The organism is Streptomyces sp. ISL-66, assembly GCF_018614135.1.
In the GTDB taxonomy this organism is placed as follows: domain Bacteria; phylum Actinomycetota; class Actinomycetes; order Streptomycetales; family Streptomycetaceae; genus Streptomyces.
Genome location: NZ_JAGGOW010000072.1, coordinates 1 through 57,167, shown reverse-complemented (window position 1 = coordinate 57,167; position 57,167 = coordinate 1). Strand labels below are relative to the sequence as shown.

The 57,167-nt window shown below is 69.9% G+C and carries 49 protein-coding genes and 1 pseudogene (1 of these 50 running past the window's edge); 25 read left to right on the top strand and 25 right to left on the bottom strand.

Annotated features, from left to right (window positions below; translation table 11 throughout):
* The 4 genes and pseudogenes from J7E97_RS15080 to J7E97_RS15065 all read left to right on the top strand — a co-directional run.
* Positions 1 to 695: pseudogene (locus J7E97_RS15080) on the top strand (sugar ABC transporter substrate-binding protein) (its annotated part extends 40 nt beyond the left edge of the window); the annotation flags it as partial.
* Positions 692 to 1,624 (top strand): carbohydrate ABC transporter permease, encoded by a 933-nt coding sequence (locus tag J7E97_RS15075; protein WP_215027234.1) that lies wholly within the window; start codon positions 692 to 694, stop codon positions 1,622 to 1,624. The pseudogene J7E97_RS15080 and the gene J7E97_RS15075, both read left to right, overlap by 4 nt.
* On the top strand, positions 1,621 to 2,538 hold the full coding sequence (locus J7E97_RS15070; protein WP_215027231.1) for a carbohydrate ABC transporter permease: 918 nt from the start codon (positions 1,621 to 1,623) through the stop codon (positions 2,536 to 2,538). Before J7E97_RS15075 ends, J7E97_RS15070 begins: the two co-directional genes overlap by 4 nt.
* Positions 2,539 to 2,566: 28 nt before the next feature.
* On the top strand, positions 2,567 to 3,592 hold the full coding sequence (locus tag J7E97_RS15065) for a LacI family DNA-binding transcriptional regulator (RefSeq protein WP_215027229.1): 1,026 nt from the start codon (positions 2,567 to 2,569) through the stop codon (positions 3,590 to 3,592).
* A 63-nt stretch (positions 3,593 to 3,655) separates the two neighbouring features.
* Here the strand turns inward: J7E97_RS15065 and J7E97_RS15060 are convergent, their stop codons facing one another.
* The 14 genes from J7E97_RS15060 to J7E97_RS14995 form a co-directional block, all read right to left on the bottom strand.
* Complete coding sequence (locus tag J7E97_RS15060; protein ID WP_215027226.1) at positions 3,656 to 4,780, bottom strand: right-handed parallel beta-helix repeat-containing protein; 1,125 nt, start codon at positions 4,778 to 4,780, stop codon at positions 3,656 to 3,658.
* 21 nt (positions 4,781 to 4,801) lie between these two features.
* Entirely contained in the window at positions 4,802 to 5,932 is a 1,131-nt protein-coding gene (locus tag J7E97_RS15055) for a pectinesterase family protein (protein WP_215027222.1), read from the bottom strand.
* Positions 5,933 to 6,030: 98 nt separating this feature from the next.
* Positions 6,031 to 7,320, bottom strand: a complete 1,290-nt coding sequence (locus J7E97_RS15050; RefSeq protein WP_215027220.1) for a polysaccharide lyase family 1 protein — start codon at positions 7,318 to 7,320, stop codon at positions 6,031 to 6,033.
* A 2-nt stretch (positions 7,321 to 7,322) separates the two neighbouring features.
* Positions 7,323 to 8,126, bottom strand: coding sequence for a rhamnogalacturonan acetylesterase (locus tag J7E97_RS15045; protein WP_215027217.1), 804 nt, complete (start codon positions 8,124 to 8,126; stop codon positions 7,323 to 7,325).
* Positions 8,123 to 9,463 carry a sugar ABC transporter substrate-binding protein gene (locus J7E97_RS15040; protein ID WP_374224158.1) on the bottom strand — a complete coding sequence of 447 codons (1,341 nt, stop codon included), beginning with the start codon at positions 9,461 to 9,463 and terminating at the stop codon, positions 8,123 to 8,125. Before J7E97_RS15040 ends, J7E97_RS15045 begins: the two co-directional genes overlap by 4 nt.
* A 16-nt stretch (positions 9,464 to 9,479) precedes the next feature.
* On the bottom strand, positions 9,480 to 11,039 hold the full coding sequence (locus J7E97_RS15035) for a glycoside hydrolase 43 family protein (RefSeq protein WP_215027211.1): 1,560 nt from the start codon (positions 11,037 to 11,039) through the stop codon (positions 9,480 to 9,482).
* Positions 11,036 to 11,875: a PmoA family protein gene (locus J7E97_RS15030; RefSeq protein ID WP_215027208.1), complete on the bottom strand. Its 840-nt coding sequence runs from the start codon at positions 11,873 to 11,875 to the stop codon at positions 11,036 to 11,038. The genes J7E97_RS15035 and J7E97_RS15030 overlap by 4 nt, the downstream gene beginning before the upstream one ends.
* Positions 11,872 to 13,047, bottom strand: coding sequence for a Gfo/Idh/MocA family protein (locus J7E97_RS15025; RefSeq protein WP_215027206.1), 1,176 nt, complete (start codon positions 13,045 to 13,047; stop codon positions 11,872 to 11,874). Before J7E97_RS15025 ends, J7E97_RS15030 begins: the two co-directional genes overlap by 4 nt.
* A complete protein-coding gene (locus tag J7E97_RS15020) occupies positions 13,044 to 13,871 on the bottom strand; it encodes a carbohydrate ABC transporter permease (RefSeq protein ID WP_215027203.1) in 828 nt (275 codons plus the stop codon). Before J7E97_RS15020 ends, J7E97_RS15025 begins: the two co-directional genes overlap by 4 nt.
* On the bottom strand, positions 13,868 to 14,842 hold the full coding sequence (locus tag J7E97_RS15015; RefSeq protein WP_215027200.1) for a carbohydrate ABC transporter permease: 975 nt from the start codon (positions 14,840 to 14,842) through the stop codon (positions 13,868 to 13,870). The genes J7E97_RS15020 and J7E97_RS15015 overlap by 4 nt, the downstream gene beginning before the upstream one ends.
* 59 nt (positions 14,843 to 14,901) lie before the next feature.
* Positions 14,902 to 16,623, bottom strand: coding sequence for an L-arabinonate dehydratase (gene araD, locus J7E97_RS15010; RefSeq protein WP_215027197.1), 1,722 nt, complete (start codon positions 16,621 to 16,623; stop codon positions 14,902 to 14,904).
* Positions 16,620 to 17,528 (bottom strand): dihydrodipicolinate synthase family protein, encoded by a 909-nt coding sequence (locus J7E97_RS15005; RefSeq protein WP_215027194.1) that lies wholly within the window; start codon positions 17,526 to 17,528, stop codon positions 16,620 to 16,622. The genes araD and J7E97_RS15005 overlap by 4 nt, the downstream gene beginning before the upstream one ends.
* A complete protein-coding gene (locus tag J7E97_RS15000) occupies positions 17,525 to 18,166 on the bottom strand; it encodes a GntR family transcriptional regulator (protein ID WP_215027192.1) in 642 nt (213 codons plus the stop codon). Before J7E97_RS15000 ends, J7E97_RS15005 begins: the two co-directional genes overlap by 4 nt.
* Positions 18,167 to 18,303: 137 nt before the next feature.
* Positions 18,304 to 19,128: an NAD(P)-dependent oxidoreductase gene (locus tag J7E97_RS14995; RefSeq protein ID WP_215027189.1), complete on the bottom strand. Its 825-nt coding sequence runs from the start codon at positions 19,126 to 19,128 to the stop codon at positions 18,304 to 18,306.
* Between the two features lie 177 nt (positions 19,129 to 19,305).
* Here J7E97_RS14995 and J7E97_RS14990 point away from each other — a divergent pair, with 177 nt between their 5' ends.
* Both J7E97_RS14990 and J7E97_RS14985 read left to right on the top strand, forming a co-directional pair.
* On the top strand, positions 19,306 to 20,475 hold the full coding sequence (locus J7E97_RS14990) for a hypothetical protein (RefSeq protein WP_374224157.1): 1,170 nt from the start codon (positions 19,306 to 19,308) through the stop codon (positions 20,473 to 20,475).
* A 183-nt stretch (positions 20,476 to 20,658) separates the two neighbouring features.
* On the top strand, positions 20,659 to 23,571 hold the full coding sequence (locus tag J7E97_RS14985; RefSeq protein WP_215027183.1) for a glycoside hydrolase family 48 protein: 2,913 nt from the start codon (positions 20,659 to 20,661) through the stop codon (positions 23,569 to 23,571).
* Between the two features lie 147 nt (positions 23,572 to 23,718).
* Here J7E97_RS14985 and J7E97_RS14980 read toward each other — a convergent pair whose 3' ends face one another.
* Positions 23,719 to 24,327 carry a pyridoxamine 5'-phosphate oxidase family protein gene (locus J7E97_RS14980; protein ID WP_215027180.1) on the bottom strand — a complete coding sequence of 203 codons (609 nt, stop codon included), beginning with the start codon at positions 24,325 to 24,327 and terminating at the stop codon, positions 23,719 to 23,721.
* 75 nt (positions 24,328 to 24,402) lie between these two features.
* Complete coding sequence (locus J7E97_RS14975) at positions 24,403 to 25,644, bottom strand: globin domain-containing protein (RefSeq protein WP_215027177.1); 1,242 nt, start codon at positions 25,642 to 25,644, stop codon at positions 24,403 to 24,405.
* Between the two features lie 492 nt (positions 25,645 to 26,136).
* On the opposite strand from J7E97_RS14975, the gene J7E97_RS14970 reads away from it, so the two are divergent.
* From J7E97_RS14970 to J7E97_RS14920, 11 genes are all read left to right on the top strand, one after another.
* Positions 26,137 to 27,126: a LacI family DNA-binding transcriptional regulator gene (locus tag J7E97_RS14970; RefSeq protein ID WP_215027307.1), complete on the top strand. Its 990-nt coding sequence runs from the start codon at positions 26,137 to 26,139 to the stop codon at positions 27,124 to 27,126.
* A gap of 188 nt (positions 27,127 to 27,314) precedes the next feature.
* The gene (locus J7E97_RS14965) at positions 27,315 to 28,298 is read left to right on the top strand and encodes an ABC transporter substrate-binding protein (protein WP_215027174.1); all 984 of its coding nucleotides are present in this window, start codon (positions 27,315 to 27,317) and stop codon (positions 28,296 to 28,298) included.
* Positions 28,299 to 28,368: 70 nt separating this feature from the next.
* Positions 28,369 to 29,904 carry a sugar ABC transporter ATP-binding protein gene (locus J7E97_RS14960; RefSeq protein ID WP_215027172.1) on the top strand — a complete coding sequence of 512 codons (1,536 nt, stop codon included), beginning with the start codon at positions 28,369 to 28,371 and terminating at the stop codon, positions 29,902 to 29,904.
* Entirely contained in the window at positions 29,901 to 30,947 is a 1,047-nt protein-coding gene (locus J7E97_RS14955) for an ABC transporter permease (protein WP_215027169.1), read from the top strand. The genes J7E97_RS14960 and J7E97_RS14955 overlap by 4 nt, the downstream gene beginning before the upstream one ends.
* Entirely contained in the window at positions 30,944 to 31,918 is a 975-nt protein-coding gene (gene yjfF / locus J7E97_RS14950; protein WP_215027166.1) for a galactofuranose ABC transporter, permease protein YjfF, read from the top strand. Before J7E97_RS14955 ends, yjfF begins: the two co-directional genes overlap by 4 nt.
* 81 nt (positions 31,919 to 31,999) lie before the next feature.
* A complete protein-coding gene (locus J7E97_RS14945) occupies positions 32,000 to 33,700 on the top strand; it encodes a ribulokinase (protein WP_308346508.1) in 1,701 nt (566 codons plus the stop codon).
* Between the two features lie 3 nt (positions 33,701 to 33,703).
* The gene (locus tag J7E97_RS14940; protein WP_215027160.1) at positions 33,704 to 34,375 is read left to right on the top strand and encodes an L-ribulose-5-phosphate 4-epimerase; all 672 of its coding nucleotides are present in this window, start codon (positions 33,704 to 33,706) and stop codon (positions 34,373 to 34,375) included.
* A 13-nt stretch (positions 34,376 to 34,388) separates the two neighbouring features.
* Complete coding sequence (gene araA, locus J7E97_RS14935) at positions 34,389 to 35,894, top strand: L-arabinose isomerase (protein ID WP_215027158.1); 1,506 nt, start codon at positions 34,389 to 34,391, stop codon at positions 35,892 to 35,894.
* A gap of 124 nt (positions 35,895 to 36,018) precedes the next feature.
* A complete protein-coding gene (locus J7E97_RS14930; protein WP_215027155.1) occupies positions 36,019 to 37,125 on the top strand; it encodes an aldose epimerase family protein in 1,107 nt (368 codons plus the stop codon).
* 31 nt (positions 37,126 to 37,156) lie between these two features.
* Positions 37,157 to 38,647, top strand: coding sequence for a family 43 glycosylhydrolase (locus tag J7E97_RS14925; protein ID WP_374224156.1), 1,491 nt, complete (start codon positions 37,157 to 37,159; stop codon positions 38,645 to 38,647).
* A gap of 34 nt (positions 38,648 to 38,681) precedes the next feature.
* Positions 38,682 to 40,127, top strand: a complete 1,446-nt coding sequence (locus tag J7E97_RS14920; protein ID WP_215027303.1) for a family 43 glycosylhydrolase — start codon at positions 38,682 to 38,684, stop codon at positions 40,125 to 40,127.
* A gap of 273 nt (positions 40,128 to 40,400) precedes the next feature.
* Here the strand turns inward: J7E97_RS14920 and mmsB are convergent, their stop codons facing one another.
* The 3 genes from mmsB to chvE form a co-directional block, all read right to left on the bottom strand.
* Positions 40,401 to 41,642 carry a multiple monosaccharide ABC transporter permease gene (mmsB, locus tag J7E97_RS14915; protein WP_215027152.1) on the bottom strand — a complete coding sequence of 414 codons (1,242 nt, stop codon included), beginning with the start codon at positions 41,640 to 41,642 and terminating at the stop codon, positions 40,401 to 40,403.
* A 3-nt stretch (positions 41,643 to 41,645) separates the two neighbouring features.
* Entirely contained in the window at positions 41,646 to 43,211 is a 1,566-nt protein-coding gene (gene mmsA, locus J7E97_RS14910) for a multiple monosaccharide ABC transporter ATP-binding protein (RefSeq protein WP_215027149.1), read from the bottom strand.
* A 98-nt stretch (positions 43,212 to 43,309) separates the two neighbouring features.
* On the bottom strand, positions 43,310 to 44,401 hold the full coding sequence (gene chvE / locus J7E97_RS14905) for a multiple monosaccharide ABC transporter substrate-binding protein (protein ID WP_215027301.1): 1,092 nt from the start codon (positions 44,399 to 44,401) through the stop codon (positions 43,310 to 43,312).
* 581 nt (positions 44,402 to 44,982) lie between these two features.
* Between chvE and J7E97_RS14900 the strand changes: the two genes are divergently transcribed.
* Entirely contained in the window at positions 44,983 to 46,566 is a 1,584-nt protein-coding gene (locus J7E97_RS14900) for a carbohydrate-binding protein (RefSeq protein ID WP_215027147.1), read from the top strand.
* 351 nt (positions 46,567 to 46,917) lie between these two features.
* Here the strand turns inward: J7E97_RS14900 and J7E97_RS35835 are convergent, their stop codons facing one another.
* The 6 genes from J7E97_RS35835 to J7E97_RS14870 are packed head-to-tail and all read right to left on the bottom strand — an operon-like array spanning position 46,918 to position 50,673.
* Positions 46,918 to 47,496 (bottom strand): hypothetical protein, encoded by a 579-nt coding sequence (locus J7E97_RS35835; RefSeq protein WP_251054542.1) that lies wholly within the window; start codon positions 47,494 to 47,496, stop codon positions 46,918 to 46,920.
* A 26-nt stretch (positions 47,497 to 47,522) separates the two neighbouring features.
* Positions 47,523 to 48,176, bottom strand: a complete 654-nt coding sequence (locus tag J7E97_RS14890) for a hypothetical protein (RefSeq protein ID WP_215027144.1) — start codon at positions 48,174 to 48,176, stop codon at positions 47,523 to 47,525.
* The gene (locus J7E97_RS14885) at positions 48,173 to 48,547 is read right to left on the bottom strand and encodes a PRC-barrel domain-containing protein (RefSeq protein WP_215027140.1); all 375 of its coding nucleotides are present in this window, start codon (positions 48,545 to 48,547) and stop codon (positions 48,173 to 48,175) included. Before J7E97_RS14885 ends, J7E97_RS14890 begins: the two co-directional genes overlap by 4 nt.
* Entirely contained in the window at positions 48,534 to 48,962 is a 429-nt protein-coding gene (locus tag J7E97_RS14880) for a hypothetical protein (RefSeq protein ID WP_215027137.1), read from the bottom strand. The genes J7E97_RS14885 and J7E97_RS14880 overlap by 14 nt, the downstream gene beginning before the upstream one ends.
* Positions 48,962 to 50,191, bottom strand: a complete 1,230-nt coding sequence (locus J7E97_RS14875; RefSeq protein WP_215027134.1) for an NRAMP family divalent metal transporter — start codon at positions 50,189 to 50,191, stop codon at positions 48,962 to 48,964. Before J7E97_RS14875 ends, J7E97_RS14880 begins: the two co-directional genes overlap by 1 nt.
* Positions 50,188 to 50,673: a hypothetical protein gene (locus J7E97_RS14870; protein ID WP_215027131.1), complete on the bottom strand. Its 486-nt coding sequence runs from the start codon at positions 50,671 to 50,673 to the stop codon at positions 50,188 to 50,190. Before J7E97_RS14870 ends, J7E97_RS14875 begins: the two co-directional genes overlap by 4 nt.
* A 321-nt stretch (positions 50,674 to 50,994) precedes the next feature.
* Here J7E97_RS14870 and J7E97_RS14865 point away from each other — a divergent pair, with 321 nt between their 5' ends.
* From J7E97_RS14865 to J7E97_RS14835, 7 genes are all read left to right on the top strand, one after another.
* On the top strand, positions 50,995 to 51,834 hold the full coding sequence (locus J7E97_RS14865; protein WP_215027128.1) for a HipA family kinase: 840 nt from the start codon (positions 50,995 to 50,997) through the stop codon (positions 51,832 to 51,834).
* Positions 51,831 to 52,214, top strand: a complete 384-nt coding sequence (locus J7E97_RS14860) for a DUF3037 domain-containing protein (RefSeq protein WP_215027125.1) — start codon at positions 51,831 to 51,833, stop codon at positions 52,212 to 52,214. Before J7E97_RS14865 ends, J7E97_RS14860 begins: the two co-directional genes overlap by 4 nt.
* A gap of 180 nt (positions 52,215 to 52,394) precedes the next feature.
* Positions 52,395 to 53,156, top strand: a complete 762-nt coding sequence (gene fabG, locus J7E97_RS14855) for a 3-oxoacyl-ACP reductase FabG (RefSeq protein ID WP_215027122.1) — start codon at positions 52,395 to 52,397, stop codon at positions 53,154 to 53,156.
* Positions 53,157 to 53,175: 19 nt separating this feature from the next.
* On the top strand, positions 53,176 to 53,937 hold the full coding sequence (locus J7E97_RS14850; protein WP_215027118.1) for an SDR family oxidoreductase: 762 nt from the start codon (positions 53,176 to 53,178) through the stop codon (positions 53,935 to 53,937).
* 152 nt (positions 53,938 to 54,089) lie between these two features.
* Positions 54,090 to 55,673, top strand: coding sequence for an ABC transporter substrate-binding protein (locus J7E97_RS14845; RefSeq protein WP_215027115.1), 1,584 nt, complete (start codon positions 54,090 to 54,092; stop codon positions 55,671 to 55,673).
* Between the two features lie 149 nt (positions 55,674 to 55,822).
* On the top strand, positions 55,823 to 56,491 hold the full coding sequence (gene ung, locus J7E97_RS14840) for a uracil-DNA glycosylase (protein ID WP_215027297.1): 669 nt from the start codon (positions 55,823 to 55,825) through the stop codon (positions 56,489 to 56,491).
* A gap of 50 nt (positions 56,492 to 56,541) precedes the next feature.
* On the top strand, positions 56,542 to 57,075 hold the full coding sequence (locus J7E97_RS14835) for a hypothetical protein (RefSeq protein ID WP_215027112.1): 534 nt from the start codon (positions 56,542 to 56,544) through the stop codon (positions 57,073 to 57,075).
* Positions 57,076 to 57,167 lie beyond the last annotated feature (92 nt).

Genomic DNA, 57,167 nt, shown 5'->3' with positions numbered 1-57,167 from the left:
AGGCCGGCGCCCGGTGGTGGACCACCGAGGGACAGAAGTGGAAGGTCGGGATCGACGACGCGGCCACCAAGAAGGTCGCCGACTTCTGGGGCGGCCTGGTGGCGGAGGGCGCCGTGGACAACCAGCCGATGTACACCCCCGCCTGGAACAACGCGCTCAACACCGGCGCGCAGATCGGCTGGGTCAGCGCCGTCTGGGCCCCGGGCGTCCTGACCACCGCCGCGCCCGACACCAGCGGCAAGTGGGCCATGGCCCCGCTGCCCCAGTGGGACACCTCGAAGCCCGCCACCGGCAGCTGGGGCGGATCCAGCACCGCCGTCACCACCGACTCGAAGCACAAGGCCGCCGCGGCGAAGTTCGCGACCTGGCTGAACACCGACCCCGAGGCGCTCGCCGCGCTGGTCAAGGAGGGCGGCATCTACCCGGCCGCCACCGCCGCCCAGACCGGCGGGGCGCTCGCCAAGGCACCCGATTTCTTCGCCAACCAGCCCGACTTCTACACGAAGGCCGCGGAGATAGCGAAGACCACCGCCCCCGCCGCCTGGGGCCCCAACGTGAACGTGGCCTACACCTCCTTCAAGGACGAGTTCGGCAAGGCCGCCAAGGCCAAGTCCGGCTTCGGCTCAGCCCTGACCGCCATGCAGGGCGCCACCGCGGCGGACCTGAAGAAGCAGGGCTTCGAGGTCGCCCAGTGACGCAGCCCCCCACGGGCGTGCGCCGGTCGTACGGGGTCAAGGCGGCCCCGTACGGCTTCCTCCTTCCGGCGGCCGTCCTCTTCGCCCTCTTCTTCGCGCTGCCCATCGGCTACGCGATCTGGCTCAGCTTCCACCGGATCGAGGTCAAGGGGCTCGGTCTGGGCAAGGGGGCCAAGACCGAGGTCTGGGCCGGCCTGGCGAACTACACCGCCGCCCTCACCGACTCCGAGCTCGGCCACAGCGCCCTGCGGATCCTCGGCTACGGGTCGATCGTCGTCCCCGTCATGCTGGGCCTGGCCCTGCTGTTCGCCCTCCTGCTCGACTCCGAGCAGGTGCGGGCCCGATCCTTCGCGCGGCTCGCGATCTTCCTGCCGTACGCGGTTCCCGGGGTCATCGCGGCCCTGTTGTGGGGCTTCCTGTACCTGCCCGACGTGAGCCCCTTCCACCACCTGCTCAAGACCCTCGGGCTGCCGCAGCCGGACCTGATGGACGGCGGACCGCTGTACCTGGCCATGTCGAACATCGCCGTCTGGGGCGGCACCGGCTTCAACATGATCGTGATCTACACCTCGCTGCGCTCCCTGCCCGTGGAGGTGTACGAGGCGGCCAGGCTCGACGGCTGCTCGCAGCTGCAGATCGCCCTGCGCATCAAGATCCCGATGGTGGCGCCCTCGCTGGTGCTGACCTTCTTCTTCTCGATCATCGCCACCCTCCAGGTGTTCAACGAGCCGACCACGCTCCGGCCGCTCACCAACGGCATCCCCACCACCTGGAGCCCCCTGATGAAGGTCTACAACGACGCCTTCGTCGGCGGGAACATCCACGCCGCCTCGGCCACCGCCGTCGTCCTGGCCCTCGCGACCTTCATGCTGTCCTTCGCCCTCCTCAAGGTCTCCAACCGCCGTACGAAGCAAGGAGCAACCCGATGACCGGGCTCGCCTCCCCGGTACGCACGCGCAAGGCCGCCCCGGCCGCCGGCACCACCCCCGGGACCTCCCAGGGACCGCCGCGCCCGCGCCGCACCGCCCTGCTGCCGACCGCCGCCCTGGTGCTCGGCGCGCTGTACTGCCTGCTGCCCGTCGCCTGGGTCCTGGTCGCCTCCACCAAGTCGGGCGCCGAGCTGTTCTCCACGTTCACCTTCCTGCCCGGCGACTCCTTCGGCGACAACGTCGCGGACCTGGGCGCGTACCGCGACGGCATCTACTGGCGGTGGATGGGCAACTCCGTGTTCTACGCGGGACTGGGCGCCGTACTGTCCACCGTGGTGTCGGCGTTCGCCGGCTACGCCCTGGCCGTCTACCGCTTCCGCGGCCGCGAGACCTTCTTCAACCTGATCCTCACGGGCGTTCTGATGCCCCCGGTGATCCTCGCCATCCCGCAGTACCTGCTGATGGCGCAGGCCGACATGACGGACACGTACCTCTCCGTCCTGCTGCCGCTCATCCTCTCCCCGTACGGCGTCTACCTCGGCCGGATCTACGCCGAGGCCGCCATCCCCATGGAACTGGTCGAGGCCGGCCGGATGGACGGCGCGGGGGAGTGGCGGATCTTCCTGAGGATCGCGGTCCCGATGATGTCCCCCGGGCTGGTGACGATCTTCCTCTTCCAGTTCGTGGCCATCTGGAACAACTTCCTGCTTCCGTTCATCATGCTCGGCGACGACGAGAAGTTCCCCATGACGGTCGGCCTGTTCACCCTGCTGAAGCAAGGCGCGGGCCAACCCGCCCTCTACACGCTGGTGATCACCGGTGCGCTCCTCGCGATCATCCCGCTCGGCGCCCTCTTCCTGGTCATCCAACGGTTCTGGAGCCTTGACCTGCTCTCCGGCGCCGTAAAGTCCTGAAGCACAGGGGAGCGAGGGGAAACACAGCATGAGCACAGAAGCGAGCAGGCGTCGCCCGGCGACGATCCACGACGTGGCACGCGAGGCGGGTGTTTCGCGCGGCACCGTCTCCCGTGTCCTCAACGGCGGGCACTACGTCAGCCCCACCGCGAAAGCGGCCGTCGACGCCGCGATCCGCAGAACGGGCTACGTCGTCAACCGGCACGCCCGCTCGCTGATCACCGGCAAGTCCGGCTCCGTGGCCTTCCTGCTGACCGAACCGCAGGAGCGCTTCTTCGAAGACCCGAACTTCAACGTGCTCCTGCGGGCCTGCAGCCAGGCGCTCGCCGCCCAGGACGTGCCCCTGCTGCTGATGATCGCGGGCACCGAGGACGAACGCCGGCGCAACCTCCGCTACATCGAAGCCGGCCACGTGGACGGCGTCCTCCTGATCTCCAGCCACTACGGCGACCCCGTCGTGGCCCGGCTGCACCAGGCGGGCGTCCCGGTCGTCGCCTGCGGCAGGCCGCTCGGCCAGAGCGCCAAGATCGGCTACGTCGCCGCCGACGACCGCGACGGCGCCCGCGACATGGTGCGCCACCTGTACGAGTCGGGCAGGCGCCGGATCGCCACCGTCACCGGCCCGCTCGACACCCCCGGAGGGGTCGAACGCCTCGCGGGCTACCGGGAGACGCTCAGCGAATACGGCCTGCCCGTCGACGACGCGCTGATCGTCACCGGCGACTACAGCCGCGCGAGCGGCGAGGAGGCGGCGCGCCTGCTCCTGGAGCGCGCCCCGGACCTCGACGCCGTCTTCGTGGCCTCGGACCTGATGGCCCAGGGTGTCCTCGACACCCTGGCCCGGGCGGGCCGCCGGGTCCCCGAGGACATCTCCGTGGGAGGGTTCGACGACTCCCCGGCGGCGCTCTCCTCGCGGCCCTCGCTCACGACGATCCGCCAGCCCTGGGACCGGATCAGCACCGAGATGGTGCGGATGCTCCTCGCCCGGATAGCGGGGGAGGAGCCGGCCGCGGTCATCCTGCCCACGGAGCTCATCCGCCGCGAATCGGCGTAGAGCCCCCAAGGACCCGGAGCCGTACGGGGCTTGAGACTCGTACGGCTCCCGGCCCACGACCCGTCAGTTCATCGTCGAACCGATCGTCGTCGAACCGGTCGTCAGGAACGTGGTCGCCGGGAGCGAACCGTCCGACTTCCTGGCGCCGTACGCGCTGGTGGCGTCCTTGCCGAGGAAGGGCGGGGTCGCGATTCCCGAGTCCCAGTTGTTGGCCGCCGAGACGACCGAGGAGCCGCGCTGGGCGAGCCCCGAGCCGTTGTTCACGGCCAGGTTCCGGGCCAGCCGCGCCGCTCCGGTCGCGAAGTAGTAGCCCCACTTCCCGTTGGCGTAGGCGGTCGTACGGTTGATGACGATGGCGCCCCTGTTGCTGTTCTCGGTGAAACCGTTGCCCGCGTTGTCCCAGGCCGCCGAGTTGTTGACGACATGGGCGACGACCTCGCCGTCGCCCCCCAGCTTGTAGCCGTTGCCGTCCCCCGCGAAGGCGGAGTCCGACCACCGGTTCTTGCCGTTTCCGTACGACCAGGTGTGCTCGATCGTCACGGGGCTGGACCAGGACCACAGGTCGATGCCGTCGTCGGAGTTGTTGAAGAGCCGTGCCCCGGTGATCAGGTTGCCGGTGCCCGAACCGAACTTGACGGCGAGTCCGTCGGCGTTCTCACCGTGGTTGGCCGCGTCGTAATGGCCGTAGGAGTCAAGGTTCCTGACGGTGTTGTTGTTCGTGTCGTCGCCGGTGAGCGTGAAGCCGGAGTCCCCGCCGTTGATCGTCCTGATGCCGGACCATTCGGTGCCGGTGCAGGAGGTGCAGACCACGGCGCTGTCGGGGGAGTTCTGGAAGGTGATGCCGGAGACGGTCCAGTAGTCGGCGGTCAGCTTGAAGATCCAGGACCCGGCGGGCAGCTTCGAGCCGTCGATCTTCACCGTCTCGGAACCGTAGGGCTGGAGCCGGATGCGGCTGCTCGCGGTGCCGTTGGCGGTGGACTGGAGGGTGGCGGTCGGGTAGTAGGTGCCGCCGCGGACCTGGATGACCGTGCCGGGCGCGGCGTTCTTGACCGCGCCGGCCAGCTCGGTCGCGGTGGTGACGACGACGGTCGCGGCATGGGCGGGGGAGGCCAGCGCGCCGAGGCCGGCGGTGGTGGCGAGGAGGGACAGGACGATGAGGGTGCTCTGCTTGGTTCCGTGGCGAGACATGACGGGTGGTCCTCTCGTAGGTCAGGAACGGGCGGGCAGGGGACGCCAGTCGGCGAGATAGCGGGCCGGAGTGGCCGACCCGGCCTGCGAGGCGGTGAGTTGAGGGCGGTTCTGCGGGACGTCGCGCTCCGCGCCCGGACCGGTGTTGCGGTACTCCGCGAAGCGCTGGGCCTGCCACGGATGAGCGTCCCGCATGTTCGCGTACGGCGCGGTGGCGTCGATGCCGGGACCCAGGACGCTGTCGCGGACCACGAGGGACGGCCAGGCGGTCGGATCCGAGCCGGGAACCCAGGGCCGGGCCAGCTTGTAGAAGCCGTCCGGTGCCTCGCTGGTCACCCGGCAGCGGAGGGCCAGGAGACCGTACGGGTTGACGCGGGCGGTGGAGGGGGCGAAGACGAAGCCGTACGGGGCGCCCGCCAGATCGGTGCGGAGCACGGTACGGAAGTGGCAGTGTTCGAACACCGCGCGGGCCCTGCCGAAGACGAAGTCGACGTCGCCCTCGATGTAGCAGTGCGCGAAGTACTGGCGGGCGACGGTGTCCAACGCCATCGAGTCGGTGTAGAGGGTGTCCTGATGCCCGAGGAACCGGCAATGGAAGAAGGCGGACCGGTCGCCCTGGACCTTGATCGCGACTGCCTGCGTGCCGGGATTCCCGGGGAGGTCGGTGCGCAGGAAGTCGTTCGCGAAGGTGATCCACTGCGCGGTGAACCCCTCCGCCTGGACGGTCGTGGTCGCCGAACCGGTCGTGCCGTACGTGCCGCCGTCGGGCCGGGCCGTGCCGGCCGCGTTGTCGTACACGACGACGACGTCACGGGGGTTCTCGTTCGCGCCGATCCAGGTCATGGCGGTGCGGGTCGGGCCGACGGCGACGGTCTCCCGGTACGTGCCCGGAGCGAGGACCAGCGTCCAGCCGGGGCCGCCCGCCGCGTTCACCGCGGCCTGGACGCTGGTGTGGTCTCCGAGGCCGCCCGGGTGGACGTATAGGGTGCGCTCGCTGAGCCGGGCGGCGGGCGAACCGAACCGGCCGAACGGGCCGGCCCCCGCGAGGGCGGCCGCGGGACCGGCGGCCAGGGCGAGCGCGAACGCCGCTCCGGCGCCGGCGGTGAGCAGGGAACGGCGGCCGACGACCGCTCGTGGGTGGTGCGAGGGCATGGGGAAGCTCCTTCGCTGCGAACGGGGAAACGGGGGAACGCGGCAACGGGGGATCGGCGGAACCGCGGAACGGGGGGCGGAGAACGGCCGCCGGAAGGTCAGCGCGGGCGGCCCGCGCCCGCGCGGTGGTCGACGAGGCCGGGCACGGCCTGTGGTGCGTCGACCCGCGTGCGCAGGGACGGCGTCCAGCCCGCGTCGGCGCGCAGGACCTCGCCGGGGAACTGGGCGTTGTGGACCGCGAGGAGGTCGACCGGCGCACCGTTGACGAGGTTGCCCGCGGTGGTGACCGGGGCGTCCTTCCACTTCTTGAGGATCTTTCCGGCCTGGACGCCGCCGGTGAGCGTGAAGGCGTTCTTCTCCGCGACGAGCTGGGACTCGATGCCGATGCCCAAGCTGTAGGAGTAGGCCGAACCCGGAACGACGAAGTGGTTGTTGTACGCGTCGACCTTGCCGAAGCGGACCCGCGGCGCCCTCTCGACGACGTTCTCGAAGAGGTTGTGGTGGAGGGTGGTACGCAGCTTGCCGCGATCGGTGGCGCCGGCGCTGTCGCTGTTGCCTATCATCAGCGTCTTGTCGTGGTCGGCGAAGACGTTCCAGGAGACGGTGACCAGGTCGGCGCCGCGCACGATGTCCAGCTCGCCGTCGTGTTGCTGGTAGGGCTCACCGTAGTACGAGGGCAGCGAACTGTCCGGGTGGGCTCCGTCGGTGAACGTGTTGTGGTCGATCCACACGTGGGTGGAGCCGTACACGACCACGCTGTCGTACTCGGAGTTCCACGCCCCCGTCGCCCCGTCGGTCGGGTCCCACTGGGGGAAGCAGTCGAGCGGGCTCTCCACGGTCAGGTTGCGGACGACGACGTTGTCGACGCCCTGGACCTGAAGGCTGCCGCCGGTGATGCCGGCGTTCCGGCCGACGCCGACGATCGTCGTGTTGGCGGGGACGTACGCCTTGATGGCCTTGCCCTGCGCCTTCGCGGAGACGGCGCGCAGATCCTCCTGCTCCCCGCTGACCTCGTTCTCGTAACCCCAGACCGCGGGGTCGTAGGCGGCGAGGTACGCCGCGAAGTCGTACCCGGGTGCCTCGAAGGCCGCGCAGCCGGCGGCCGTGGCGTTCAGTGTTCCCACGACCTTGACGATCCGAGGCTCGGTGCCCGCGACGGCGAGCGCCGCTCGCAAACCCTCCCACGTGGTGACGGTGAAGACGCGGGAGGCGGGGGCCTCGGCGCCGCCCCTGGTTCCCGTGCCGTCCGACGCCCAGCCGTCACCGGCCGGAAGCGCCTGACGGGCGGGGTCGGGCGCGGCCGGGCCGGCGTGCGCGGCGGACGTGGGACCGGTGACGCCCAGGACGAGGGCAGCGGCGCCCACCGCCCATACCCGTGTGTGTCGCATGCTCAGCTCTCCTCGGAATCGGGCCAGGTGATCCATGGGGCGGGGACTTCCTCGTCGATGCGGCGGGTGTCGCCCGGTGCGAGGGCGTGGGTGTGCAGGAGTCCGGCGGCGATCAGCCGGGCCACGGCGATCGCGCCCGGCGGGTTGAAGTGGGTGTTGTCCTGCTCGGTCGCCGTCCAGTTGAAGTACGTCTTCGTGGTCTCGGGGCCGAGCTCCTGCCAGAGCGCCAAGGACTGCTCCTGGACGTCCAGGAGGGCGACGCCCTCCTCCTGGGCCACCTGCCGCATCGCGGCCGGGTACTCCCCGTGGGTGCGAAGGGCGGCGCCGCCCGCGTCGAACCTGCGGCGCTCGACCGGGGTGGCGAGGACCGGCAGGGCACCGCGCTCGCGCGCGCCGTCGACGTACCGGCACAGGTTGTCCTGATAGGTGGTCCAGGGCTCGGTGTAACGGGTGGGGTCGCCGGCCTTCTCGTCGTTGTGGCCGAACTGGATCAGCAGGAGGTCTCCGGGCCGGATCACCTCCAGGATCGCGGTCAGCCGGCCCTCGTCGATGAAGCTCTTGGTGCTGCGGCCGTTGACCGCGTGGTTGGCGACCGTCACGTCCTCGTGCAGGAAGAAGGGCAGTGCCATGCCCCACCCGGTCTCCGGGGCGGCGTCGGCGTACTTCTGCGCGGCCGTGGAGTCGCCAGCGACGTAGAGGGTGCGCATGCGCTTGTTTCCTCGGGGGAGGGCCGCGGCGGGGGTCGCGGCCAGGGCCAGCACGAGCCCCGTCCCGGCGGTGACCGCCCGGCGGCGGGTGAGGGTCACTTCTTCGGCGTCTTCCACTCGGCCTGCGCCGTGTTCAGCTGCTCGGCGAGGCTGTCCAGGAACTCCTTCGGCGTGGACTTGCCGAGCAGGACCTTCTGGAAGGCGGGTTCGTTGTCGGCTTTGGAAATGGTGTTCCAGTCGGGCAGGTAGTACGGCAGCTGCACGATCGTGGCCTTGCCGCTGAAGAGGACCTCGGCGGCGAGCTTGGTCGGCTCGGCCTTCTGGATCCAGGCGTCCTGGGCCGCCTCGGTGTTGGCCGGGATCGCGCCCGCCGACTCGTTCCACTTGCTGTTGGAGGCGTGCGAGGCGGCGAACTCGATGAACTTCCAGGCCGCCGCCTTGTTCTTGCTCGACGAGAACAGGGCGAGACCGTCGACCGGGTTGGAGACCTGCACCCGGGTGCCGTCGTCCGTGGTCGGGTTCGGGATGCCACGGAACTTCTGCGTGCCGAGCGCCTTCACATGGTCTTTGTACGAGCCCAGGTTGTGGCTCAGCATGCCGATCTCGCCGCTGTCCCACTGGGAGACCATCTTGGTGAAGTCGTTGTTGACGTCGGCCGCCGGGGTGTTCTTCTTGAACAGGCCCACGTACTTCTCCAACGCGGCCACGTTCCTGGGGTCGTTGACCGTGGTCCTGTCACCCTCCCAGAAGCTGGTGACCGCGCTTTGGCCGTACATGGCGTCCAGCGCCTGGGCGATGGAGCCCGCGCCGCCGCGGATGGTGTAGCCGAACTTGTTCGCGTCCTTCCGCGTCAGCTTGTCGGCCGCCGCGTAGAAAGCGGACCAGGTGTCGGGCACCTGGAGGCCGGCCGCCTCGAACAGGTCCGTGCGGTAGTAGAGGACACCGTTGCTGGCGGAGGTGGGAACGCTGAAGAGCTTGCCCCTGCCCCCCGCGGACTTCACGCTCTCCAGCATCCCCGCGTTGAGCTTGCCCTTGAGCGCGCCGCCGTCGACCCGGGAGTCGAGCGGCTCCAAGGCGTTCTGCGCGGTGATCCCGGCGAGCATCGCCGCTCCGACGCCGCCCACATCCGGTAGGCCTCCTCCCTGGATGGCCGTGTCGTACTTGGACTGCACCTCGGTCGAGGCCACCCCGACGTAGTTCACCTTGATCTCGGGGTTCTCCTTCTCGAAGTCCCCGATGATCGCTTTCCAGACGTCGGTGCGGACACCGCCGTTGTTGTCCCAGAAAGTGATCTCTCCCTTGCCTGAACCCTCGCCGCCCTTGTCGCCCGCAGCGCCGCTGCCGTCGTCACCGCAGGCGGTGGCGGTCAGGGCGAGCACGGTGGTCAGGGCGAGGGCGCAGACAGCTCTGCGCCGCCCTTCACGGAAGCTGGTCATCATCGGCTCTCTTCTCTCAGTGGGAAGTGCGTTCAGAGGTGATGCGGAAGCGGGTGAACACGGCCGTCCCGCCCGGGCCGGCGCCCGGCGGGACCGCGGCGAACAGGCCGAGCAGCGCGCCGACCCACCTCCAGGGGGTGGCGGCGAAGACCTCGCCGCAGGGCGTGAAGCCGCCGCCCGTGTCGAACGAGAACCGGCAGCGCGCGTCCGCGGTGAGCTCGATCCGCAGCCGCGCGCGGCCCCCGGGCGCCGGCCGGGACCGTGCCGCGTCCCGCTCCCGCTCGGCGTTGGCCGGAGCGAACCGGTGCGTCAGCCGGACCGTGCCGTCCGCGTCGCGCCGCAGCCCGATCCAGGCGTAGGCCTCGCCGAGCACCACGAGTCCCGCACGGGCGTCCGGCGCCCGGCTGTCGAGCCGCAGGTCGACCTCGACGGTGCAGGCACGGGCCGGCATCCGCTGGGTGAGCAGGTGCGGCAGTGCCCGCAGGTCCGCGATCCGCTCCGTGCGCACGCAGTTCAGCCACAGCCCGTCACCGGAGTGAGGGGTGGTCCAGCCGTCCACCGGGTTGGCGGTCCACTGCCACTGGACTGCGAACCGCCCACCGGGGAAGGCGTCGTCAGCGGCCGGTGACGACGCCTGCTGCCGCGGCAGTGCGGGCTTGGCGTGGACGCGGACAGGGGTGCCCCTCTCGCCGAGCACCGGCCACCCGTCGGCGCCCCAGCGCATCGGCTGGAGATGGACGAGCCGCCCGTGCGCCCCGCGCTGCTGGAAATGCAGGAACCAGTCCTCGCCGTTCTGGGTACGGACCCAGCCGCCCTGGTGCGGGCCGTTGACGTCCGTGTCCCCCTGCTGCAGGACGACCCTTTCCTCGTACGGGCCGAAGAAGGAACGGGACCGGAAGGCACCCTGCCAGCCGGTGGCGACGCCGCCGGCCGGGGCGAGGATCCAGAACCACCCGTCGTGGAGGTAGAGCTTGGGCCCCTCCAGGGTGAACCAGCCGGGGATCCGGTCGGCGTCGACGATCACCGTTCCCCCGTCGAGGAGCCGCTCGCCGTCCGGGCTCATCCGGTGGCCGGTCAGCCGGTTGTTGATACCCGAGCGGGACTTCGCCCAGGCGTGCACGAGGTACGCCTCGCCCGTCTCCGCGTCCCACAGCGGGCAGGGGTCGATGAGGCCCCGGCCCGCCTTCACCAGGTGCGGAGTACTCCAAGGGCCGTGTATGGACGGCGCGTTGACCTGCCAGATGCCGTGGTCGGGATCACCCCAGAAGAGCCGGAACCGGCCGTCGTGATGGCGCAGGGAAGGTGCCCACACACCCCCGTCGTGCCGGGGTGAGGCGTACGCGGCCTCCGGGCGCAGCCGGTCCAGCGCGTGCCCGATGACCGTCCAGTTGACGAGGTCGCGGGAGTGCAGCAGGGGAAGCGCCGGCGCACGGCCGAAACTGGACGCGGTGAGGTAGTAGTCCTCGCCGACCCGCAGCACGTCGGGATCGGACCAGTCGGCGGCCAGGACGGGATTGCGGTAGGTCCCGTCGCCGAGGTCCCCCGTGTGCGAGGGGTGCGGCGCGGTGCGGCTCATGGCGAGACCGCCTTGCGCACCAGCGCCGCGGCCTCGGCCCGCCCCAGACGTCCGTCGGCCACGACGGTGACCACCCGCCGCACCACGGTCTCTCCGGCCGCGAGGACCAGGCGCCGGTCATGGGCGAGGGAGGAGCCCACGCCCGGATAGTCGGCGGCGCGCACGAACCACGGATCGCACCGCGTCCGCCCGGTCGCGCCGGCGAAGACCAGGCTCCAGCCCTCGCCGGCCAGCGCGACCCAGTCGGCGCGGGAGCCGTGCACGGCCACCTCGCCGTCCGCGTCCGCACTGAAGACGACCGGCGCGGCCGCTTCCTTGGGCGCGCGCCAGAAGAAGCCGCCGTAGGCCGCGCCCGGTCGTCCGTTGGTGGCGGGGCTGCCGATGGACAGGGCCCGGCCCGACACCTCGGTGAGGGAGAAGGTGAAGTCCAGGGCCCAGGCCGAGTCGCTCAATGCCGCCGTGGTCACGCTCCGGCGTTCGCGCAGGAGCACCCGGCCCCCGGCCGTCCAGCTCAGCTCCTCCACGAACCCGTCCGGGGTGCGGAGCGTGAAGCCCTCGTGCCGCTGCGCGCCGTGGTTGTCGAGCGCGGTCGGCCCCCGGTCGCGGACGAAGGTGCGCCCGCCCCAGAAGTTGTGGCCCGCCACATCGGGCACGGCCACGCTCACACCGAGGTGGTGCGGGTGGTCCCCGGGCATCAGCTCGGTGACACGGACCCCTTCCAGGGTGGTGACGGGATGCAGGTAGGGGCGGGGGGAGTGGTCCGGTGCCAGGTCGGGGCCGGCCGTGTAGCGGGCCACCGGGCGGCCGGCGCAGCGCAGGACGAACGCCGCGTTCACCGGGTCCGCGCCCTGGTCGGCAGCGTCCAGGGGGCGCCCAGTTCGGAGTAGAGGCTGAGGGTTTGGGCACTCGTGTCGACGAGTGCGTCGATCCCGTCGACGACCCGGCGCGGCGCGGCGCCGCCCGGCTCGGTGTGCCAGAACGCGTCCGGCAGCGCCACGGGATCGGGTGCCAGCCGGACCGCCTCCACGACCCGCATGAAGGCGCCGGTCTCCTCGGGCGGTACGCACAGTGCCTCGCCGTCGGTCACATGGCGGATGAGGTTCTCCAGGAGATCGGTCCGGCCGTGGACGACCTCCCGCGGACCGTGACCGGCCCGCTGGAGCAGCACCCGGTCCTGTCGGTACCAGAGGGTGATGCGCCCCCGGCTGCCGTGGACCACCACGTACGGCTCGGAGTCCGTCTCGGCGCACAGGGTCGCCGCGACGGTGAGCCGGCTGCCCGTCGTGGTCACGATCCGGACGCAGGAGGTGTCGTCGGACTCGATGGCGTTGGCGCGCACGAGCTCCACCTCGATGGATGCGAGGTCCTCGGCCCGCGTGCTGCCGGCGAGGGCCAGGGTGGTGGCGACCGCGTGGGCCAGCGGATTGGTCAGGGCCCCGTCGACGACGTCGACGCCGTTCAGGCGCCGGTGGCCGGCCCAGGGCGCGCGCCGGAAGTACGCCTCGTCACGGACCCACGCACCGGCCGCGCCGACGCCGAGGAGCTCGCCGATCCCGCCCTCCTCGATGAGCCGCCTGATGGCTGTGACGGCATGGGAGCCGAGGGACTGGAAGCCGATCTGGCAGGCCACTCCGGCCGCCGCCACTCCCTGCGCCATCCGGCGGAACTCCGCGTACGACGGCGCCGGAGGCTTCTCCAGGAGGATGTGCGCGCCGTGGCGGGCGGCGGCCAGGGCCAGCTCGGTGTGGGTCTGGATCGGCGTGCACAGCACGGCGATCCGGGCCCCGGTGGAGGCCATCAGCGCGTCGAAGTCCGAGGACTGCTCCGGGGCGGCGAACCCGTCCAGCTCGTCGGCGTCCAGCGGCCGCAGCTCGCAGACGCCGGCGAGGCGGACCAGGCCGAGCTCTTCGAGCCGGCGGATGTTCCGCAGGTGCGAGCGGCCGTGGCCGCGTGCGCCCGCCAGGACCACGGGCAGGGGGGTGCGTAGGGTGCCGGAGGTGTTGCTCATCCCTTCACCGCCCCCGCGCTGAAGCCGGTGACCAGCCACTTCTGGATGAACCCGAACACGATCACGATAGGCAGCGCCGCGATCACGCCGCCTGCGGCGAGGGCGCCCAGGTCGACGCTGTCGGCGCCCATGAGGGTGTTGAGGCCGACCGGGATGGTCTGCTTGTCCTGGCTGCTGAGGAACATGAGCGCGAAGAGGAAGTGGTTCCAGGCGTGGACGAAGGCGAAGGAGCCGACGGCGACCAGACCGGGCCGCAGCAGCGGCAGCACGACGATGCGGAACGCGGCGAAGCGGTTGCAGCCGTCCACCCAGGCCGCCTCCTCCAGGGAGTACGGCACGTTCTTGATGAAGCCGCTGATGAGGATCATGGACAAGGGGAGCTGGAAGACCGTCTCCGCGATGATGACGCTGCCCAGGGAGTTGATCATCCGCAGACTGGCGAAGGTCTGGAACAGCGGTACGAGCAGCAGCGCGCCCGGGACGAACTGGGAGCACAGCAGGGCCAGCATGAAGCCCTTCTTGATCCGGAAGTCGAAGCGGGCCAGCGCGTAGCCGCCGGTGAGCGCGATCAGCGTGGTCATCACCAGGGTCGCGAGACCGATGAGCAGGCTGTTCTGGAAGAAGACGGCGAAGCTGCGCTCGGTCCACACCTTCTCGAAGTGCTCGGTGGTCACGGGCCACGGCACCAGTGAGGTGGAGCCCGCCGGTCGCACGGCGAAGAGGAGGATCCAGTAGAAGGGGATCAGGGTGAAGAGGAGATAGATGCCGAGCGGCAGGTAGATCTGCCACCGGGGGACCTCGTCCCAGGCACGTCGCCGTTTCATTTGCTCTGGCCTCCGAACTTGCTCAGGCGCAGGTAGACCATCGAGCAGAAGAGAAGGATCACGAACGCCACCGTCGTGAGCGCGGAGGCGTATCCGAAGTTGTGTGCGTCGACACTGGTGTTGGCGATGTAGAGGGGAAGCGTGGTCGTCTCGCCCGCGGGGCCGCCGCCGGTGAGGGTGTAGAGGAGGTCCACGTTGTTGAACTCCCACACCGCCCTCAGCAGGGTGGACAGGATGATCGCGTCCCTGAGGTGCGGCAGCGTGATGTGGAGGAACTGCCGCAGCCGGCCGGCCCCGTCGACCTCGGCGGCCTCGTACAGGTCCTTCGGTACGGACTGGAGGTCGGCGAGGATGAGGATCGCGAAGAAGGGGACACCGCGCCACAGATCGGCGACGACCACCGCGGAGAAGACCGTGGAGGTGTCGGACAGCCAGGACGTGCCGTACTCGCCGATTCCCATGTCCGCGAGGTAACGGGTCATTCCTGTCTGGGAGTTGTAGAGCAGCACCCAGATGGCTGACGTCAGTACTCCGGAGACGGCCCACGGGGAGAACACCAGCGCTCGGCCGAGGGCGCGGCCCGCGAACGTCTGGTTGACGATCAGCGCGAGGGCCAGGCCGAACAGGAGCTGCAGACTGACCTCGACGGCGACCCACTTCGCGCTGAAGGTCAGCGTGCCCCAGAAGTTCGGGTCGTCCGTGAAGATGCGCACGAAGTTGTCGAAGCCGGCGAATCCGCCCCGCCAGGGCTTGGTGGGGTTGTAATCCTGAAGGCTGTAGTAGAAGACGCTGAGCACGGGATAGGCGATGAAGCCCAGCATCAGCAGTGCGGCGGGGGCGATCAGCAGGTACGGCAGTCGGCGGGGGTCGGCTCCCGCGCGGCGGCGACCGTGTACCCGGGGGGCCCGGGACGCCCGGGAGGGCTGGGGGGCTTTCGGGGCCCGAGGGGGTCGGGTCACAGCTGAGGCCATGACGGTGGCTCCGTTCTCGGTGTTTCGGACAGGCGGATGCGCCGGTCGCGCGAAGAGAATCAGCCCGCGTAGGGATCGGGAGTCGCCCCCGGCCGGGCCAGGAACTCGAAGTCGCATCCCGTGTCGGCCTGGGTGATCTGCTCGTTGTAGAGCGCCCCGTAGCCGCGCTCGTAGCGGACCGGCGGCGGGGTCCACGCCTCCCACCGACGCGCCAACTCGTCGTCGGACACGTGTAGATGGAGCCGGCGTGCCGCGACGTCGAGGGTGATCGTGTCGCCCGTGCGGACGAGGGCGAGCGGCCCGCCCACGTACGACTCGGGCGCGACGTGGAGCACGCACGTGCCGTAACTCGTGCCGCTCATCCGGGCATCGGAGATCCGGACCATGTCCCGTACGCCCTGCTCCAGCAGGTGCTTGGGGATCGGCAGCATCCCGTACTCCGGCATCCCGGGGCCGCCCTTCGGTCCGGCGCCCCGCAGTACGAGCACATGGTCCGCGGTGATCCCGAGCTCCGGGTCGTCGATGGTGCGCTGCATCGTGCGGTAGTCGTCGAAGACCACCGCCGGACCGGTGTGCTTCAGCAGGTGCGGCTCGGCGGCGATGTGCTTGATGACCGCGCCGTCCGGGCAGAGGTTCCCGCGCAGTACCGCGACCCCGCCCTCGGGTGCGAGGGGCCGTTCACGGCCCCGGATCACCTCGTCGTTGTGCACGCGAGCGCCGTCGAGCTGCTCCCGCAGCGTGTCGTGGGAGACGGTAGGCCGGTCGAGATGCAGCACGTCGGTGAGGCGGGAGAGGAATCCCGGCATGCCGCCGGCGAAATGGAAGTCCTCCATGAGGAAGCGCCCACCGGGCCGGAGATCGGCCAGCACCGGCACGGTCCGCGCGATGCGGTCGAAGTCGTCCAGAGTGAGCGTCACCCCCGAACGGCCCGCCATCGCGATCAGATGGATGACCGCGTTCGTCGACCCGCCGAGCGCCAGGACGGCGGCGACCGCGTCCTCGTACGCCTCCCTGGTCAGGATGCGCGACAGCCGCAGGTCCTGCCGTACGAGCTCCACGATCCGCAGGCCGGAGGCGGCCGCCATCCGGTCGTGGCCCGAGTCGACCGCCGGGATCGAGGAGGCGCCCGGCACGGTGACGCCGAGGGTCTCGGCGGCGGCGGTGAGCGTGGACGCCGTGCCCATCGTCATGCAGTGGCCTGGGGAGCGGGCGAGCCCGCTCTCCAGCTCGGCCATTTCGCAGTCCCCGATCAGGCCCGCCCGCTTGTCGTCCCAGTACTTCCACATGTCGGTGCCGGAACCGAGGATCTCGCCCCGCCAGTGGCCCGGCAGCATCGGCCCGGCCGGTACGAAGACGGTCGGCAGGTCCACCGAGGCCGCGCCCATCAGCAGCGCCGGGGTCGACTTGTCGCAGCCGCCGAGGAGGACCGCGCCGTCGACCGGGTAGGAGCGCAGCAGTTCCTCCGTCTCCATCGCGAGGAGGTTGCGGTAGAGCATCGGCGTCGGTTTTTGAAAGGTCTCGGACAGGGTGGCGACCGGGAATTCGAGCGGGAAGCCACCGGCTTGCCAGACGCCCCGCTTCACGGCTTGCGCGCGGTCCCGGAGATGGACGTGGCAGGGATTGATGTCGGACCAGGTGTTGAGGATCGCCACCACCGGCTTGCCCATGTGCTCCTCGGGGAGGTAGCCGAGCTGGCGCGTGCGGGCGCGGTGGCTGAACGAACGCAGCCCGTCCGTGCCGTACCACTGGTGGCTGCGCAGTTGGTCGGGTCGCACGCTCATGACCGCCATCCGGCGGCTATCGCGGCGACTTCGGCGCGCGCGGACACGGGCAGCTCGCGGCTGGGCGGGCGGATGTCGCGCCGGCACAGACCGAGTGAGGCGAGGGCCTCCTTGACGACGGTGACGTTGTCGGCGCTGCCGTCGGCGGCCCGCAGTTCCTCGAAGCGGCGGATCCGCTCCCACACCTTCATGGCGGCCGGGTAGTCGCCGGCCCGCAGGGCGGACAGCATCTCCAGGGAGAGCGGGGGGCAGACGTTGACGAGGCCGGAGGTGAACCCCGTCGCACCCGCCGCGAAGTAGGAAGGGGCGTACGGCTCGGCGAGCCCCGCCACCCAGGTGAAGCGGTCGAGCCCCGCGTCACGGGCGAAGCCGGCGAACCGGGCCGCGTCCGGGACGGCGTACTTCACGCCGATCACGTTCGGGCAGGCCTCGCCCAGCTCCGCGAGCCGCACTCCGCTCAGTTGCGGGTTGCGGATGTAGGGGACGATGCCGAGTTCGGGCACGGCCTCGGCGATGGCCCGGTGGTAATCGACCCAGCCGTCCTGCGAGACGTACGGGTGCACCGGCTGATGCACCATCAGCATCTGTGCGCCGCAACCGCGTGCGTGCCGGGCGGTCGCGATCGCCGTCGGTACGTCGTGGCCCACGCCGACCAGGACGGTGGCGCGGCCGCCCGCCTCCTCGACGGTCAACTCGGTGACCAGGAACCGCTCTTCGGGCGTAAGGGCGTAGAACTCGCCGGTGTTCCCGTTCGGAGTGAGCGTGCGCACTCCGCCGTCGATCAGGCGGCGGAGCAGGGTGCGGTGCGCGTCGGTGTCGAGATCTCCCGCCGCGGTGAAGGGCGTGACGGGGATGGCCACGACATCGGCGAGCGCCGTCTTCAGGGTCTCGAACGTCATGGTCACTCGCTGTCCTGGGGGAAGGCGCGCTGGACGAAGGAGGAGATGTGCTCGTGCACGGCCCGGCCCGCCTCGTCCGCGTCACCGGCGGCCGCGAGCCGCAGGATCTCCTCGTGTTCGGCGGCCTCGCGCTCCCAGGAGGGGATGGCCGCCCAGGCGACGGTGGAGACCAGGGCGGCCTGGTCGCGGACCTCGTCGAGCATCCGGCCGAGCAGCGGGTTGCCGCAGGGCAGGTAGAGGGCGCGGTGGAACTCGCGGTTGGCCAGGGAGCGTTCGGCGGGGTCCTCGGCTCCGGCGGCCCGCCGCAGCGCTTCGCGCGCCGCGTCGAGCGGGGCGCGCGCGGCTACCGTGCGGCGGACCGCCTCGGGCTCCAGGAGCAGCCGTACGTCGTACACCTCACGGGCCATGTCGGCGTCCACCATGCGCACGGTGACGCCCTTGTACTGGCTCATCACCACGAGCCCGCTGCCGGCAAGGGTCTTGAGCGCCTCGCGGACCGGGGTCTTGGACACCCCGAAGTGGGCGGCGAGTTCGGTTTCGACCAAGGCCTGTCCGGGGCTCAGGACTCCGGTGAGTATGTCGTGCTTGATCGCCTCCAGCACGTACTGGGTGCGGGACGGAATGGGGCTCGGGGCGAAGGCCATGACGCTCTCTCAGATCTCGTGTATCGCGTCTCATATATGATGTACGAAGTGCAATGACGAGAAGCTAAGCGGCGGTTGTTGTTTCGTCAATGCTTCGCGCACGAGTCGGTAGAAAGCGCTTACTGGACGTCTCCTCGTCAGTGCGGCCAGCGCGGCGGGTCGGTGCAGAAGCGACCGCCCAGGTACAGGTCGTCCGGGTCGCCCTCCTGCGGGATCCCCTGCTCGGCGATGAGCCGCTCCGCGAACCGCTCCGAATCGTCCTGCGGCTCGTATCCGATCGCCCTGGCCGAGGAAAGGTCCCACCACAGCCGGGTGTTGGCGGAGGAGCCGTGCACCACGGTGTGCCCGACGTTCTGAGCGGTGAGCGCGGCGTGGAGGAGGCGCGCGCAGTCGGCGGGGCTCAGCCACATCGACAGCATCCGGACCGACGTCGGCTCGGGGAAGCAGGAGCCGACCCGCACCGATACGGTCTCGATCGCGTGGAGGTCCCAGTAGAGCTGGGCCAGGTCCTCGCCGAAGCACTTGGACAGGCCGTAGAAGCTGTCGGGCCGGCGCGGGGTGTCGACGGGGACCAGCGGGTCGTCCCCGCGCGGCCGCGGGGTGAAGCCGACGGCGTGGTTGCTGGAGGCGAAGACGACGCGGCGCACTCCCTCCGCGCGGGCGGCCTCGTAGAGGTGGTGCAGCCCGGTGACGTTGGCGGCCAGCACCTTCTCGAAGGTGGACTCCAGGGATATCCCGGCGAGGTGAACGACCGCGTCGACGCCCCGGACGGCCTCCCGCAGCGCCTCTCGGTCGGCGAGGTCGGCGACGATGGCGTCAGGCGCGCCGACGACCGGCACCAGGTCGAGCAGCCGGAGCCGGTGTCCGTAGCCGGGCAGCAGCTCCCGCATCATGGTGCCGACGCCTCCGGCCGCGCCGGTGAGCAGGACGGTGTGGGGCTTGTGCGTGTGTGAGGTCTCCATGCGGAGAACGTAGTCACATATGTGAACGAGCGGGGAAGTGTTTCGGAAGATCCTCAACGGCGGGCGACTGCTTGACGAGGTCACGAGCGCGTGCCTACTGTTCGCAACGCTCCCACCCCTGGCCGGAGTTCACAGGTCTGAACATGCTCGAATCCACGCACGGGCGGTGAGGTTCCGATGGTGACGGCGACCGGATACGCGTATCCCTGGGACTTCGTCGGTGATCCGGCAGCCGCCGACAGGGCGCACGAGACCGGCGTGGAGACCGTGGCCGTCGCGGCGAACTACCACAGCACCCGCGCGGCCACCCCGCTCCACCCGCGGCACAGACTGGTGGACGCCGAACACGCCGCCTGCTACCTCCCGGTCCGCCCCGCCGCCTGGCAGGGCATGGGACTGGCGCCGCGCGTTCCCCGCTGGACCGTCCCCGACTCCTTCACCGTGGCCAGGAAGGCCCTCGTGGCGGCGGGGCTACGGGTCGCCGCGTGGACCGTCCTCACCCACAACAGCGTGCTGGGGCGGGACCACCCGGACCTCGTGCGGCGCAACGCCTTCGACGAGCCGTACTCCTACGCCCTGTGCCCGCAGGCACCCCAGGTGGCCGACTACTGCGCGACCCTCGTGCACGAGGTCGCCCTGCTCGGCGAGGCCGACGGCCTGATCCTGGAGGCCGCCGGTCCGCTGGGAGTGGATCACGGCGGGCATCACGACAAGACCGAGTTCGCGCAGTGGACCCCCGTCCAGCGGGAACTGCTCTCGCTGTGCTTCTGCGCCTCCTGCCGGCGCGTCCAGCGGGCGGCGGGCCTCGATCCCGAACGCGTCGCGGCCCAGGTCCGCGGGGCCCTCGGGCCGGCGCGGCCGCCGAAGAGCCCCGAAGGCGCTCTCGGGGCGCAGGCCGCCGCCGTGCTGCGCGCGTGCGCCGACGCGTCCGCTTCCGCTCTGCACGCCCGCCTGGTCGCCGCCGCGCGTACCGCCGCGCCCGGCATCCGCATCACCCTGCACGGCTCGGCGTCCCCCTGGGTCACCGGCGCCTTCGCGCCCCTCGGGCCGACCGTGACCGAGGGCATCGACGCGGTGGTCGCCAACTGCTGGGCGGCCGGGACCGGGCCGGGTCCCGGTCCCGGCGCGGATCCGGTGGCCGCCCTGCGCGATCTGGCGCCGCCCGCCACCGCCGTCGGCGGCTACTTCCGTCCCGAGACCCTGCCCGCGGACGGGGAGGCCCTCGGCGTGCTGGCCGCCCGCCAGCTGGCCGCGGGCCTCGGCGAGGCGCACCTCTACCACCTGGGCCTGGTCCCGCGTGCGGGCCTCGAGCGCCTGCGGGACCTCGTCACCGCCCTGCGGCCGTAGCGGCAACCGCGTCCGAGCGAAGGAGGTTTGGCGGCCTCGGCGCTCGAAAAACCTTCGACGCTTCACGCACCTTGACGCCGTTGCGTCCCCGTCGGCAGAGTGGGAGCGCTCCCACTGGTTCAGAGCTCGTGCTCGAGCTCTTCGCACACCCCCACTTCCCCGGACCGCGAGGAGAACCACCGCATGCCACCACGCCCGTTGAGCAGACGACGCAGCCGGCTGATCGCGCTGGCCGCAGCCTTCTCCCTCCCCCTCGGTCTGACGGCCGTCGGAGCCACCACCGCCGCCCAGGCCGCGGCGGTGCAGTGCAGCGTCGACTACAAGACCAACGACTGGGGTTCGGGCTTCACCGCCGAACTCACCCTCACCAACCGGTCCGCCACCCCGCTCGACGGCTGGACCCTCACCTACGCCTACACGGGCGACCAGAAGCTGACCAACGGCTGGAACGGCACCTGGGCCCAGTCGGGCAAGACCGTCAGCGTCGCGGCCGCGTCCTGGAACAGGACCGTCGCCGCGGGCGCGGCCGTCACCGCCGGCGCCCAGTTCACTTACAGCGGGACCAACGCCGCCCCCACCTCCTTCGCGGTCAACGGCACTGCGTGCACCGGAGCCCACCAGCCCCCGGTCGCCGTCCTGACCAGCCCCGCCGCGGGCGCCGTCTACACCGCGGGCGACCCGGTCCCGCTCGCCGCCACCGCCGCGGCGGCCGACAGCGCCACCGTCGGCAAGGTCGAGTTCTACAGCGACACCACGCTCCTGGGTACGGACACCACGGCGCCCTTCACCCTCGGCGCCACCGGCCTGGCCGCCGGGGCCCACTCCCTCTACGCCAAGGCCTACGACAGCCTCGGCGCCTCCGGCGAGTCGGCCCCCGTCGGCATCACCGTCACCGCCGGGCCCGCGCTCGTCGCCGCCCCCGCGCAGCTCTCCGTACGCCGCGGGCAGACGGGCACCTTCGATCTGAAGCTCTCCACCCAGCCGGCCGCGAACGTCACGGTGAGCGTCGCCCGCACCTTGGGCAACACCGATCTCACCGCGACGCCCGCCACGCTCACGTTCACCCCGGCGAACTGGAACACCGCCCAGAAGGTGACGGTCACCGCCGGCACCACCGGCAGCGGCTCCGCCGTCTTCACCGCGACCGCTCCCGGCCGTACGAAGGCGGAGGTCACCGTCGTCCAGCTGGCCGCCGACTCCACGTACGACGCCCGCTTCCTCGACCTCCACGGGAAGATCACCAACCCGGCCAACGGCTACTTCTCGCCCGAGGGCATCCCGTACCACTCCGTCGAGACGCTGATCGTCGAGGCCCCGGACCACGGGCACGAGACGACCTCGGAGGCGTACAGCTACCTGATCTGGCTGCAGGCGATGTACGGGAAGATCACCGGGGACTGGACCAAGTTCAACGGCGCGTGGGACACCATGGAGAAGTTCATGATCCCCACCCATGCCGACCAGCCGACGACCGGCTCCTACAACGCCTCCAAGCCGGCCACCTACGCCCCCGAGCACGACCTTCCCTCGCAGTATCCGGCCAAGCTCGACGGGACGGTCACCGCCGGCGTGGACCCGATAGCCGGCGAGCTGAAGGGCGCGTACGGCACGGACGACATCTACGGCATGCACTGGCTCCAGGACGTCGACAACGTCTACGGCTTCGGGAACGAGCCCGGAAAGTGCTCCGCCGGACCGACCGCGACCGGACCCTCGTACATCAACACCTTCCAGCGCGGCCCGCAGGAATCGGTCTGGGAGACCGTTCCGCACCCCACCTGCGACAAGTTCGCCTACGGCGGCAAGAACGGCTACCTCGACCTCTTCACCGGGGACTCCTCCTACGCCAAGCAGTGGAAGTTCACCAACGCCCCGGACGCCGACGCGCGTGCCATCCAGGCCGCGTACTGGGCCGACGTCTGGGCCAAGGAACAGGGCAAGGGGACCCAGGTCACCGCGACCGTCACCAAGGCGGCCAAGATGGGCGACTACCTGCGGTACTCCATGTTCGACAAGTACTTCAAGAAGGCCGGCAACTGCGTCGGCCCGACCGTCTGCCCCGCCGGCACCGGCAAGGACAGCGCGCACTACCTGATGTCCTGGTACTACGCCTGGGGCGGCGCCACCGACACCTCGGCCGGCTGGTCCTGGCGGATCGGCTCCAGCCACGCCCACGGCGGCTACCAGAACCCGCTCGCCGCCTACGCGCTCAGCGAGTACGCCCCGCTCAAGCCCAAGTCGTCGACCGGCGCGGCGGACTGGGCGACCAGCCTGGACCGGCAGCTGGAGTTCTACCGCTGGCTCCAGTCCGACGAGGGCGCCATCGCCGGCGGCGCCACCAACAGCTGGCAGGGGCGGTACGCACAGCCCCCGGCCGGGACCCCCACCTTCCACGGCCTCTTCTACGACGAGAAGCCGGTCTACCACGACCCGGCGTCCAACCAGTGGTTCGGCTTCCAGGCCTGGTCCATGGAGCGCGTCGCGGAGTACTACCGGCAGACGGGCGACGCGGCCGCCAAGACCGTGCTCGACAAGTGGGTCGGCTGGGCCCTGTCGAAGACCACCATCAACCCCGACGGCACCTACCGCATCCCCTCCACCCTCCAGTGGTCGGGTGCCCCCGACACCTGGAACGCGTCCGCTCCCGGCGCGAACGGGGGCCTGCACGTCACCGTCGCCGACTACACCGACGACGTGGGCGTGGCCGCCGCCTACGCCAAGACCCTGACCTACTACGCCGCGAAGTCCGGGCATCCCGAGGCCAAGCGGGTCGCCAAGGCCCTGCTCGACGGCATGTGGGCCCACCACCAGGACCCCCTGGGCGTCGCCGTCCAGGAGACCCGGACCGACTACAACCGCTTCAGCAACCCGGTGTACGTGCCCGGCACGTGGACCGGCACCATGCCGAACGGCGACGCGGTGAACTCCGCGTCCACCTTCGCCTCGATCCGCACCTTCTACCAGGACGACCCGGCCTGGCCGAAGATCGAGGCCTACCTCGCGGGCGGCGCCGCGCCCGTCTTCACGTACCACCGGTTCTGGGCCCAGGCGGACATCGCCCTGGCCATGGGCTCGTACGCGGAGCTGCTCGAATAACGGCCCGCCCCGCCCGGAGGGGACTGCGCGTACGAAGGGGCCGGGCGGCCCGCGAGGGCCGCCCGGCCTCCACGCGTCGCCAAGCTGTATACCGGCCGGCCTCCACGCGTTGCCAAGCCGTATACCGCCCGGCCGACGGCTTCTTGCTCAACGGCGAGGCGTGCTCAGCGGTCCGGTGAAATAGCTCGCGTCCTTCGGGCGCGCGGCGTCGTGGCCGGTGGGACGGGGGGCCGGCTCCAGGTGGGGGATGTACTTGGAGCAGTGGATGTAGGCCTCTTCGACGCTGAGGTGGACCCACATTTCGGGACTGCGCCCGGGCGCGACGTCGGCGGGCAGGCCGGGATGGAGGGAGCGCAGGCCCGCGTCCGTGTAGAGCCGGGCCACCCCGTTGACGTGAAGGCCCACGTGATGGTGGGTGAAGTCCACGAACAGCATGCCGAGATGGGGGTTCTCCGTCATGTTGCCGGCGCTGGCGAGCACACCGTTCCCGCGGAACTCGGGGTAGGCGAGCGTGTGCTCGTCGATCACGTGGACAAATCCCGGCGGCCCCGCCCGGAAACTGGAGTCGCATTCGCCGTGGGAGTCGGCGGTGGCCAGGAAGACCATCGTCTGGCGGCCTATGAAGTCCCGCATCTCGGACGTGAGGCAGGGGCGCACCTGCTGGTCGTAGAACCGGGCGGCGCGCTCGGCGGTGCCCAGTCGCTGCTGCAGCTGGTGTTCACCGGCTGATCCGAAGGGGGGTGGGGGGAGGGACACGGGGCGTTCTCCTGGCAGGACGGGCAAGCGCTTGGCTCAGGGGCGTGGTTCAGGGGTTCGGTTCGCAGGCTTGGCTCAGGGAAAGGACAGGACGGGTGTCTCGAACGGGTCGTGGTGGATGCGGTCGGGCATGGTGCCGCCGAGCCTGAGCGTCTCGGTGGCGGAGACGACCATCTGGGCCGGGCCGCTGAGATAGACGTCGTGCTGGTACCACGGTCCGTACTCGGCCAGCACCTCCGGCAGGGACCCCCGGATTCCGGGGATGTGCTCGTGGGAGACCGCGCCCCTGATGGTCAGCCAGTGGTGGCGCTGGGCCATCCGCAGCATGTCGTCCACCCCGTACAGCTCGGCGCCGGTGCGGGCACCGAGGAACAGGTCCACCTGATGGCGCCCGCCCCGGCGGGCGACTTCTTCGACGAGCGCGCGGATCGGCGCGAGGCCGGTCCCGCCGGCCACACAGAGCAGGTCCTTGAAGACGGCCGCATCCAGCACCATGTCACCCATCGGGGCACCCAGGTGGACCACGTCGCCTACTACCGCCCGGTGCACCAGGGCGCTGCTGACGGAGCCGCCGGGGACCGCGCGCACGTGAAACGTGAGGCTGCCGTCCTCGCGGGGCGCGTTGGCGGGGGAGTAGTAGCGCCAGTGCTTCGGCCACCACGGGGTCTCGATGCTCACGTACTGCCCGGCGGCGTACTCGTAGGGCATGTGCGGGCGCACGGTGATCTCGGCGATGCCGTTTCCGCGCGAGAGCCGGTGCACCACCGTGGCGGGCCACACCGCGGGCCGCAGCGCCTCGTCCTGCTCGGCGGCGCTGATCATGACCTCGGCGATCACACCGTACGCCTTGGTCCACGCGGCGGCGATGTCCGCGGTCCAGGCGGGGCCGGCGTAGCGGGCCAGGGAGGCGAGGAGGCATTCGCCCACGGCCGGGAAATGCGCGCTGAGCGTACCGAACTTGCGGTGGTCGCGTCCAAGGTGCCCGCAGAAGCGGACGAGGTTTTCGGGGTCGTCGACGAGGTCCACGATGCGCAGCAGCGCGCGCAGCAGTCGGCCGCGCTGGGCGTCCATGCCGGGCGGGAACATCGGACGGACTTCGGGGTAGCGGGCGAAGAGGACCGCGTAGAAGTAGACCGTCATTTCCGCGGCGAGCGGCTCGACCACTGCCACGGAGGCGCGTATGAGCTCTGTCTCGCGGGCCGACAGGGGCGCCTCGACGACCTCGGGCTCGGCCGGACGTACGGGCGGGGCGGGCGCGGGGGCCTGCGGAGCCGGGAGCGGGGGCGTGTGGCCTGAGCGATTGATCCGGAATCTCAAGGGACCAGCGCTCCCCCATCCGTTGTTCGTCTGGGCGGAGCGGCGACCGGGACGTCGAATGTGGCGGTCATGAGTCCTCATTGGGTCGGGAACACCGAATCGGATCAAGCGGTTCCGGACGGTACATGACAACGTAGGTGACTCAGAAGTAGCAAGGAGGTATGACCGGCATGCACCCATTGCGCCCTGGCGGGTTTTTCCGTTAAGCGACGCTTCGCGACTTCCCGAGCGGTGCTCTTCGCCCGCCTCGACTTCCCCGGGCGCTTCCCGGCCCCCACTCGGCATGCCCGGCGGTGATCGTGAACAAATACACTCTCGTGAGCACGCGTGAGACAGTCGTACGGCCCGGCCCGCGCTGTGTCGCGGATCGGGGCGCCGACCCGGACCGGGGCGCCGACCCCGGCCGGGCCGCAGCGCCGGGCGTCGGCGAGACCAACGAGGGGGCCCCGAGTGGGAACTGCAAGCACCGGGCCGGAGCCGCGCCACCCTGTGATGGCGGACGTGGCACGGGTGGCCGGCGTGTCCCACCAGACGGTGTCGCGCGTCCTGAACGGTGCCCCGCACGTCCGGCCGGACACCCGCGACCGGGTGCTCGCCGCCATCCGGGAGCTCGACTACCGGCCCAACTCTGCGGCCCGCGCCCTGGTCACCCGGCGTTCGCAGACCCTCGGCGTGGTCAGCTTCGGCAGTGCGCTCTACGGCCCGGCCTCGATGCTGGACGGCATCGAGAAGGCCGCGCGCAGCGCCGGGTACTTCGTCAGTGTGGCGAGCCTGCGCTCGCTGGACACCCGCTCCGTCCAGGAGGCCGTGGACCGGCTCCGTGACCAGGGCGTGGAGGGCATCGTCGTGATCGCGCCGCAGATCTCGGCGGTGAGTGCGCTGGCGAAGCTCTCCAGTGCGGTACCGGTGGTGGCCGTGGGGTCGGGAAGCCGGTCCCGGGTGCCGACGGTGGCGGTGGACAACGAGGCCGGGGCTTCGGCTGCCACCCGTCACCTGCTCGACCTCGGACACGGCACCGTGCACCATGTGGCCGGCCCGTCCGGCTGGCTGGAGACCATGACCCGGCAGGACGGCTGGCGCACGACGCTGGAGGCGGCCGGCGCCCGGGTGCCGAAGGTCCAGAGCGGGGACTGGAGCGCTCCCTCGGGGTACGAGGCCGGGCTGAGGATCGCGAAAGACCCGCTGGTCACCGCGGTCTTCTGCGCGAACGACCACATGGCTCTGGGCCTGCTGCGCGCACTGCACGAGGCGGGCCGGGCGATCCCGGGCGACATCAGTGTCGTGGGCTTCGACGACATCCCCGAGTCCGCGTACTTCACTCCGCCGCTGACCACCGTCCGCCAGGACTTCGGGGAGCTGGGACGCCGCGCCCTCGAGCTGCTGGTGGAGGAACTCGACGGCGTCGGCCATGTCCGCAGCCACGTGCTGGTCTCGCCGGAGATGGTGCTGCGCCGCAGCGCGGGCCCGGCGGCCCACCAGTAGGCAACTCGGTCCTCCTCCAGGGGATTCCGTCGGCGAGGCGGCCGTATCAAGATTGGGTAACGGTGGACCCTCAGTCTTGTCGGACAAATTGTTAACGTTAACAATCGCGGTGGGCGTCGCCCTGCACGGGGACGGCGCAGCGTCGCCCTGCACGGGGACGGCGCACCCATCCGAGAGGAAACCCAGAGATGTCCAAGAGAGCTGCGGCGGCCCTGATCGCCGGCACGATGGTCGCGATGCTGTCCGCCTGTGGTTCCGGTGGCGGGGACTCGACCGAAGGCAGTGGATCCGGCGGCAAGCTCACCGTGGGCTTCTCGCAGGTCGGCGCGGAGAGCGGTTGGCGTACCGCCAACACCAAGTCCGTCCAGGACGCGGCCAAGAAGGCCGGTGTCACCCTGAAGTTCTCCGACGCGCAGCAGAAGCAGGAGAACCAGATCAAGGCCATCCGTTCCTTCATCCAGCAGAAGGTGGACGTCATCGCCTTCTCGCCGGTGGTGGAGTCGGGCTGGGACACCGTGCTCAAGGAGGCCAAGGACGCCAAGATCCCGGTGGTCCTCACGGACCGCGCGGTGGACTCCAAGGACGAGTCGCTCTATGCCAGCTTCCTCGGCTCGGACTTCGTCGAGGAGGGCAGGAAGGCCGGCGACTGGCTGGTGAAGGAGTACGAGGGCAAGACCGACGCGGTGAACATCGTGGAGCTCCAGGGCACCACCGGCTCCGCCCCCGCCAACGACCGCAAGGCGGGCTTCACCGACGTCATCAAGGCCGATCCGAAGTTCAAGATCGTGGCCTCGCAGACCGGCGACTTCACCCGCGCCAAGGGCAAGGAGGTCATGCAGGCCTTCCTGAAGTCCCAGCCCAAGATCGACGTGCTCTACGCGCACAACGACGACATGGCCCTCGGCGCCATCCAGGCCATCGAGGAGGCCGGCAAGAAGCCCGGCACCGACATCAAGATCATCTCGGTCGACGGCATCAAGGACGCCTTCACCGCGATGAGCCAGGGCAAGATCAACGTCGATGTCGAGTGCAACCCGCTCCTCGGTGACCAGTTGATGGACCTGATCAAGAAGGTCAAGGCCGGCGAGAAGGTGGAGCGCCGGATCAAGACCGAAGAGGGCGTCTTCACCCAGGACCAGGCCGCGGCCGCTCTGCCGAACCGTCAGTACTGACGGCCCGGTGGCCGGGGGCGAGTCCGCGAGCCGCGATCGCCCCCGGTCCAGACCATGAGAGGAGGAGCGGATGCACGAGCACGGCGCCAGGCAACCGATCCTGGAAGTACACGGGATCCGCAAGGAGTTCCCGGGCGTGGTGGCACTGGACGGGGTCGACTTCCGGCTCTTCCCCGGTGAGGTGCACGCGCTGATGGGTGAGAACGGCGCCGGCAAGTCCACCCTGATCAAGGTCCTCACCGGCGTCCACCCGTCGGACGGCGGCGAGGTCGTCCTCGACGGCCGGTCCGTGCACATATCCGGCCCGGTGCAGGCGCAGTCGGCCGGGATCAGCACGGTGTACCAGGAGGTGAACCTCTGCCCGAACCTGTCGGTCGCGGAGAACATCTTCATCGGCCGCGAGCCGCGCCGGTTCGGCCTCATCGACTGGGCCGCCATGCGCCGCCGGGCCGCGGAGCTGGTATCCGGTCTCGACCTGGACATCGACGTCACCGCCCCGCTGAACAGCTGCTCGATAGCCGTCCAGCAGCTGGTCGCGATCGTCCGTGCGGTGGACGTCTCGGCCAAGGTGCTGATCCTGGACGAGCCGACCTCCAGCCTGGACCGCGACGAGGTCCGGCAACTGTTCGAGGTGATGCGCCGGTTGCGCGACCAAGGCGTGGCGATCCTGTTCGTCTCGCACTTCCTGGACCAGATCTACGAGATCTGCGACCGGATGACCATCCTGCGCAACGGGCGCCTGGAGGGTGAGTACTTGACCCGCGAGCTCGGGCAGACCGAGCTGGTCGCCCGCATGATCGGCGGCGAGCTGGCGAGCCTGGAGGAGCTGTCCGGCAGCACCCGTCGTGAGCCCGCCGCACCGGCCGGCACCACGCCGTTCCTGCAAGCCGACGGCCTCGCCCGCAGCGGCGCGATCGAACCGTACGACCTGAGCATCCATGCCGGTGAAGTCATCGGCCTGGCAGGCCTGCTGGGATCGGGGCGGACGGAGGCGGCCCGGCTGCTGTTCGGTGCCGACCACAGCACCGAGGGATCGGTACGGATCGCGGGCGTGGACGCCGCGCTGCGCACCCCGCGCGCCGCGATCTCGTACGGCATCGCCTTCTGTTCGGAGAACCGCAAGACGGAAGGGCTCGTCGGAGAGTTGACGGTGCGTGAGAACATCGTCCTCGCTCTGCAAGCGGCCCGCGGCTGGATGCGTCCGATCTCCCGCACCAGGCAGGACGAGCTCGCCCTGCGCTGGATCCGGGCACTGGACATCCGGCCGGACGACCCCGAGGCGCTGGTGCGCAACCTCAGCGGGGGCAACCAGCAGAAGGTGCTGCTGGCCCGCTGGCTGCTCACCGACCCGAAGCTGCTGATCCTGGACGAGCCGACGCGCGGGATCGATATCGGGGCCAAGGCCGAAATCCAGAAGCTGGTGGCCTCCTTGGCCACTGACGGCATGTCCGTGCTGTTCATCTCGGCCGAGCTGGAGGAGGTGCTGCGGCTCAGCCACCGGGTGGGAGTGCTGCGGGACCGCCGACTGGTGGCCGAGCTGCCCAACGACGGCTCGCTCACCCCCGAGCGCATCATGGCGACGATCGCGAGCGGAGCACAGTCGTGATCAAACACCGCCTCTTCTGGCCCGGCGCGGTCCTCGCGGCCCTGCTGCTGGCCAACCTCGCGTTCACTCCGGACTTCTTCGCGATCCGGATGAAGGACGGGCACCTCTACGGAAGCCTCGTCGACATCCTGCACTTCGGCGCACCGCTGATCCTGGTGGCCCTCGGCATGACCCTGGTGATCGCGACGGCCGGCATCGACCTCTCGGTCGGCTCCACCGTCGCCATCGCGGGTGCGCTGGCCTGCCTGCACATCAGCCGGGCCGCTGACCCGGCGAGCCCCGGCACGGTGCTGGGCGCGGTCGCGATCGCGCTGCTCGTCGCCCTCGTGCTGGGGGTGACCAACGGGCTGCTCGTGGCCAGGGCGGGCGTCCAGCCGATCATCGCCACCCTGATCCTCATGGTGGCCGGACGCGGCGTCGCCCAGCTGGTGACGGACGGCCAGATCGTCACCGTCACCAGCGAGCCGTACAAGCTGATCGGCGGCGGGTACTGGCTGACCGTGCCGTTCGCGATCCTGCTCGCGGGAGCGGTCGTCGTGCTGACCTCACTGCTGACCCGGCGCACGGCCCTCGGGCTGCTGCTGGAGTCGGTCGGCGGGAACCCGGCGGCCAGCCGACTGGTCGGCATCCGCGCCATGGGCCTGATCGGGCTGGTGTACGTCTTCAGCGCGCTGTGCGCGGGCGTCGCCGGGCTCATGATCAGCTCGAACGTGTCGAGCGCCGACGGCAACAACGCCGGGCTCTGGATCGAGCTCGACGCCATCCTGGCCGTGGTGGTCGGGGGCACCTCACTGATCGGCGGGCGGTTCTCGCTCGGCGGCACGGTGATCGGCGCCCTGATCATCCAGACCCTCTCCACCACCGTCTACACCATCGGCATCCCGCCGGAGACCACGCTCGTCTTCAAGGCCTTCGTGGTGATCGCGGTCTGCCTGATCCAGTCACCCGCCTTCCGCGCCAAGGCCGCCCGGCGGCGGGCGCCGGGGAAACGCGGTGCACGGCCGCAGTCGCAGCCGCTGACGTCCGAGGAGGCGGGGGCATGACCTCGAACGCACTGACCCGCGGCCGCGAGTACGTCCCGCTGCTGGTCACATCCATCCTGCTGGTCTCGATGTTCGGCGTCGGCTCGGTCCAGTACGACGGCTTCTTCTCCGGGCAGGTGCTGCTCAACCTGCTGATCGACAACGCCTTCCTGCTCGTGGTGGCGGTCGGGATGACCTTCGTGGTGCTGACCGGAGGGATCGACCTGTCGGTCGGCGCGATGGTGGCACTCTCCACGATGATCTCGGCCTGGCTGGTGGAGGGGCACGGCTGGCCGCCCCTGCTGGTGATCCCGCTGGTTCTGGTGGTCGGGACGGGCTCCGGGTTCGTGATGGGGTGGGTGATCCACTCCTTCGAGATCCAGCCGTTCATCGTGACGCTCGCCGGCATGTTCCTGGCCCGCGGCCTCTGTTACACCATCAGCATCGACTCGATCTCGATCACCGATCCGACCTACACGGCGTTCGCGCAGACCCGGATCCCGCTGTCCGCGGACCTGTTCGTCTCGCCGAGCGTGCTGATCGCGGTGGGCGTGCTGGCGATCGCCTTCGTGGTGCTGCACTACACCCGGCTGGGCCGGAACGTGTACGCGCTGGGCGGCAGCGAGCAGTCCGCGCTGCTGATGGGGCTCCCGGTCGCCCGGACGAAGATCGCGGTGTACGCGATCAGCGGATTCTGCTCGGCGCTCGGGGGCGTGCTGCTGACCTTCTACATGCTTTCCGGCTACGGGCTGCACGCGGTGGGCCTGGAGCTCGACGCGATCGCCGCGGTGGTGATCGGCGGAACGCTGCTGACCGGCGGCTCGGGCTACCTGCTGGGTACCGTCCTCGGGGTGCTGGTGCTGGGCCTGATCCAGACCGTCATCAGCTTCCAGGGCACGCTCAGTTCGTGGTGGACCAGGATCGTGATCGGCTGCCTGCTGTTCGTCTTCATCCTGCTCCAGCGCCTGATCACCGGCCGGCGCAAGGTCTGACACCCCACTGTGCCCTGTCCTCGAGAACAGGGTCGATTGTGAGCGCTAACACATGCCCGCTTCCGTACGAAGGATATGAACGTGACCGTGACTCCAGCCGCCCAGGACGTGGAGAGCTACGTCGTCGGTGTCGACTTCGGCACGCTGTCCGGCCGAGCCGTGGTGGTCCGCGTACGCGACGGCGAGGAGGTCGGCTCCGCCGTCCACGAGTACCCGCACGGCGTCATCGACCGCGAACTCCCCGACACCGGCCGGATCCTGCCGCCCGACTGGGCCCTCCAGCACCCCGAGGACTGGCGCGAGGTCCTGCGCACCGCCGTCCCCGCCGCCCTCGCCGCGGGCGGCGTCGCCCCGGCCTCCGTGATCGGCATCGCCACCTGCTTCACCGCCTGCACCGTCCTGCCCGTACGCGCCGACGGCACCCCGCTCGCCGAGACCGCCCTCGCCGGCCGCCCGCACGCCTGGCCCAAGCTCTGGAAGCACCACGCCGCCCAGGACCAGGCCGACCGGATCAACCACCTCGCCCACCTGCGCGGGGAGAAGTGGATCTCCCGCTACGGCGGCAAGATCTCCGCCGAGTGGCAGTACGCCAAGGCGTTGCAGCTGCTGGAGGAGGACCCGGACACCTACGCCGCCACCGAGCGCTGGATCGAGGCGGCCGACTGGATCGTCTGGGAGCTCACGGGCGCCGAGACCCGCAACACCTGCACCGCCGGCTACAAGGGCATCCACCAGGACGGCCAGTACCCGAGCCAGGACTACCTCGCCGCCCTGCACCCCGACTTCGCCGACTTCGCCCGCACCCGGCTCGAACACCCGCTGTCGCCGCTGGGGTCCCGGGCCGGTTCGCTCACCGCCCGGGCCGCCGCCTGGACCGGTCTGCCCGAGGGCATCGCCGTCGCCACCGGCAACGTGGACGCCCACGTGGCAGCCCCCGCCGCCCAGGCCGTCGAGAACGGCCGGCTCCTCGCCATCATGGGCACCTCCACCTGCCACGTCGTCAACGGCGCCGCCCTCGCCGATGTCCCCGGCATCTGCGGAGTCGTCGACGGCGGCATCGTCGAAGGCGCCTTCGGCTACGAAGCCGGCCAGAGCGCCGTCGGCGACATCTTCGCCTGGTGGTTGCGCCAGGGCGTGCCCGCCGACTACCTCGCCGAGGCCGAAGCCACCGGACAGGACCTGCACCAGCTGCTCACCGGCAAGATCGCCGACCAGCCCGTCGGCGGCCACGGCCTGGTCGCCCTCGACTGGATGAACGGCAACCGCTCCACCCTGGTCGACCACCACCTCTCCGGCGTCATCGTCGGCCTCACCCTCGCCACCCGCCCCGAGGAGATCTACCGCGCCCTGCTGGAGGCCACCGCCTTCGGCACCCGCACCATCGTCGACGCGCTGGAGCAGGGCGGCGTCCCGGTCACCGAATTCATCGTCACGGGCGGACTGAAGAAGAACGCCCTGCTGATGCAGATCTACGCCGACGTGCTGCGCCGCCCCGTCTCGCTCGCCGAATCCGCCCAGGGACCGGCGCTCGGCTCCGCCATCCACGCGGCCGTCGCCGCCGGCGCCCACCCCGACGTGCGCACCGCCGCCGCCGCGATGGGCCGGGTGCAGCGCGGCGCGTACCAGCCGGACACCGCCAGGGCCGACGCCTACGACGCCCTCTACGCGGAGTACCGGGCCCTGCACGAGCACTTCGGCACCGGCCCCGACAAGCTCCTCCACCGCCTGCGCGCGATGCGCAACACCGCCCTGACCGTGACCGCCCAGAAGAGCGAGGCCTGACCGATGAGCTCCCCGATCGACCTGCTGCGCCGCCAGGTCAGCGACCTCCACCAGGAACTGGTCCGCTACGGCCTTGTCGTCTGGACCGCCGGAAACGTCTCCGCCCGCGTCCCCGGCGAGGACCTGATGGTCATCAAGCCGAGCGGTGTCCCGTACGACGAGCTCACGGCCGAGGCCATGATCGTCTGCGACCTGGACGGCAAGGTCGTCGAGGGCGACCACTCCCCGTCCTCGGACACCGCCGCACACGCCTACGTCTACCGCCACCGCCCCGACGTCGGGGGAGTGGTGCACACCCACTCCACCTACGCCTGTGCCTGGGCCGCGCGCGGCGAGGCCGTGCCCTGCGTACTCACCGCCATGGCCGACGAGTTCGGCGCCGAGATCCCCATCGGCCCGTTCGCGCTGATCGGCGACGACTCCATCGGCCGGGGCATCGTACAGACGCTCCAGGGCCACCGCTCGCCCGCCGTCCTGATGCAGAGCCACGGCGTCTTCACCATCGGTAAGGACGCCAAGGCCGCCGTCAAGGCCGCCGTGATGTGCGAGGACGTCGCCCGCACCGTCCACATCTCCCGCCAGCTCGGGGAACCCCTGCCGATCCCGCAGAGCGACATCGACCGGCTCAACCACCGCTACCAGAACGTGTACGGCCAGCAGCGCGCTGCCCACTAAGGAGATCTCCCCCATGAAGTCAATCGAGGGCCGCGAGGTCTGGTTCCTGACCGGCAGCCAGGGCCTGTACGGCGAGGACACCCTGCGCCAGGTGGCCGAGCAGTCCCGGCGGATCGCCGACACGCTGGACGAGGACCACGGCGTCCCCGTCCGGGTGGTGTGGAAGCCCGTCCTCACCGACGCGAACGCGATCCGGCGGATCTGCCTGGACGCCAACTCCGACGACGCCTGCATCGGCCTGATCGCCTGGATGCACACCTTCTCCCCGGCGAAGATGTGGATCGCCGGCCTGGACGCGCTGCGCAAGCCGCTGCTCCACCTGCACACCCAGGCCAACGTCGCACTGCCCTGGGCGTCCATCGACATGGACTTCATGAACCTGAACCAGGCCGCCCACGGCGACCGCGAGTTCGGCTACATCCAGTCCCGCCTCGGCGTCGCCCGCAAGACCGTCGCAGGACACGTCAGCGACCCGTCCGTGGCCGTGCGGATCGCCTCCTGGGCCCGGGCCGCGGCCGGACAGGCCGAGCTGCGCGGCCTCAAACTGGCCCGCTTCGGCGACAACATGCGCGATGTCGCCGTCACCGAGGGCGACAAGGTCGAAGCCCAGCTCCGCTTCGGCGTCTCGGTCAACACGTACGGCGTGAACGACCTGGTCGAGGCCGTCGACGCGAGCACCGACGCCGTGGTGACCGAGCTGGTCAAGGAGTACGAGGACACCTTGCGGGTCGCGCCCGAACTCCGCGCGGGGGGCGAGCGCCACGACTCGCTCCGCTACGCCGCGCGGATCGAACTCGGGCTCCGCGGCTTCCTGACGGAGGGCGGCTTCAAGGCCTTCACCACCAACTTCGAGGACCTCGGCGGCCTGCGCCAACTGCCCGGCCTGGCCGTCCAGCGGCTGATGGCCGACGGCTACGGCTTCGGCGGCGAAGGCGACTGGAAGACCTCCGTCCTGCTGCGCACGCTCAAGGTGATGTCAGCCGGCCGGTCCGGCGGCACCTCCTTCATGGAGGACTACACCTACCACCTGGAGCCCGGGCGGGAGCTGATCCTCGGCGCGCACATGCTGGAGGTCTGCCCGACCATCTCGGCCGGTGTGCCGTCCTGCGAGATCCACCCGCTGGGCATCGGCGGCCGGGAGGACCCGGTCCGACTGGTCTTCGACGCGCAGACCGGCCCGGCCGTGGTGGTCGGCCTGGCCGACATGGGCGACCGGTTCCGCCTGGTCGCCAACGAGATCGATGTGGTCGAGCCCGCCGAGCCGCTGCCGAACCTTCCGGTCGCGCGAGCCGTCTGGCAGCCGCGGCCCAACCTGCGCACCTCCACCGAAGCCTGGCTGACCGCCGGCGCGCCGCACCACACCGTGCTGTCCAGCGCGATCGGCGCCGAGGAGCTGGGCGACCTCGCCGACATCCTCGGGACGGAGCTGCTCCTCATCGACGCGGACACCACCATCCGCCAGTTCACCAAGGAGATCCGCTGGAACCAGGCGTACCACCGCCTGGCCCAGGGCTTCTGACGGCGGTGGTCCTCGGCGGGGTCCCGGCCGGACCGGGGCGCCGCCTCACCCCGTCCTTCCACCTGGAGGTGGCCGGACCGGGCGCCGCCTCACCCCGTCCTTCCACCTGGAGGTGCACCACCCCATGACCGGCACACCGGATCGACCCGGCGGCGCAGGCCTGACGATCCGGCGGGAGCCGTACGCCACCCTCCCCGACGGGCGGCGGCTCGACCGCTGGACCTTCGGATCGCAGGAGGCCGTGACGGCCGAGGTGCTGGGTCTCGGCGCCCGCCTGCAGGCCGTCCACACCCCGGACCGCCACGGCCGGAGCGCGAACGTCGTACTCGGCGGCGCCGGCGTGGCCGACCTGCTCGGCGGCGCCTGCTACTTCGGAGCCACGGTCGGCCGCTACGCCAACCGCATCGCCGACGGCGAACTCCCGCTGGACGGCGCCGTCCACCGGCTCCGCACCCAGCCCGGCGGCCACACCCTGCACGGCGGTCCGGACGGCTTCGCCACGCGGCTCTGGGAGGGCACCGAGGTACGCGAACCGGGTCGCGTCGGCGTCCGCCTCGAACTCCACAGCCCCGACGGGGACCAGGGCTTCCCGGGCTCCCTGAGCGCCAGCGTCACGTACCTGCTGGACGGCGCGGGAACGCTCACGATCGAGTACGCCGCCGTCACCGATGCCCCGACCGTGGTCAACCTGACCAATCACGCCTACTTCAACCTGGCCGGCGAGGGCAGCGGCACCATCCTCGACCACGTCCTGCGGGTCGAGGCCGACCAGTACACCCCCGTGGACGACCGGCTGATCCCCTACGGGCCCGCGTTCCCGGTGGCCGGCACCCCGTTCGACCTCACCGAGCCGCGCCAGGTCGGCGAGCGCATCCGCGCCGACCACCCGCAGCTGTGGCTGGCCGGCGGCGGGTACGACCACAACTGGGTGCTGCGCCCGTACGAGGGCGACGGCCCCCGGCTCGTGGCCGAACTGCGCCACCCGGCCAGTGGGCGGCGGCTGGAATGCCTGACCACCGAGCCCGGCCTGCAGATCTACACCGGGAACCTCTTCGACGGATCGCTGACGGGCCCGGGCGCAGGCGCGTACGAGGCCTTCGCGGGCATCGCCCTGGAGACCCAGCACTTCCCGGACTCCCCGCACCGTCCGGCCTACCCCTCCACGGTCCTGCGCCCGGGGCAGCAGTACCGCTCGACCACGGTGTACCGATTCTCGGCGGATCAGAGCTGACCAGCGGCACCACCGTCCAGAAGGGACCGACGTGACCCGTACCGGCACCCGCACCCGCGCCCGCGCCCATCCATGGATCGCCCTGGCGATCGTGCTGTTCGCGCTTCTCTGCACCATCCAGGCCCCGCCGGCGACGGCGGCCGCCGGACGGACGTACACCAACCCGGTGAAGACGCAGAAGGGCGCCGACCCCTGGCTGGAGTACTACAACGGCAACTACTACCTGGTGACGACCTCCTGGTCATCCGAGATCACCATGCGCAAGTCGCCGACCCTGGCAGGGCTGGCGACGGCTCCCAGCGTGCAGGTCTGGAAGGACGCGACGGCGTCCCGCTGCTGCAACATCTGGGCGCCGGAGATCCATTTCTTCGACGGCCACTGGTACTTGTACTACGTCGCCGGTCAGGGCATCGCCGACTACAACTCCACCCAGCGCATGCACGTGGCGCAGAGCGCCGGCACCGACCCGATGGGCCCGTACACGTTCAAGAACGACCTCGGCGCCCCCGGTAACGACACCTGGCTGATCGACGGCAGCGTGCTGCGGGTGAACGGCGCGCTCTACCTGCTCGGCAGCGCGTTCGGCAACGGCACGCAGAACCTCGTCATCGCACCGATGAGCAACCCGTACACCGTGAGCGGCGCGCTCAGCGTCATCTCGACGCCGACCTACGCCTGGGAGAAGTCGGGTGCCTCCGTCAACGAGGGCCCGGAGCCCCTGTACCACGACGGCAAGACCTTCATCGTCTTCTCCGCGAGCTACTGCACCACCCCCGACTACAAGCTCGGCCAGCTCGAACTGACGGGCACCAACCCGCTGTTGGCGTCCTCGTGGACCAAGAAGGCGACGCCCGTCCTCCAGCGCAACGACACCGCAGGTGTCTACGGGCCGGGCCACAACGGGTTCTTCACCTCACCGGACGGCACGGAGAACTGGATCGTCTACCACGCCAACGACTCCGCGAGCGGAGGCTGCGACAACAAGCGCACCACGCGTGCGCAGAAGTTCACCTGGAACGCGGACGGTACGCCGAACTTCGGCGTTCCCGTCGCCACGGGCACGGCACTGGCCGGGCCGTCGGGCGAGACGGCCGCGACGCCGGCCTCGTACACGCTGGTGAATCGCAACAGCGGCAAGTGCCTCGACGTGGCCAATGGTTCGCCGGACGACGGGGCGAACGTCCGGCAGTGGAGCTGCAACGGCGCGGACGCGCAGAAGTGGCGGATAGAGGACCAGGGCGACGACACCAGCCGCCTCGTCAACGTCGCGAGCGGCAAGGTCCTGGACATCGCGGACTGCTCCGGCTCCGACGGCGCCGACATCCGGCAGTGGTCGTGGCTGAACAACACCTGCCAGCGGTTCCGGATGGTCGTCACCGACAGCGGCTGGGTCCGCCTGGTGAACGCCGCCACCGGCAAGGTCGCCGACGTCAGCAACTGCGCTGCCACCGACGGCGCCGACGTCCGCCAGTGGACCTGGCTGGGCAACCGCTGTCAGCAGTGGCAGCTCAAGGCCAACTGACCATCCGCACAGGAGGAGACAACCCGTGACCCGCATCCGCCTGATCCCCGGCGTCCTCACCGCCGGCGCAGCCCTGTGGGCCGGCCTGGTGCTTCCCGCACCCGCTCAGGCCGCCGTTCCCGCCTCGCGCGCCGTCTCGTACACCAACCCCCTGGTGAACCAGCGGGCCGACGCCCAGATCTACAAGCACACCGACGGCTACTACTACTTCACCGCCACCGCCCCGGAGTACGACCGCATCATCCTGCGGCGCGCGACGACCATCCAGGGCCTGTCCACCGCTCCCGAGACGGTGATCTGGACCAAGCACGCCACCGGCGCGATGGCGAACCACATCTGGGCGCCGGAGATCCACTTCATCGACGGAAAGTGGTACGTCTACTTCGCCGCCGGCAGCTCCGACGACATCTGGAAGATCCGGATGTACGTCCTGGAGAGCTCCGGCGCCAACCCGCTGACCGGCGGCTGGACCGAAAAGGGTCAGATCTCCACCCCGATGGACAGCTTCGCGCTGGACGCCACCACCTTCGTCGTGGGCGGCACCCGCTACCTCAGCTGGGCCCAGAAGGACCCCGCGATCGCCACGAACTCCAACGTCTACATCGCCAAGATGTCGAACCCGTGGACCATCTCCGGCACGCCGACCCGGCTGACGGTGCCCACGTACAGTTGGGAGACGGCCGGCTACAAGGTCAACGAGGGTCCGGCGCTCATCCAGCGCGGTGGCAAGGTCTTCCTGAGCTACTCGGCCTCCGCGACCGACAGCAACTACTGCCTCGGCCTGCTCTCCGCCTCGGCGTCCGGCAACCTGCTCGACGCGGCCTCCTGGACGAAGAGCGCGACCCCCGTCTTCACGAGCAACACCGCGACCGGCCAATTCGGCCCGGGCCACAACCAGTTCACCACGTCCGAGGACGGCAAGAGCGACATCCTCGTCTACCACGACCGCAATTACAAGGACATCACCGGCGACCCGCTCGACGACCCCAACCGCCGCACCCGCGTCCAGAAGCTCTACTGGAACGCCGACGGCACTCCGAACTTCGGCATCCCGGTCGCGGACGGGGCCACGCCCAAGCGGCTGTCCTCCTACAACTACCCGGACCATTTCATCCGCCACTCCGGCTTCCGGGCGAAGCTGGAGCCGAACGTCACCAACCTGGCGGACTCCCAGTTCCGTACCGTGACCGGGCTCTCCGGCAGCGGCAGCGGCACGGTCTCGCTGGAGTCGGCGAACTTCCCCGGCTACTACCTGCACAGCAAGAACGGCGAGGTGTGGGTCGAGAAGAGCGACGGCACCACCGCCTTCAAGGACAGCGCCAGCTTCTACCAGCGCCCTGGCCTCGCCGACTCGGCGGGCGTCTCCTACGAGTCGTACAGCACCGCGGGGCAGTACCTGCGGCACTTCGACTTCCTGCTCCAGGTCCAGCCCGCGACCACCACGCTGTCCAAGGGCGACGCCACCTTCTGCCAGCAATAACAGCCCGCCCGCCCGCAGTTAGGCCACCCCGACACCTCCGACCATCTACATCCGGCCGGAGGTGTCGGTGTTGCATGTCGCCGTCGGGCGGTTTCCTGCCCAATGGGGCCGCCGCCAAGGCCGGACGGCTGGTCCACCGCGACGCCTCCAGGCCAGCGAGAAACCCCCTCCCTTGGGAGGGGGTTTCACTGCCGCCTGGTCCCAGCCGGCCCGGGGTGAGCGGTGGACGCGCTCCGGGTTGGTGATCTGTTGGTGATCTGTGACCCGGAAGGGTCAGGAGCCGACCTTGCGCTTGTTGTAGACGTCGAAGCCGACGGCGGCCAGTAGGACCAGGCCCTTGATGACCTGCTGGTAGTCGGTGCCGATGCCCACCAGCGACATGCCGTTGTTGAGGACGCCGAGCACCAGGCCGCCGATGATGGCGCCCAGTACGGTGCCGACACCGCCGGTGGCGGAGGCGCCGCCGATGAAGGCGGCGGCGATGGCCTCGAGTTCGAAGTTGATGCCCGCCTGCGGTGTACCGGCGTTGAGTCGCGCCGCGAAGACCATGCCGGCGAGCGCTGCCAGCACGCCCATGTTCACGAAGGCCAGGAAGACGACCCGCTTGCTCTTGACGCCCGAGAGCCTCGCCGCGGCCTCGTTCCCACCGATCGCGTAAGTGTGGCGGCCCAGGATGGAGTTGCGCATCAGATAGCCGAAGGCGAAGAGCAGTACACCCAGGATCAGCAGGACGATCGGGAAGCCGTGGTAGCTCGCCAGCAGCAGGGTGAACACCAGCACCGCGGCGGTGATGGCCGCGAGCTTGGCCAGGAAGTAGCCCATCGGGAGCAGGTCGAGACCGTAGCGGGCGGCCTGCCGTCGGCCCCGGATCTCCTGGAGGACGGACAGCGCGAGGACGGCCAGCCCGAGCAGCAGGGTCAGGTTGTGGTAGTTGGTGACCGGGCCGATCTCCGGCAGGAAGCCGCTGCTGATCTTCTGGAAGCCCTTGGGGAACGGCGCCACCGACTGGCCCTGCAGCAGGATCTGGGTGCCGCCGCGGAACAGCAGCATGCCCGCCAGGGTGACGATGAAGGACGGGATGCCGACGTAGGAGATCCAGAAGCCCTGCCAGGCCCCGGCCGCCGCACCGATCAGCAGCGCGACCGTGAGGGCCACCGGCCAGGGCAGGTCGTGCTTGACCATCATCACGGCCGCGGCCGCGCCGACGAAGGCGGCCAGTGAACCGACCGAGAGGTCGATGTGCCCGGCGATGATGACGATCATCATGCCGATCGCGAGGATCAGGATGTAACTGTTCTGCTGGATCAGATTGGTGATGTTGAGCGGCTTCAGCAGGGTGCCGTCGGTCCAGATCTGGAACAGTACGACGATGAGCGCCAGCGCGACCAGCATGCCGTACTGGCGGACGTTGCCGCGCAGGGTCCGCGCCAACAGGGCGACGGCGCCACCGCGCTCCGGCCCCGCGGGCCCGGCCGCCTTGGTTGCCGGGATGTCCTTGGTCTCTGTCTGGGCCATGCCCTACACCTGCTCGTCGTTGATTGCCGCGCTCACGGTCATGAGTCGCATGAGTGATTCCTGGGTCGCGTCCGCGCGGTCCACCTCGCCGGTGAGCCGGCCCTCGGCCATCGTGTAGATGCGGTCGCACATGCCGAGCAGCTCGGGCAGCTCGGAGGAGATGACCAGCACCGCTTTGCCCTGCGCGGCGAGTTCGGCGATCACCGTGTAGATCTCGGCCTTGGCGCCGATGTCGATCCCGCGCGTGGGTTCGTCGAGGATCAGCACCTCCGGCTCGGAGAAGATCCACTTGCTGAGGACGACCTTCTGCTGGTTGCCGCCGCTCAGCTTTCCGGTCTCCGCGAACACCGAGGGCGCCTTGATGCTCATCGTCTTGCGGAAGGACTCCGCGACCCGCCTCTCCTCGTGCTCGTTGACCCAGCCGCGCCGTGACACCTTGCCGAGCGCGCTCAGCGAGATGTTGCGGCTGATGTCGTCGATCAGGTTGAGCCCGAGGGTCTTGCGGTCCTCGGTGACGTACGCGATCCCGTGGCCGATCGCCTCGGGGACGGTGCGGGTGCGGATCTCGCTGCCGTCCATCAGCACCCGGCCGCCCGCGTAGCGCCCGTACGAGCGGCCGAAGACGCTCAGCGCCAGCTCGGTGCGGCCCGCGCCCATCAGGCCCGCGATGCCGACGATCTCGCCGCGGCGGACGTTCACCGAGACGCCGTCGACCACCTTTCGCTGCTGGTCGATCGGGTGGTGGACGGTCCAGTCCTCCACGGCGAAGGCGACCTCGCCGGCCTGCGGGCCTTCGGCTGCGTAGGGCTGCCGCTCGGGGTAGCGGTGCTCCAGGTCGCGGCCGACCATGCCCCGGATGATGCGGTCCTCGGAGATGCCCTCCGCCTCGACGGCGATGGTTTCGATGGTCCGGCCGTCGCGCAGGATGGTGACGGAGTCGGCGACCCGGGCGATCTCGTTGAGTTTGTGCGAAATGATGATGCAGGAGATGCCCTGGGCCTTGAGCTCCAGGATGAGGTCGAGCAGCTTGCGGCTGTCCTCGTCGTTCAGGGCGGCCGTAGGCTCGTCCAGGATCAGCAGCTTGACCTCTTTGGCGAGCGCCTTGGCGATCTCGACCAGCTGCTGCTTGCCCACGCCGATGTCCGCGACCCGAGTGTGAGGGCTCTCATGTAGGCCGACGCGCTTCAGCAGGGCGCCGGCGTGCGTGAGGGTCTTGTTCCAGCTGATGATGCCGCGGGTGGCGTGCTCATTGCCGAGGAAGATGTTCTCGGCGATGGACAGGTAGGGCACCAGGGCGAGCTCCTGGTGGATGATCACGATGCCGCGCCGTTCGCTGGCCCGGATGTCCTTGAAGGCGCAGGGCTCGCCCTGGAACATGATCTCGCCCTCGTAGGAGCCGTGCGGGTAGACGCCGCTCAGCACCTTCATCAGGGTGGACTTGCCTGCGCCGTTCTCGCCGCAGACGGCGTGGACCTCGCCGGGGGTGACGCTCAGATTGACGTCCGAGAGCGCCTTGACGCCGGGGAAGGACTTGCTGATCGAACGCATCTCGAGGACGGGTCCGGCCATGATGGTGCATCCGTATCTCTGGGGGCGGGCCGGCGGCGGACTCGTCTGGACGGTCCGCCGCCGGCCCCGCCGACTCGATGTGGCCCGGGGTTCGGCCGCTACTTCAGCTGGTCGGCGGTGTACTGCCCGCCGTCCACCAGCACCTTCTGGTAGTTCTCCTTGTCCACACTGACCGGCTGCAGCAGGTAGGCCGGGACCACCTTGGCGCCGTTCTCGTACTGCTTCGTGTCGTTCACCTCGGGCTTGCCGCCGGTGAGCAGCGCGTCGCCCATCTGCACCGCGACCTTGGCCAGCTCGCGCGTGTCCTTGTAGACGGTCTGGGTCTGCTCGCCCGCGAGGATGGACTTCACCGAGGCCAGCTCGGCGTCCTGGCCGGTGACGATCGGCAGCGGCTTGCCCGTCCCGCCGTAGCCGACGCCCTTGAGCGAGGACAGGATGCCGATCGAGATGCCGTCGTAGGGCGAGAGCACCGCGTCGACCCGGCCGGAGGTGTAGGACTTGCTCAGCAGGTTGTCCATCCGGGACTGGGCGACGCCGCCGTCCCAGCGCAGCGTGGCGACCTGGTTGAAGCCGGTCTGCCCGCTCTGGACGACCAGCTTCTTCTGGTCCACGTACGGCTGGAGCACGCTCATCGCGCCCTGGAAGAAGAAGGTGGCGTTGTTGTCGTCCGGCGAGCCCGCGAACAGTTCGACGTTGAAGGGGCCCTTGCCGCCGGCGAGGTCGAGCTTGTCGGCGATGTACGTGCCTTGGAGGACGCCGACCTTGAAGTTGTCGAAGGTCGCGTAGTAGTCGACGTTCTTGGTGCCGCGGATCAGGCGGTCGTACGAGACCACGGGGATCTTGGCGTCGGCGGCCTTCTGGAGGACTTCGGTGAGCGAGGAGCCGTCGATCGCGGCGACCACCAGCAGTTTGGCGCCCTTGGTGATCATGTTCTCGATCTGCGAGACCTGGTTCTCGACGACGTTGTCGCCGTACTGGAGATCGGTCTTGTAGCCCTTGTCCTGGAACTGCTTGACCATGTTGGTGCCGTCATTGATCCAGCGCTCCGACGACTTGGTGGGCATCGCGATGCCGACGAGACCGCCCTTGGCGTCGCCGCCGCCGCCCGTGCCGGCGCCGTCGCCGACGCCGTTGGCGCTCTGGCCGCAGGCCGCCAGTGTCAGCGTGAGGCCCGCAGCAGCGAGGGCCATCGAAACCTTGCGCACAATTCCTCCAGTGGTTTGCCGCGGTCGGCGCGACCGCGGCAAGGGGGCCTCGGATCGGGTCGAGCGGGGTCGAGCGCCGGCTGGCCCGGATAGGGCGGATGGGCCAGGGCGTGTGCTCGGGGCGGTACGGCCGGGCGGCCGGTGGACCAGGTGGTCCGGACCGGAGCTGCTCTGGCCTGGCGTTACACGAGTGTTAACGCTCACAGAAACGGCGTCAAGACCTTGAGGGAAGACTTCGCTCCCAAATTGTGAGCGTTAACAAAATGATGCGCAGTGCCGCTGACCGGCGGTGGAACGGCCACCCGCTCCTCCGCTCGACCCTTCTCATTGACGTGTCCATGGCATCACCGTAGGCTAGTAAGCGCTTTCTATCTCGTGCGAGATCCGCATGTCGTTCGTGCGACACAGGGACTCAGGAGAGATGCGAGGGCCTCTGTGCGGCCGCGTCCAGCACCTTCACTGACGTCCGTTGACTGCCCTCGGACAGCAAGCGCTTTCTGTTTCTCGGTCGAGAGCCGCACTGTCATGCCTGCATGCAGGCGACCACGGAGAAAGAACGAGCCCCCATGAAACCGAAATCCCCCCTGTCCTTACTCGCGTGCGCCGCCCTGGCGGTCGGCACGTTCGTGGCGCTGCCCGGTGGCACGGCCGCAGCCGCCCCCGTCCGCTACGAAGCCGAGAGCTCGCCGGCGCTCTGTACCGGCACCATCGACTCCGACTGGGCCGGCTACTCCGGCAGCGGATTCTGCAACGGCAACAACGCCGTCGGTGCCGACGCGCAGTTCACCGTGAACGCCCCCGCCCCGGGTACGGCGACACTGACGGTCCGCTTCGCCAACGGAACCACCACCGCAAGGCCCGCGGCCGTCACGGTGAACGGCTCGGCGGCCACATCGGCATCGTTCGAGGGCACCAGCACGTGGGCGACGTGGGCGACGAAGGCGCTCAGGGTGCCCGTCAAGGCGGGCAGCAACACCATCCGGCTCAGCCCCACCACCTCCGCCGGCCTGCCCAACATCGACTCCCTCGACTTCGAGGCCGACGCCACCACCCCGCCGCCCTCGGGCACCGCGCTGTACGTGGCGCCGAACGGCACCGACGGCGCGGCCGGTACGCAATCGGCCCCGACGACGCTCACCTCGGCGATCAGCCGCGTCACGGCCGGCGGGACGATCTATCTGCGCGGCGGCACCTACCGCTACTCCCAGACGGTCACCATCCCGCAGGGCAAGAACGGCACAGCGAGCGCCCGCACGAACCTGTCCGCCTACCCGGGCGAGACTCCGGTGCTGAACTTCTCGGCCATGAGCGAGGACCCGGCGAACCGAGGGATCGCCGTGAACGGGTCGTACTGGCACGTCAAGGGCATCGTCGTCGAGCGGGCCGGCGACAACGGGATCTTCGTCGGCGGCAGCAACAACGTCTTCGAGCGCACGGTGACGCGCTTCAACCGGGACACTGGCCTCCAGCTCTCGCGGATGGCCTCCACCACCCCGCGCGACCAGTGGCCGTCCAACAACGTCATCCTGAGCGCGGAGTCGCACGACAACGCCGATTCCGACGGGGAGGACGCCGACGGCTTCGCGGCGAAGCTCACCGTCGGCCCCGGCAACGTCTTCCGCTACGCCGTGTCCCACAACAACATCGACGACGGCTGGGACCTCTACACCAAGACCGACACCGGCCCCATCGGTCCGGTCACCATCGAGGACTCCCTCGCCTACGGCAACGGCACCCTCTCCGACGGCACCGTGAACTCCAACGGTGACCGCAACGGCTACAAGCTCGGCGGCGAGGACATCAAGGTCAACCACGTCATCCGGCGCAGCATCGCCTACCACAACGGCAAGCACGGCTTCACCTACAACAGCAACCCCGGCTCCATGTCGGTGTCGGACAACATCAGCATCGACAACGCCCAGCGCAACTACTCGTTCGACGCCGGCACCTCGGTGTTCCGCAACAACGTCTCGTGCCGCAGCGGCAGCGGAACGAACGACAGGACCATCGGCGACGCCGACAGCTCGAACCAGTTCTGGTCCGGCGCCAACGGATCCCGGTGCTCTTCCTACGCCGGCCCCCTGAACTGGTCCTTCGCCGCTGACGGCCGCCTCGCTGTCACTTTCGGCGGCACGCTGGTATCTCCGTAGCCCGGGCTGCCCGACTGGGTGGAGGGCCTGCGTACCCGGTTGGGCGACGGCGAATCAGTGCCTTGGTTCGACCCTGCCTCGGGCGGTGTGGAAGCCCGGAGCCTCTTCCTGCTGGAAGCACCGGTTGCCGCCTACTACTTGAGCCGAATAGCGGGCCTTGGTCGTTGCGGCGGACTTCGCGCCGATCGAAGTGGCTGAGGAACTCATGCCATTCCTCATCGGTGGGGACGCCGTATTCCTTGCTCGGGCGCAGGGGCCTGCGGCGGGCGAGAAAGGCCATGTCCGCCTGGATCGCCTCTTCGAGGCAGACCGGCCAATGGTGGAGTCGGGTATGGGAACTGTCCGAATGCCTCAGCCATTGCGGACCCAGGCGGTGAACTCGTTTACGAGACCGGGCGGGTTGGCGGCCTCGGTTCGCCGGGCGATCATCTCGTAGTACTCCAGCTCGTGGACGATCACTGGCACCGTTCGGCCGACCGATCTTTCGATGACGCCAGTCGCATGGAGGGTTCGGGCGAGCTGGCAGCAGATCTGGTTGAACTGGGACTCGATCTGCGCGGCCAGCGGCCCGATGACTGGCACCCAGTCGGCGGGGTCGGTCGGCTCCTCGTACCAAAGTCCGAGTTCGGTGATCCACTCCTGGCGAGCTATGGCCCCGCCGGGGTCGCTGGTCAGGTCGCCGACCACGGTCAGCTGGTTCTGTATCCAGAAGGCGTAGTTCCAGCGGGCTTCTGCCTGGTCAGAGGCGTCCTGGATGTTGCGTCGAGCCTGAGCTTCAGTGTTGTAGCCGATCGTCAGGGTCGGCTGACGAGGGTCGTCGTCCTCATTGTCGATGAGGAAGGAGACAGCGTAGATGTCGCCGGCGTCGGCGGCCGGGATGGATACGAGGGCCCTCTCAGCGACGTGCTGAAGGTGATCGTTGAACGTCACGGTCGGCGGGGTCCCGTCGGTAGAGGTCATGAGTCCCACTGGTCGCAGTACTCGATGTGGATCTCGCGCGCGTCGCCGAGAATGCCGTCGTTGGAGTGGAGCTCGGTGCAGAAGTGCGGACGGCTCGGATGGGCGGGGACGTATTCGGGACCGTTTCGGGCGACGTGGAGGAAGTGTCGGGCAGTGTCCCTGAACACCTTCGCGCTGCCGGTCATGAACAGAGTCTCGGCGTGGAGATGCTGGTGAAACAGATCTCGGTTCTCCCGGTAGTGCCGTGCCTCGTGGTCGATCACGGCTTCGCCCGTTTGCTCTGGGCTGGGCAGCGTCACCGTCTGCGGACGCCCCGCGCCGAGCCGCCCGCGTATTTCCTTCCAGCGTGAGGGCGCGAACTGGAGAGAGTGGTGCAGCAGCACGAGATCAAGCTGCCGCGTGCCCTTTTCTGGCAGCTCGCGGGAGGGGGCCTGGTTGGCTCGCATCGGCAGGTGGACCAGTGAGCGCGGTGACGAGGCGGCGAGCGTCCATAGCGCGCCGATTCGCCGCGCGGCGTCCTGACCGAGGTAGGCGTTCAGGTGCCGGTCGTGGTCGATGAGCGCGGCGTGGACCAGGGGACGGGCTGGTCGGATGACCTTGAACTCCGCTGACCCGAGACGTGCTTGGTGGATGGTGATCGGTAGCTTCATTTGTTCCAGTGTGCGTGCATGTCGCTGAGCAGGCTGAGGTCGGAGGCGTTCTGCCTGAGGGTGATGGTGCCTGGCTCGCCCAGGGTGGACGGGGGTTGGCGGGAGGCGACGTTCTTCCAGGAGGCCCAGAGGGCGTGACGGGTGGCGCGGCGGGCGAGGGTGGTGAGGGGCCACGGGGCGGTGACGGGGCGGTGGTCGTAGGCCAGCATGCGGCTGCTGCGCCGGGGTGCGATGACGAGGCCTTCGATGCGCAGACGTGTCGGTTCGCCCGCGGGGCCGGAGGTCTCCACGAAGCGGATGTCGCCGACGTGGCCGATGTCGCGGCCGGTGGCGTCCAGGACGCGCGCGCCCATGAGGTCAGCCAGGCGCATGGCCGGATCCGGGAAGTGGGGCGATGACGTGGTCACGGGTCCAGTCCTCCAGTGGATGTACGGCTTCTTCGTCGGTCGGGGTCGTCGCTGTCAGGGCGGCGCCGATGCGGGTGATGCGGGACATGTCGATGCGTGCATGACCGGGTGTGTCGCCGGTGGTGAGTCGGCGTGCGACGGCGTCGAGGAGACGGGCCGGTCGGCCGGACAGGCGGGGGGCGAGGGCAGTGGGGCCGATGAGGATCGCGGTCACGTAGAGGTGTCCGTGGTCGTCCTCGGACAGTTCGAGGTCGTCGACTTTGGCGAGCGGGACCCCGTCCTGGTCGAGGATCTGGCGGTCCAGGAGGTGGAAGCGGGCGCTGTAGGCGCGGCCGGGCTCGCGTTCGTCCCCGGTACGCGGCGGGGGGTGCTGGGGCATCACAGTCCTGCTTTCGTCGCGAACATCAGGGGAAGGGCGGCGAGGGAGGCGGCCAGGACGATCAGCAGGTAGATCACGCCGAGGGTGTTGGCCAGGCGGCCGTTGACCGCATCGCCCATGTATTCGTGGTCGTTGGCCACCACGAGGATCGGCAGGTACGTCAGCGGCAGCGCGACGGCCGCGAAGACCAGCGAGTACTCGGTGACCTTGATGGGATCGATGCCTGTCAGCACCAGCATCGCGCCCACGATCATCGAGACGATCACCACCGTGTGGAAGCGGGAAGCGGTCTGCGGCGCCTTCGTCTTGCCCCACGTCCAGCCGAAGTACTGGGCGACCGTGTAGCCGCACGACAGGGCCGTCTCCAGGGCCGCACCGAACGTAGCGGCGAACACACCCAGCAGGACGAAGGCGAAACCCACCTTGCCGAGGGACAGCACCACGGGCAGCGTGACCTGGGAGAGGTGGTCGACCGCGATGCCCGCGGGGTGCAGTACGAGCGCGGCCGCGGTCATGATGGACAGGGCGAGCAGACCTCCCAGGGGGAAGCCGACGAAGACGTTCACGCGTGAGACGACCAGGTCCTTGCGGCTCCAGTGTTCCTCGATGCCGCCAGAGGAGAAGAAGAACACCTCGTACGGGGTCATGGCGCTGGCGAACAGGGCGATGCCGTAGTACAGGTACGTCGGAAGGCCTTCGCCGGCCGGTACCTGCGGATGGGCGACCTGCTGCCACACGCTTCCCCACCGCGGATCCAGGTGGAGCACCGCGACGATGAAGACGACGAGAGCCAGACCGGCCAGGCCGAAGACCCGCTCCATCGTCTCGAACTTGGTCCGCCAGATGACCATCCACACGGCGAAGGCAACCCCGGGGATCCACAGCAGGTAGGAGACCGAAGTCAGCAGTTCCAGGGCCAGCGCCACACCCGCGAGCTCGGCGGCCAAAGTGAGCAAGGTGACCAGGAACGAGCCGGTGAGGTTGGCGAACGCGACGCGGGGCCCGAGCCGCTCACGAACGATGTCGAAGGTCGGACGCCCCGACACCGCGGCCACCCGCCCGGCCATCTCCGCGTAGACGCAGATCCCCACGACGCCGAGCAGCAACACCCACACCAGGGCGAACCCGAAGCGGGCGCCGACCAGGGAGGACGCGACAAGGTCCCCGATGTCGACGAAGCCGCCGATGGCGGTCAGGATGCCGAGGGTCACGGCCAGGAAACGCTTCACGACAGCTGCTCCCCCAATCGGTCCAACCGCTCCTTCACCTTCGTCAACTCCGCCACCTGGGTCCCCGACTCGGTGACCTGCCCTCGGCGGGCGGCGATCCGTGCACGTGCCAGCGCGTCGCCCGCGTCCGACAGGGCTTCCTCCACCTGATCACGTACCTTGTCGGCGGCCTCGCCGGGCGGCTGGCGTGAGGTGAACGCCTGCTCGGCGCCGGCCAAGTCCTTCTCGGCCTCGCCGAGCAGGACCGACAGGTACGGGCCGGTGGCCTTACCCCGGCCTGCCGCCTCTACGGCGAGGCGCGCCGTGCCGACCGCGGAGGCGGCGGCTTCGGCCGTGTTGGCCGCTTTGAGCCGGTAATCGGCCTCCGTACGCGAGGAGCCGGCGCAACCGGCGGCCGACAGGCACACGACGACCGACAGCAGCCAGACGGCCAGACGCGACAGCAGCCCGGCGGCCGGGCGCGACGGACGGGGGGCGGACATCAGCGGCCCCGCAGGACGAAATACGCGGCGAGTGTCAAAAGCAGGACCAGCTGGCCCCAACCCGCCAGCAGCACCAATCCCGTATCCATCCAGGCCTCCCGCTTCTCGTAGCCGACCGGACATGCTTCTACCCGCGGAAGTGAGCGGCAGACGCTGCCTGAAATCCCAAGACCCTGAGGCCGGGGACGGGCCTGCCGCCACCGGGCCGGCCATGCAGTCAGCCGGGTGTGTCCGCACGCCGCGGAGGCACTCACCTGGCCCGAAGGAGGTGTTGGCAAAAACCTTTGATCGTGACGTGCTTCCCCCCGTTAACCTGGGAAAATGCTCACAGAAGTGATCGCGACCCGCTACGTCACGCCCCTGCGTGAGGGCGGCTCGCTGCCGGGGATCGTCGAGGCCGACGATTTCGGAACATACGTCATGAAATTCACCGGAGCCGGCCAGGGCCGCAAGACCCTGGTCGCCGAAGTCATCTGCGGCCGCCTGGCCCAGCGGCTGGGGCTGCGCGTCCCCGGATTGGTGCAGATGCAGCTCGACCCCGTGATCGGGCTCGGCGAGCCCGACCAGGAGGTCCAGGAGCTGCTCAAGGCCAGCGGGGGGCTGAACCTCGGGATGGACTACCTCCCCGGCTCGATCGGCTTCGACCCGCTGGCCTACCGGGTGGACCCGGTCGAGGCGGGGCGCGTCGTCTGGTTCGACGCCCTGATCAACAACGTCGACCGGTCCTGGCGCAATCCAAACATGTTGGTCTGGCACGGCGACGTCTGGCTCATCGACCACGGCGCCACCATGATCTGGCACCACAACTGGCCCACGGCCGAGAGCGCCGCCGCCAAGCCGTACAACGCCTCCGATCACGTACTGGCCCCGGCCGGTCCGGATATCGCCGCGGCGGCCGCCGAGCTCGCCCCCCTCGTCACGAGGGAGCTGCTCACCGAGGTCGCGGCCGACGTGCCGGACGAGTGGCTGGTCGACGAGCCCGGTTTCGACTCCACCGACGCGCTGCGCCGCGCCTACGTCGACGCGCTGCTGCCGCGCGCCGCCACGATCCACGAGAGGATCACCATGGAGGCCGAGGTCAAGACCCAGGCCGGTCCTCCCGGCTGGCTTGCCGACCGCCTCGACCCCCGTCCCCGGAAGAACAAGAGCGACCACGAGTGACCAAGCGGGACGTGTTCGAGTACGCACTGGTGCGTGTGGTGCCCAGGATGGAGCGCGGCGAGTGTTTCAACGCCGGCGTGATCGTCTACTGCCGGGCGCATTCCTACGTGGCCGCGCGCACCCACCTCGACGAGGCCAAGCTGCTCGCCCTGGACCCGAACGCCGACCTGGCCGGGGTCCGGGCCGCGCTGCGCGGTATCGAGGGCCTGTGCGGCGGGGGCGAGCTCGCGGGCCAGGCGGCCGGCGACGACCCCGGCCGCCGCTTCCGGTGGCTGATCGCGCCGCGCAGCACGGTGGTGCAGCCCGGCCCGGTGCACACCGGCCTGACGGCCGACCCGCGGGCCGAGGTGGAACGGCTCCTGGACTTGCTGGTCCGCTGAGCGGCGGCCGGAGGGCCGAGCCGTCGCGCTGCCGGAAGGCCGATCGGCGCGTGCGACAGGAGCCCTGGAACCTGGTGGCGTTGACACCGGGTGCCAGGGCTCCTAGCGTCTCCTCAGCTGAAGCTACTAAGCGGTTGCTCACCCCCGAGGGGCCGCTTTCCGAGGGCGAGGAGAACCAGCATGTCCACCACCGAGCAACGCGTCGCGATCGTGACCGGGGCGGCCCGGGGCATCGGCGCGGCCACGGCCGTGCGCCTGGCCGCCGAAGGCCGGGCGGTCGCCGTACTCGACCTGGACGAGGCGGCCTGCAAGGACACCGTGGAGGTGATCACGGCGGCGGGCGGCAAGGCCGTCGCGATCGGCTGCGACGTCTCCGACAGCGCGCAGGTGGAGGCGGCCGTGGAGCGGGTGGCGAGCCTGCTCGGCGCCCCGACCATCCTGGTCAACAACGCGGGTGTGCTGCGCGACAACCTGCTCTTCAAGATGAGCGAGACGGACTGGGACACCGTCATGAACGTGCACCTGCGCGGCGCGTTCCTGATGTCGAAGGCCTGCCAGAAGCACATGGTGGACGCCAAGTTCGGCCGGATCGTGAGCCTCTCCAGCAGCTCCGCGCTCGGCAACCGCGGCCAGGCCAACTATTCGGCCGCCAAGGCCGGTCTCCAGGGCTTCACCAAGACCCTCGCCATCGAGCTCGGCAAGTTCGGCATCACCGCGAACGCCGTCGCCCCCGGCTTCATCGTGACCGAGATGACCGCGCACACGGCCGCCCGCGTCGGCATGGACTTCGAGGACTTCCAGGCCGCTGCCGCCACCCAGATCCCGGTGCAGCGCGTGGGGCGCCCGGACGACGTGGCCAACGCGATCGCCTTCTTCACCGGCGAGGCCGCCGGCTTCGTCTCAGGCCAGGTCATGTACGTGGCCGGCGGCCCGCTCAGCTGACGAGAGGCAGGCGCACGACATGAGTCACGAAGCAACGGACAGCGGCAAGGTCGCGCTGATCACCGGCGCGAGCCGGGGCATCGGCTACGGCATCGCCGAAGCGCTGGTGGCGCGGGGCGACCGGCTCTGCATCACCGGGCGGGGCGAGGAGGCCCTCAAGGAGGCTGTCGAGCGGCTCGGCGCGGACCGGGTGATCGGGGTCGCGGGGAAGGCGCACGACGAGGCCCACCAGGCCGTCGCGGTGGAGCGCACGATGGAGGCCTTCGGCCGCGTCGACTTCCTGATCAACAACGCGGGGACCAATCCGGTCTTCGGTCCGATCGCGGACCTCGACCTCGGGGTGGCCCGCAAGGTCTTCGAGACCAACGTGATCTCGGCGCTCGGCTTCGCCCAGCGCACCTGGCACGCCTGGCAGAAGGAGAACGGCGGGGCGATCGTGAACATCGCCTCGATCGCCGGAGTCTCCGCCTCGCCCTTCATCGGGGCGTACGGGATGAGCAAGGCCGCCATGATCAACCTGACCCTCCAGCTCGCCCACGAGATGGCCCCGGGGGTCCGGGTCAACGCGATCGCGCCCGCGGTCGTGAAGACCAAGTTCGCGCAGGCGCTCTACGAGGGCCGGGAGCAGGAGGCCGCGGCGGCCTATCCGCTGGGCCGGCTCGGGGTCCCGCAGGACATCGGAGGGGCCGCCGCGTTCCTCACATCTGCACAAGCGGAATGGATCACGGGACAAACTCTGGTGGTCGACGGGGGAATGTTCCTCAATGCCGGAGTGCATTGACCGATAGTCGGACGCATTTGCCTTCCATGGGGAGGCAAATGTGTACCGAATACGCCCTTAATCGGTCAAGTGCCGCACGAAACCTGCCCATTGGATTTGTGATGCACTGCGGTAGGGTCTGCCGCACCCCTGGCTGATCGAGGAGCGTGCACGTGTTCAACCGGACCAGATGCCTGCAGATCTCTGCGGCCCTTGCGTCCATATCCCTGCTCTCCGGATGCGGTCTGTTCTCGGACGGCGGCAGTGACGGCGCGCAGCGGATCACCGTAGGAACGACGAGCGCACCCACCACCCTCGATCCGGCGGCGGCCTGGGACGGCTCCTGGGAGCTGTACCGGAACGTCTACCAGACGCTGCTGGCGTTCCCCACGGGGGCGACCAAGCCCCAGCCGGACGCCGCCCAGAGCTGCGAGTTCACGGACTCCGCGAACGAGTCGTACCGCTGCGTCCTGAAGAAGGGCCTGAAGTTCTCCAACGGCGAGCCGCTCGACGCCAAGGCCGTCAAGCACTCCCTCGACCGGATCAAGAAGATCGACGCCCCGTCCGGTCCCAAGGCGCTCTTCGGCAGCCTGGACAAGATCGAGACGCCGGACGCGCTGACCGTGGTCTTCAACCTGAACACTCCGGACGCCACCTTCCCGTTCGTCCTCGGCTCGCCGGCCGCCTCCCTGGTCGCGCCGAAGGACTACCCGGCCGACAAGCTGCGCAAGGACGACAAGGTCACGGGCTCCGGCCCGTACACCCTGGAGTCCTACAAGGAAGCCGGCGAGGCGGTCCTGAACAGCAACGACGGCTACACCGGCTTCGCCAACCGCCGCAACAACGGCGTGACCGTCCGCTACTTCGCCGACTCCAAGACGATGATCGCGGCGCTCAAGTCCAAGGACATCGACGCGACCTACCGAGGCCTGTCCGCCACGGAGATCAAGGACCTGCAGACCCCCGAGTCGCACAACGAGGGCGTCCAGGTCGTCGAGAACTTCGGTGCGGAGATCCGCTACCTGGTCTTCAACCCCAAGGACCCGCAGGTCGCCAAACTCGCGGTGCGCCAGGCGATCGCCCAGATCGTCGACCGGGGCGCGCTCGTCTCCAAGGTCTACCAGGGCACCGCCGAGCCGCTGTACTCGATGGTCCCCAAGGGGGTCGTCGGCCACAAGACGCCCTTCTACGACATGTACGGCCAGGTGGACGTCGCCAAGGCCAAGAAGATCCTCAAGGATGCCGGGATCACGCAGCAGGTCGACCTGACCTTCTGGTACACCACCGACCGCTACGGCGCGTCCACGGCGGACGAGTTCACCGAGCTCAAGCGCCAGCTCGAGGAGAGCGGCCTCTTCAGGATCACCCTGCGCGGCCAGCCCTGGAAGGCCTTCCAGGAGGGCTACAAGAAGGGCGAGTACCCGGTCTTCGGCCGAGGCTGGTTCCCCGACTTCCCGGACCCGGACAACTTCATCGCCCCGTTCGTCGGCAAGGACAACGCGGTCGGCACCCCGTACGAGGCCACCGAGATCCTCACCGACCTGCTCCCCAAGTCCCGCCGCGAGAGCGACCGGTCCGTGGGCGTCCGCGAGTTCGAGCAGGCCCAGCAGATCTTCGCCCAGGACGTCCGGCTGCTGCCGCTGTGGCAGGGCAAGCTGTACGTGGCCGCGCGCGAGGACATCGGGGGCGCCGAGCGGGCGCTCGACCCGCAGACCGTCATGCAGGTCTGGGAGCTGTACCGCAAGGCCAGCTGGTAGCCGCCCCGGCGGTGCGGGCGGTGCGGGCGGTGTGGGCGGACGCGGTCGGATGCGGCGTTGTCAGTGGCCCCGGGTAGGTTTCGATCAGTCGCGCGAAGCACTTGCGCGAGCATGAGGAACTTGTACCGGAGGTTGTCGCCGTGACCCAGATGCTGCCCGAGTCCTGGCTCCCCGTCCTCGGCGGGGAGCTGGACCAGCCCTACTTCAAAGAGCTCACCGAGTTCGTCGAGAAGGAGCGGGCGAACGGGCCGGTCTACCCGCCCCGCGATCAGGTCTTCGCGGCCCTGGAGGCCACTCCCTTCGACAAGGTGAAGGTCCTGGTCCTCGGCCAGGACCCGTACCACGGCGCCGGCCAGGGACACGGCCTCTGCTTCTCCGTGCGGCCCGGCGTGAAGACCCCGCCCTCGCTCCGCAACATCTACAAGGAGATGCACGCCGAGCTCGGCATCCCCGTCCCGGACAACGGCTATCTGATGCCGTGGGCCGAGCAGGGCGTCCTGCTGCTCAACGCGGTGCTCACCGTCCGGGAGGCGGAGCCCAACTCGCACAAGGCCAAGGGCTGGGAGCGGTTCACCGACGCGGTGATCCGCGCGGTGGCCGAGCGCCCCGACCCCGCCGTCTTCGTCCTGTGGGGGGCGTACGCGCAGAAGAAGCTCCCGCTGATCGACGAGGAGCGGCACGCGGTCGTCAAGGGTGCCCACCCCTCGCCGCTGTCGGCCAAGAAGTTCTTCGGCTCCCGCCCCTTCACGCAGATCAACGAGGCCGTCGCCGCCCAGGGCCATGAGCCGATCGACTGGCGGATCCCGGACCTGGGCTGATGCCCGACCGCGCCTGGGCGGCATTGCCCGTACCTCCGGCTAGCGTCTTGATGATCAGACCGGAGCAGGTCTGGCAGAGCAAGCCGGAGGCCGCGTTGACGGAGCAGCAGGAGGCGTCGGAGGACGCCGTCATGACCAGGATCGGCCAAGCGGTCATCTTGCTGCACGCCGGTGACCGCGAGGAGGCCCGCAACAGGCTCGGCGAGATCTGGTCCGAGATCGGCGAGCAGGGGGACTCCCTGCACCGCTGCACCCTCGCGCACTACATGGCCGACGCCCAGGACGACCCGGCCGAGGAGCTGGCCTGGGACCTGAAGGCCCTGACCGCCGCCGACGGGCCCGTTCCACCGGCGGCCGTCCGGGTCTTCTACCCGTCGCTGCACCTGAGCCTGGCCACCGACTACGTGAAGCTGCGGCGGCCCGAAGCGGCCCGGATCCACCTGGCGCGTGCCCGCGCCGCCACCGGGGCGCTGGCCGACGACATGTACGGGAACGGCGTACGGGCCGCCATCACCCGGCTGGAGCGGCGGCTCGAGGCCGAGCCGGGCGACGCGCCCCGGCCGTTCCCGGAGCAGAACCCGTAGCCGGGACCCCGGTGGCCCCGGCCGCGCCCGGGGTCCCGGCCCGGCAGGCCGGGCACGGCAGCCGGCCGGGCGGGGCACCCTCCTGGCAGGGC

Bases quoted from the DNA above. Each gene is read 5' to 3' on its own strand.
- J7E97_RS15015 (WP_215027200.1), bottom strand. From the start codon at position 14,842: ATGGCCTCAGCTGTGACCCGACCCCCTCGGGCCCCGAAAGCCCCCCAG.
- J7E97_RS14930 (WP_215027155.1), top strand. From the start codon at position 36,019: ATGACCGGCACACCGGATCGACCCGGCGGCGCAGGCCTGACGATCCGG.
- J7E97_RS14965 (WP_215027174.1), top strand. From the start codon at position 27,315: ATGTCCAAGAGAGCTGCGGCGGCCCTGATCGCCGGCACGATGGTCGCG.
- araA (WP_215027158.1), top strand. From the start codon at position 34,389: ATGAAGTCAATCGAGGGCCGCGAGGTCTGGTTCCTGACCGGCAGCCAG.
- J7E97_RS14995 (WP_215027189.1), bottom strand. From the start codon at position 19,128: ATGGAGACCTCACACACGCACAAGCCCCACACCGTCCTGCTCACCGGC.
- J7E97_RS14940 (WP_215027160.1), top strand. From the start codon at position 33,704: ATGAGCTCCCCGATCGACCTGCTGCGCCGCCAGGTCAGCGACCTCCAC.
- J7E97_RS14900 (WP_215027147.1), top strand. From the start codon at position 44,983: ATGAAACCGAAATCCCCCCTGTCCTTACTCGCGTGCGCCGCCCTGGCG.
- araD (WP_215027197.1), bottom strand. From the start codon at position 16,623: ATGAGCGTGCGACCCGACCAACTGCGCAGCCACCAGTGGTACGGCACG.
- chvE (WP_215027301.1), bottom strand. From the start codon at position 44,401: ATGGCCCTCGCTGCTGCGGGCCTCACGCTGACACTGGCGGCCTGCGGC.
- J7E97_RS15040 (WP_374224158.1), bottom strand. From the start codon at position 9,463: ATGACCAGCTTCCGTGAAGGGCGGCGCAGAGCTGTCTGCGCCCTCGCC.
- J7E97_RS14835 (WP_215027112.1), top strand. From the start codon at position 56,542: ATGATCAGACCGGAGCAGGTCTGGCAGAGCAAGCCGGAGGCCGCGTTG.
- J7E97_RS15020 (WP_215027203.1), bottom strand. From the start codon at position 13,871: ATGAAACGGCGACGTGCCTGGGACGAGGTCCCCCGGTGGCAGATCTAC.
- J7E97_RS15050 (WP_215027220.1), bottom strand. From the start codon at position 7,320: ATGCGACACACACGGGTATGGGCGGTGGGCGCCGCTGCCCTCGTCCTG.
- J7E97_RS15070 (WP_215027231.1), top strand. From the start codon at position 1,621: ATGACCGGGCTCGCCTCCCCGGTACGCACGCGCAAGGCCGCCCCGGCC.
- J7E97_RS14885 (WP_215027140.1), bottom strand. From the start codon at position 48,547: ATGCGCCTGGCTGACCTCATGGGCGCGCGCGTCCTGGACGCCACCGGC.
- J7E97_RS15055 (WP_215027222.1), bottom strand. From the start codon at position 5,932: ATGCCCTCGCACCACCCACGAGCGGTCGTCGGCCGCCGTTCCCTGCTC.
- J7E97_RS15000 (WP_215027192.1), bottom strand. From the start codon at position 18,166: ATGGCCTTCGCCCCGAGCCCCATTCCGTCCCGCACCCAGTACGTGCTG.
- J7E97_RS14985 (WP_215027183.1), top strand. From the start codon at position 20,659: ATGCCACCACGCCCGTTGAGCAGACGACGCAGCCGGCTGATCGCGCTG.
- J7E97_RS14990 (WP_374224157.1), top strand. From the start codon at position 19,306: ATGGTGACGGCGACCGGATACGCGTATCCCTGGGACTTCGTCGGTGAT.
- mmsB (WP_215027152.1), bottom strand. From the start codon at position 41,642: ATGGCCCAGACAGAGACCAAGGACATCCCGGCAACCAAGGCGGCCGGG.
- J7E97_RS14960 (WP_215027172.1), top strand. From the start codon at position 28,369: ATGCACGAGCACGGCGCCAGGCAACCGATCCTGGAAGTACACGGGATC.
- J7E97_RS14970 (WP_215027307.1), top strand. From the start codon at position 26,137: ATGGCGGACGTGGCACGGGTGGCCGGCGTGTCCCACCAGACGGTGTCG.
- J7E97_RS14880 (WP_215027137.1), bottom strand. From the start codon at position 48,962: ATGCCCCAGCACCCCCCGCCGCGTACCGGGGACGAACGCGAGCCCGGC.
- yjfF (WP_215027166.1), top strand. From the start codon at position 30,944: ATGACCTCGAACGCACTGACCCGCGGCCGCGAGTACGTCCCGCTGCTG.
- J7E97_RS14890 (WP_215027144.1), bottom strand. From the start codon at position 48,176: ATGAAGCTACCGATCACCATCCACCAAGCACGTCTCGGGTCAGCGGAG.
- fabG (WP_215027122.1), top strand. From the start codon at position 52,395: ATGTCCACCACCGAGCAACGCGTCGCGATCGTGACCGGGGCGGCCCGG.
- J7E97_RS15035 (WP_215027211.1), bottom strand. From the start codon at position 11,039: ATGAGCCGCACCGCGCCGCACCCCTCGCACACGGGGGACCTCGGCGAC.
- mmsA (WP_215027149.1), bottom strand. From the start codon at position 43,211: ATGGCCGGACCCGTCCTCGAGATGCGTTCGATCAGCAAGTCCTTCCCC.
- J7E97_RS14850 (WP_215027118.1), top strand. From the start codon at position 53,176: ATGAGTCACGAAGCAACGGACAGCGGCAAGGTCGCGCTGATCACCGGC.
- J7E97_RS15025 (WP_215027206.1), bottom strand. From the start codon at position 13,047: ATGAGCAACACCTCCGGCACCCTACGCACCCCCCTGCCCGTGGTCCTG.
- J7E97_RS14870 (WP_215027131.1), bottom strand. From the start codon at position 50,673: ATGTCCGCCCCCCGTCCGTCGCGCCCGGCCGCCGGGCTGCTGTCGCGT.
- ung (WP_215027297.1), top strand. From the start codon at position 55,823: ATGCTGCCCGAGTCCTGGCTCCCCGTCCTCGGCGGGGAGCTGGACCAG.
- J7E97_RS15060 (WP_215027226.1), bottom strand. From the start codon at position 4,780: ATGTCTCGCCACGGAACCAAGCAGAGCACCCTCATCGTCCTGTCCCTC.
- J7E97_RS15065 (WP_215027229.1), top strand. From the start codon at position 2,567: ATGAGCACAGAAGCGAGCAGGCGTCGCCCGGCGACGATCCACGACGTG.
- J7E97_RS14865 (WP_215027128.1), top strand. From the start codon at position 50,995: ATGCTCACAGAAGTGATCGCGACCCGCTACGTCACGCCCCTGCGTGAG.